The organism is Streptomyces sp. RFCAC02, assembly GCF_004193175.1.
Lineage (GTDB): Bacteria > Actinomycetota > Actinomycetes > Streptomycetales > Streptomycetaceae > Streptomyces.
In genome coordinates this window covers 3,941,461-3,996,702 of sequence record NZ_SAUH01000001.1, presented here as the reverse complement: position 1 = coordinate 3,996,702, position 55,242 = coordinate 3,941,461, and the positions used below count along the sequence as shown (strand labels likewise).

Sequence of the window (55,242 nt, the reverse complement as noted above, 5' to 3'; positions counted from 1 at the left end):
GAGCGTGATCGACGCACTGCGCGAATGACGCGCCGCGCTGGTGGGCCACGGCCCTGTCAGCAAGGAGAGTTCAGCGATGACGAACGAGAAGGCGCCCGCACCGCGCCGCTCGACCCTGGTGGTCACCGCACACGCGGGTGACTTCGTCTGGCGGGCGGGAGGCGCCATCGCCCTGGCGGCCTCCCGCGGCGAGAAGGTCACCATCGCCTGCCTCACGTTCGGCGAGCGCGGCGAGTCGGCGAAGGCGTGGCGCGAGGGCAGGACCCTGGAGGAGATCAAGGCGCTGCGGCGCGACGAGGCCGAACGGGCCGCGGCGACCCTCGGCGCCGAGGTCCTGTTCTTCGACGCCGGCGACTACCCCCTCACGCCGAGCGCGGAGCTGACGGACCGGCTGGTCGGGGTGTACCGCGCCACGCAGCCCGACGTCGTCCTCACCCACCCCGCCGACGACCCGTACAACGGCGACCACCCGGCGGCCCACCGGATGGCGCTGGACGCCCGCGTCCTCGCCCAGGCCATCGGCTACCCGGGTCCCGGCGAGATCATCGGCGCCCCGCCGGTCTTCTACTTCGAGCCGCACCAGCCGGAGATGAGCGGCTTCAGACCGGAGGTCCTCCTCGACATCACCCCCGTGTGGGAGGTGAAGCGCAAGGCGATGGAGTGCCTGGGCGCGCAGCAGCACCTGTGGGACTACTACACGGACCTCGCGGTGCGCCGCGGCGTCCAGCTCAAGCGGAACGCGGGGCCGAACCTGGGCCTCTCCCACCGGACCATGGCCGAGGCGTACATGCGGCCGTACCCGCAGATCGCGAAGGAGCTGGCATGAGCGGCGTCATCGTCACCGGACCCCCGAAGGCGGATGCGCGGGACGTCGAGGCGCTCGGGCGGTACGGCGTCGCGACCGTGAGCGAGGCGATGGGGCGCACCGGGCTCCTGGGTCCCGGGCTGCGGCCGGTCCAGCAGGGCGTACGGGTCGCGGGCACGGCGGTGACCGTCCTCAGCTGGCCCGGCGACAATCTGATGATCCATGCGGCGGTGGAGCAGTGCGGGGAGGGCGACATCCTCGTCGTCACCACCACGTCGCCGTCCACGGACGGCATGTTCGGCGAGCTGTTCGCCACGGCCCTCGCGCGGCGCGGCGTACGGGGGCTCGTGATCAACGCGGGCATCCGGGACACGCAGGAGCTGCGGGACATGGGCTTCGCCGCGTGGTCGCGCGCCGTCTCCGCGCAGGGCACGGTGAAGGCCACCGGCGGGTCCGTGAACGTGCCCGTCGCCATCGGGGGGCAGGTCGTACGGCCCGGCGACGTGATCGTCGCCGACGACGACGGGGTGGTCGTCGTGCCGCGCGAACGGGCGCGGGAGACCGCCGAGGCGTCCGAGGCACGGGAGGCGAAGGAGGCGGCGGCGCGCGCGGCGTTCCTCGACGGACAGCTCGGGCTCGACCGCTACGGGCTGCGGGAGAAGCTCGCCGGCCTCGGCGTGCGGTACGTGACGTACGCCGAGCACACCGGGGAGTCCGGGTCGTGACCGGGGAGCCGGAGCCCGCGGGCGTACGGTGCCTGCTGATGCGCGGCGGCACGTCCAAGGGCGCGTACTTCCTCGCCGGCGACCTGCCGGCGGACCCGGCCGCGCGCGACGACCTGCTGCTGCGGATCATGGGCAGCCCCGACCCGCGGCAGATCGACGGTCTCGGCGGCGCGCACCCGCTCACCAGCAAGGTCGCGGTCGTGTCGCCCTCGGCCGGCGGGGACGCCGACGTCGACTACCTGTTCCTGCAGGTCGCCGTCGACACCGCCGGGGTGTCGGACCGGCAGAACTGCGGCAACCTGCTCGCGGGCGTCGGCCCGTTCGCCGTCGAACGCGGCCTCGTCGCCCCCGGGGACGACGGCCGGACGTCGGTCCGCATCCGGATGGTCAACACCGGCGACCTGGCCACCGCAACGTTCCCCACGCCGCGCGGCCGTCCCGCGTACTCGGGCGGCGCGCGGATCTCAGGGGTGCCCGGGACGGCGGCGCCGGTCGTGATCGAGTTCCCGCCCGGCGGCGGCCCCCTCCTGCCCACCGGGAACGTCCGCGACACGATCGCCGGCACGCCCGTGACCTGCGTCGACAACGGCATGCCGACCGTGCTGATACCGGCGGACGCCCTCGGCGTGACGGGCTACGAGACGCCCCGCGAGCTGGAGGCGGACGCGGCCCTGCGCGAGCGCGTCGAGGAGATCAGGCTCGCCGCCGGCCCGCTGATGGGCCTCGGGGACGTCGGCGCGACGACCGTCCCGAAGCTCAGCCTGCTGGCCCCGCCCGCGCACGGCGGCGCCGTCTCGACCCGCACGTTCATCCCGCACCGCTGCCACACGTCCATCGGCGTCCTCGGCGCCGCCGGGGTCGCCGCGGGGCTGCGCGTCCCCGGCGGGGTCGCCGACGGCATCGCCGACCTGCCCGCCGAGGGCGATCGGCTGCGCGTCGAGCACCCGACGGGCTTCCTCGACATCGACGTGCGCGTGGCCGCCCACGGCGACGGACCGCCCGCCGTCACCCGTACCGCCGTCGTGCGGACCGCCCGGAAGATCTTCGACGGGACGGTCTTCCCCCGCCCGGCGCACACCTCCCCGCTCGAAAGGCAGGACCGATGACGACCCCACCGCTCGGCGACATCGCCCACCTCGGCCACGCCGAACTCCTCACCCCCGACCTCGACGGCAGCGTCCGCTTCTGCACCGACTTCCTCGGCCTGACCGTGTGCGGGGAGTCCGGCGGCACCGTCCACCTGCGCACCTTCGACGACTACGAGCACCACAGCCTCGTCCTCACCGCCGCCGAACGGCCGGGGCTGCGCCGCACCGCCCTGCGCACCTCAAGCGAGGAGGCGCTCGGGCGGCGCGTCGAGGCGCTCGAGGCGGCCGGGCACGCCGGGCGCTGGGTGGAGGACGAGCCCGGCATCGGCAGGCTGTACGTGACGGCCGACCCCGACGGCCACGAGATCGCCCTGTACTGGGAGAGCGAGTACTACGCGGCGCCCCCGGAACTGCGGCCCGCGCTCAAGAACCAGCCGCAGGCCAAGCCCAACCGGGGCGTGGGCGTGCGCCGCCTCGACCACGTGAACTTCCTGGCCGCCGACGTCGCCGCCAACGCGGACTTCCAGCAGCAGGTGCTGGGCGCGCGGCCAACGGAGCAGATCCGCCTGGACAGTGGGGCGATCGGCGCGAAGTGGCTGACGTTCACGGACAAGTCGTACGACGTCGTCTACACCTCGGACTGGACGGGCGCGAGCGGCCGCCTGCACCACATCGCGTTCGCGACCGACACGCGCGAGGACGTGCTGCGCGCGGCGGACCTCGCCATCGACAGCGGCGTGTTCATCGAGACGGGGCCGCACAAGCACGCGATCCAGCAGACGTTCTTCCTGTACGTCTACGAGCCCGGCGGCAACCGCATCGAGCTGTGCAACCCGCTGACCCGTCTCGTGCTCGCGCCGGACTGGCCGCTCGTCACCTGGACCGAGGCCGAGCGCGCCAGGGGCCAGGCGTGGGGCCTGAAGACGATCGAGTCGTTCCACACGCACGGCACGCCGCCGGTGGACTGAGCCGGCGGCGGGGGCGGTCCCCGCGCGGCGGCCCGACTGGCCTCAAGATTGTTGACAAAAGCGTTGACACCGAATGTGCGGGGTCCTTAACGTCGTCCGCACACTCGGGTCCGCCGCGATCGAGCCGCTCCGGCCCGCCCCTTTCCTCCCCATCCCTCCGGGGACAGAGCTGTCCCGAACGAGAGGAACTCCCCGATGTCCTCCACACCCACCGCCGCCGGCGCCCGCTCCGGCCGGCTCACCCTGCTGGTCGTCGGCCTGTGCTGGCTGGTCGTCCTCTTCGACGGCCTCGACATGTTCATCTACGGCTCCGTGCTGCCGCACATGCTGGAGACCGGGGCGCTCGGCATCGACCCGGACGAGGCCGGCGACATCGGCTCGTACGCCACCTTCGGCATGCTGATCGGCGCCCTGTCCTCCGGCACCGTCAGCGACTGGATCGGCCGCAAGCGGACGATCCTCGCCTCGACGGTGGTCTTCTCGCTCGCGTCCGCCCTGTGCGCCTCGGCCGGCAGCCTCGGCACGTTCGGGCTCGGGCGCTTCCTCGCCGGCCTCGGCCTCGGCGGGCTGCTGCCGAGCGCGATCACCCTGGTGACCGAGTACGCCCCCCGCGGGCGCGGCGCCCTGATCGTCGGCTCACTGATGACCGCCCACCAGGCCGGCGGCATCCTCGCCGGCTTCGTGGCCCTGTGGACCGGCGACTGGCGCGTCTCGTTCTGGATCTGCGTCATCCCGCTGTTCATCGGCGTGCCGCTGGCGTTCCTCTACCTGCCCGAGTCGATGACGTTCCTGCGCGCCAAGGGCCGCGACGCGGAGGCCCGCGCGCTCGCCGACCGGTACGGGGTGGCCGAACCCGCCCCCAAGGAGAAGCGCGCCGCCGGGGCGGACCGCTGGGGCGCGGTCGCCGCCCTCTTCCGCGGCGGCCTGTGGACGCAGACCCTCTGCTTCTGGCTCGCCTCCTTCGGCGGGCTCCTCCTGGTCTACGGCGTCTCGCAGTGGCTGCCGTCCCTGATGAGAGCCAGCGGCTACGACCTCGGCTCGTCGCTCGGCTTCGTGATCGTCATCAACCTCGGCGGCATCGTCGGCATGCTGATCGGCGGCAAGCTGACCGACACGTACGGCGGGCCGCTGATCACGGCGATCTGGTTCGGCGCGACCGCGATCGGCGTGTACGCGCTCAGCATCCACATGCCGCTGGCGCTCACGTACACCGTCGTGTTCCTGACCGGCCTGTTCCTCTTCAGCGCGCAGGCGATGATCTACGCCACGGTGGCCGCGCGGTCGGACGACGACAACCGGGCCACGGCGGTCGGCTGGACGTCCGGCATGGGCCGCTTCGGCGCCGTCTTCGGGCCGTGGCTCGGCGGCCGGCTCCTCGACACCGGCTCGAACACGGCGGGCTTCACGGCGTTCGCGCTGGCGGGTGTCTTCTCGCTGGTGTTCGTCAGCCTGACGGGGCTGCTGTCCCGGCGGAGCGGCACCCTGGGCAGCGGCACGGCACGCCCGCTGTCCCCGGCGGGCTGAACCGCCGCGACGCCGGAAGGGCTCCCGCACGCGTCGCGCGCGGGAGCCCTCCGCTGTGCCGCCTGCCGGTGAAGGGTGAGAAGACGATCACGAGCAGGACGTCGGTGGGACGCCGTCGTCAGGGTGCGAGCAGGAGGCTGTCGCCGCGCTCCTTGGCGGCGGCGTACCGCTTGGACACGTCCTGCCAGTTGACGACGGCCCACATGGCGTCGATGAAGTCGACCTTCTGGTTCTTGTACTGGAGGTAGAAGGCGTGCTCCCAGGCGTCGAACACGAGGATCGGGGTGGACGCCTGGCCCACGTTGCCCTGGTGGTCGTAGACCTGTTCCACGATCAGCCGGCCGCTGAGCGGCTCGTACGCCAGCACGCCCCAGCCGGAGCCCTGGGTGGTCGCGGCGGCCTTCGTCATCTGCGCCTTGAAGCCGGCGAACGAGCCGAACGAGTCGGCGATCGCGTCGGCCAGCTCGCCGACACCGTCCCGCTCCAGGGGCTCACCGCCGCCGTCACCGGTCATGTTGTGCCAGTAGATCGAGTGCAGGATGTGCCCGGAGAGGTTGAACGCGAGGCTCTTCTCCAGCCCGGTGATCGCCCCGAACTGCCCCTTGTCCCGGGCCTCGGCGAGCTGCTCCAGGGTGTCGTTGGCGCCCTTCACGTACGCGGCGTGGTGCTTGTCGTGGTGCAGCTCGATGATCTGCGGATTGATGACAGGTTCGAGAGCCGCGTAGTCGTAGGGGAGCTCCGGGAGCGTGTACACCGCCATGTCCAACATCCTCCGACACTGTTGCAACTGATGTGCAACTGCACGCTAGCACCAAGTAGGACGGCCGCCGATCACTTCCCCCGCCTCCGGACGAGTGGCCCACCACGCCTTGCCGCCATGATCTGGCTCTTGCGCCCGACTCGCAATAGGACGAACGGTGACGGGCGACGGACACCGCGCACCTGCCGCCGGCCTGGGCACCGGGCGGACCGCGGCCTGGCTGTGCGGCGCACTGGGGATCGACGAACTGGCCGTACGCCCCGCGGCACAGGGCGGCGGCCTCGCCCGTGCCCTGCTGGGGGCCGTGACGGCCGGGGCGCCGGGCGGCCGGGCCTGGCTGCTGACGTCCGCCAGGTCACCGGGAGCCGTCGCGTTCTACCGCCGACAGGGCTGGATCCAGGCGACACACCCCTCCCCCGACGGCGCGGGCATCATCGTCTTCCTGAGCCCGCACCACCCCGCGGCAGCGTCCGCGCCACTCCCCCTGTGACGGGCGGGGAACGCGTGACGCCGCACGGATCGCGTACCGGACGAACGAGCCGGAGCACGGCACGGCGTCATTCCCGAGCGGAGGTACGGGTGCTGGTTCGCGCGCCCCGCACCGCGTGAGGCACGCGGACCCTGCCCCGGTGGGTCCGCGGTCAGTTCGCCATGCCGGCGAACTGACCGGGCTCGTACGAGCCTCCGGGCACTCGCGCGATCACCTGGAGCCGGTTGCTGGCATTGATCATGGCCACCAGGGAGATCAGCGCGACGATCTGGTCCTCGTCGTAGTGCCTGCGCACCTCGGCCCAGGTCTCGTCCGACACCCCGGGGTGGGCGTCGGCGAGCCGGGTGCCCTCCTCGGTCAGGGCCAGCGCGGCCCGCTCGGCTTCGGTGAAGACGGTGGACTCGCGCCAGGCGGCGACCAGGTTGATCCGGGTGGCGCTCTCCCCGGCGACCGCGGCGTCCTTGGTGTGGTAGTCGACGCAGAAGCCGCAGCCGTTGATCTGGCTGGCGCGCAGCATCGCCAGGTCCTGGACGGCCCGGGGAAGCGTCGACTGCTGGATCGCCAGGCTCACGCTGTAGATCCGTTTGGCGATCCTGGCGCCGAGTTCGTTGCCCAGCATGTCGAGACGGGGTTCCATTGACGTTCTCCTCAAGTCGGTGATCGGTGTCGGGAAACGCGGTGGGGTGGTGGTCAGCCGATCGTGCCGGGCTCGTAGTCGCCGCCGCGCTGGCCGACGATGACCGACATGCGGTTGGTGGCATTGATCAGGGCGATGAGCATCACCAGGTCGGACAGTTGGTCCTCGTCGTGGTGCCGGGCGGCGTCCGCCCACGCCTCGTCGGTGACGCCACCGGCCGCGTCGGCGGTGCGGGTGCCCTGCTCGGCCACCTCCAGGGCGGCACGCTCGGCCTCCGTGAAGACGGTGGACTCGCGCCAGGCGGCGACCAGGTTGATCCGGGTGGCGCTCTCCCCGGCGTGCGCGGCGTTCTTGCTCCACACGTCGGTGGCGTAGCCGTCACCGTTGATCTGGCTGGCGCGCAACACGACCAGCCTCTGGGTCGCGGCCGGGAGCGTGGACTCCTGCAGGATCGTCCCGCTCGCCGCACCGAAGTGCTTGGCGGCCTTCGCGGCGGTCGAGGTCGGGTTGCTGAACAGGGCCGGGCGAGCAGTCATCGTGTGCTCCTTGTCGTCGTTGCCGGACGCACAGGAGATGCCGGCGCCTCGGCCTCTGTGACAGCTCGGCCGTGTGACACACGTCACCGAGCCCGGGTGTCACGCGGCGGCCCGGACCGGCGTCATGCGCGGCGGGCGACCGCGTACGCGCTCCCCCGTCCGGCCGCTCCCCCTGCCTCGCGGAGGACACGCCGGCCCGGCCCCACTGCACGGGCGGGAACCGGACCGGCCGGTCAGGTGGCCGGGGGCGGGAGGGCGGCGCGGTAGTCGCGGGCCGCCGTCATCAGGCCGTCGAGGGCGTCCCGTGTACGCAGCAGGTCGGCGATGTGGGCGGTGAGGCGGTCGCGTTCCTCGGTCATGCGTTCCAGCGCCATGTCCGAGTGCTCCGCGCTCGGGGCGTCGACGCACGGGAGCAGTTCGGCGATCGCGCGGCTCGACAGGCCCGCCGCGTACAGGCGCTGGAGGAACAGGACCCGTTCCACCGCGTGCTCCGTGTAGTGCCGCTGCCCGCTCGGGCTGCGGGTGCTGGCGAGGAGACCCTGTTCCTCGTAGTAGCGCAGCGACCGGACGCTGACCCCGGTCCGTGCCGCCAGGTCCCCGACACGCATGCCGCCCTCCCGTCCGTGTCCCGCGCCACAGCGCTTGCCCCTGACATTGATGTGAGGTTTTAGCGTAGCCGCCGTGCCCGGGTCCCGGGTACGGCGGAACGAGGAGACCCCACTGTGACGACCCTTTTCGACAGCTACCGGCTCGGCGGCCTCTCACTGCCCAACCGGGTGGTGATGGCCCCGATGACGCGGGTGCGCGCCGCCGCCGGCGGGCTGGCCACGCCGTCGATGGCTGCCTACTACGCCCAGCGCGCGACGGCCGGGCTCATCGTGTCGGAGGGCGTGCAGCCGAGCCTGATCGGGCAGTCCAACCCCGGCACGCCCGGGCTGCACACCGACGAGCAGACCGAGTCCTGGCGGCAGGTCACCGCCGCCGTGCACATCAACGGCGGCCGGATCTTCGCCCAGATCATGCACGGCGGACGTGTCTCGCACCCCGACACGATCGGCACGCGACCGGTCGGCCCCTCGGCCGTCCCCGCCGTCGGCGACGTCTTCACCCCGGCCGGCCCGCAGCCGGCCCCGGTGCCCCGCGCCCTGGACACGGCCGAAGTGCCCGAGCACGCGCGAGCGTACGCCGACGCCGCCCGCCGCGCCGTCGCGGCGGGATTCGACGGCGTCGAACTGCACGGCGCCAACGGCTACCTGATCTCGCAGTTCCTGTCGTCGAACGCCAACCTGCGCACGGACCGCTACGGCGGTTCGGTGGCGGGCCGCATCCGGTTCGCCGTGGAGGCCGCCGCCGCGACCGTCGACGCGGTCGGTGGCGCGAGGACCGGCATCCGTCTCTCGCCCGGCGGCGGGATCTGGGGCGTGACGGAGACCGACGTGCCGGAGCTGTACGCGGCACTGCTGTCCGAGCTGGCCCCCCTCGGCCTGGCCTACGTGCACCTGGAGGCGACCACCGGCGAGGAGGTGCTGACCGGCCTGCGGCGCGCGTGGCCCGGCACCCTGATCATGAATCCGATGTCCCCGCTGGAATCGCGGCGGACCGGTCCGGCGGACGCCGACCACTGGCTCCGGCTCGGCGCCGACCTCATCAGCTTCGGCCGGGCGTTCATCGCCAACCCGGACCTGGTCGAGCGGCTGCGCGCCGGTCTGCCGCTCGCCGAGGTGGACGACGCGGCCTACTACCAGGGCGGCGACGCCGGCTACCTGACGTACCCCGCTTACCAGTACACGGCCTGACGTCTACAGGTCGTACGCCGCCGTGACCGGGGCGTGGTCGCTCCAGCGGGCCGTGTGTGTCTCCGCGCGCTCCACCCACGCCTTCACGCAGCGGGCGGCGAGGCCGGGCGTCGCCATCTGGTAGTCGATGCGCCATCCCGTGTCGTTGTCGAACGCCCGGCCGCGGTAGGACCACCACGAGTAGGGGCCGTCCTGGTCGGGGTGGAGCCGGCGGACCACGTCGGCGTAGCCGCCCTCGGCCGGGTCGAGGACGCGGTCGAGCCAGGCGCGTTCCTCCGGGAGGAAGCCGGCCTTCGTACGGTTGGCGCGCCAGTTCTTGAGGTCGGCCTCGCGGTGCGCGATGTTCCAGTCGCCGCAGACGACGACCTCACGGCCGGCCGCCGCCGCGCGGGTGCGCAGGCCGATGAGGTACGGGAGGAACGCGGCCATGAACCGTTCCTTCTCCGCCTGCCGCTCCGTGCCCACCTCGCCCGACGGCAGGTACAGGCTCGCGACCGTGACGCCCGGCAGGTCGACCTCCAGGTAGCGGCCGGCCGCGGCGAACTCGCCCGCGTCGAAGCCGACCCGCACCGCCTCGGGGGCGCGGCGCGTCAGGATCGCGACGCCCGCGCGGCCCTTCGCCGACGCCGGCGCCCACACGGCGTGCCGGCCGTCGGGGCGGCGTACGGACTCGGGGAGCTGGTCCTCCTCGGCGCGTACCTCCTGGAGGCACACGACGTCGGCGTCGCTGCCGGCGAGCCAGTCGGTGTAACCCTTGCCTGCCGCGGCGCGGAGGCCGTTCACGTTGGCGGTTGTCACGGTGAGCACGAAGAGTGACCCTAACGCGCGGCGGGACGTCGACGCGAACGGCGTGAGGGGTGTCACGGGGGTGGGGAACGTGAGTGGCCCGGGTCACGCACACGTGTTCGTACCATGACGGTATGACCATAGTTCCGACCCGTTTCGACCATCCCGACGCGCGGCTGCTCAACGATCTCGTGCAGGCCGAGTACGCGGAGCGGTACGAGGGCGAGGGGGACACCACGCCGCTGGACGCGTCGATGTTCGATCCGCCGCGCGGCCTGTACCTGGTGGTGTACGACGACGCCGGCCGTCCGGTCGGCACCGGCGGGTGGCGCGCCCACGAGGACCCGGCCGAGGGGTACGCGCCGGGCGACGCCGAGATCAAGCGGATGTTCATCCTGCGCGACGCGCGCGGGCGCGGGCTGGCGCGCAAGGTGCTGGCGCGCCTGGAGGAGGAGGCGCGCGCCGCAGGGCGTACCCGCCTCGTGCTGGAGACGGGACTGCGGCAGCCGGAGGCGGTCGCGCTGTACAGCAGCAGCGGGTTCGCGCGGCTTCCGGCGGAGCAGGGCTTCGGCACCTACCGGGACTCGCCGGAGAGTGTGTTCTTCGCGAAGCCGCTGCGCTGAACGCGGTGCCGTCCGCGCGGGCCGGCGCCGCGTCCACCATCGGCAGGAGGATCAGTTGCCGACGCCGAGGGCGGCCATGAACGCCGGCGGGTAGCGGTCGCCGCGTGCCGAGCCGGCCGGCACCGCCTCCTCGATCCGCGCCAGGTCGTCCGCGGTGAGGTCGACGTCGAGCGCGGGCAGCGCCTCGGCCAGCCGCTCCCGGGTGCGCGCGCCGACCAGCGGCACGACGTCCTCGCCCCGCGCCGCCACCCAGGCGATGGCGAGCTGGGCGACGGTGCAGCCCTTCTCCCCCGCGACCCGGCGCAGCGCCTCGACGAGGGCGAGGTTGTGCTCGACGTTCCCGGCCGTGAACCGCGGGCTGGAGCCCCGCACGTCGCCCGGGGCGGTGGCGCGGTCGGCGGACCAGTGTCCGGAGATGAGGCCGCGGCCGAGGACGCCGTACGCGGTCAGGCCGATGCCCAGTTCCCGCAGCGTGGGCAGGACGTCCGCCTCCACCGCGCGGGAGATCAGGGAGTACTCGATCTGGAGGTCGGCGATCGGGTGGACGGCGTGCGCCCGGCGGATCGTCGCCGCGTCGACCTCCGAGAGGCCGATGTGCCGCACGTGCCCGGCGTCGACCATCTCCTTGATCGCGCCCACCGTCTCCTCGATCGGCACGGCCGGGTCGAGGCGGGCGGGCCGGTAGATGTCGATGTGGTCGGTGCCGAGCCGGGTCAGCGAGTGGGCCAGGAAGTTCCTGACCGCCTCCGGGCGGCAGTCCTGGCCGCCGGGCCTGCCGCCGGGGCGCAGCAGCATGCCGAACTTGACGCTCAGCTGGTAGCTGTCGCGGTCCCGGCCGCGCAGCGCCTCGGCGAGCAGCAGTTCGTTGTGGCCGGCGGCGTAGAAGTCGCCGGTGTCGATCAGGGTGACGCCGGCCTCCAGCGCGGCGTGGACGGTGGCGATGCTCTCCGTACGGTCGGCCGCGCCGTAGGCGCCCGACATGCCCATGGCGCCGAGGCCGATGGCGGAGACCGCGGGGCCGGTGCTGCCGAGGGTCCGTGTCCGCATGGTGTTTCTCCTTCGCGTTCGCTTCCCCACCAGCCTGCGGCCGGGCGGCGGCGTGCGGGAGCGGAGCGTTCATCGTGGGAGCGGCGCTCCCTGGAACGGCGTACGGCCGCGAGGGACCATGGGGTGATGCAACGCGACCAGCTAGCCGACTTCCTGCGCCGCCGCCGCGCGGCGATCGCCCCCGCCGAGGTCGGGATCGCCGGGAACCCGCGCCGCCGCGCCGCCGGCCTGCGCCGGGAGGAGGTGGCGATGCTCGCCGACATCTCGGTCGACTACGTCGTGCGGCTGGAGCAGGGCCGCAGCAGCCGGCCATCCGTCCAGTTGCTCGGCGCGCTGGCCAGGGCGCTGCGGCTGTCCGACGACGAGCGCGCCCATCTGTTCCACCTGGCGGGCCACCGGCCCGCGCCCGCCGAGGGGGTGGCGCGTCTTGCCCGTGCCGGCCTGGTGCGGATGCTCGACCTGCTGGACGGCACGCCCGCCCTCGTGCTGTCCGACCTGGGCGAGGTCCTGGCGCAGAACCGTACGTCGAAGCTGCTGGCGGGCGACCTGACGCGCTTCTCCGGCGACCGGCGGCACATGGTGTACCGGTGGTTCACCGATCCGGCGGCGCGGGCGACCTCCCCGCCCGAGGACCGGGAGCGGCACGGGCGTCAGCTCGTGGCCGACCTGCGCGCGGTGGCCGGGCGCAGGTCGGGCGATCCGGTGGTCATGGGGCTCGTCGAGCGGCTGCGGGCCGCGAGCGACGACTTCCGGCGGCTGTGGGACGCGCACGAGGTGGCGGTCCGGCGGGCCGACAGGAAGACGATCCTGCAGCCGCGGGTGGGCCGCATGGTGATGGACTGCGAGACGCTGGTCACTCCCGACCAGGGGCAGTCGCTGCTCGTGCTGACCCCGGCGGACGCGGAGGCCCGTGAGCGGCTGGAGCTGCTGCGGGTCCTCGGTGTGGAGGAGTTCCCCGCGGGGGCGGGTGGCACGTCCGCGCGGTGAGGCGGCCGTGCCACCGGTGGCCGGGGGTCAGGCGGTGCGGCGCGGCCCGCAGGGCGTGCAGCAGGAGGGCGCGGGTTCGACGCAGATCGTGACGTGGTCGGTGTTGTCGGACGGGTCGGGGTCCAGTTCGTCCGCCCGGACGGTGGCGCGGTTGGTGACGGCTCCGGCGCGGGTGGCCTTGGCCCGCAGGGTCAGGGTGGCGGTGGCGCCTTCGGCGAGGCCGCCGACGGTCCAGCGGCCGGTGTCCGGGTCGTACGCGCCGGCGGACGCGGTCGCCGACAGGAAGGCGAGCCCCTCGGGGAGTTCGTCGGCGACGGTGACGCCGGTCGCGTCGTTCGGCCCGGCGTTGCGGACGGTGATCCGGTAGGTGACGGTCTGGCCGACGGTCACGGTGGTGTCGTCGGCCGACTTCACGACGCTCAGGTCGGCCGCCGGGAGCACCTCGGTGACGGCCTCGCCGGAGGTCGCGGTGAGCTGCTGGGGTTCGTCCCCGAGGCGGTTCTCGTACGTGGCGCTCGCGGTGTTGACGATCTGCCCGCCGGCGTTCTCCAGGCCGATCCTGACCCGGTACTCGACGGTGGTGCCGGCCGGCAGCGTCTCCGTGTTGGGCAGGCTGCCGGGCTCGTCCGCGGTGGCGCCCTCGCCGAGGTGGAAGACCACGCGGTCGCCGGCCTCGTCGAAGTACGCCTGGTCGTCGCCGTCCCGGTCGGTCTTCACGCCGGCGCCGGGGCCGTCGATGACGCGCAGCGAGCCGGGGACGTACGTCGTGCCGTCCGGGACGACGTCGGTCAGTGTCAGGGCCTCGGCCGCGCCGCCGCCCTCGTTCGTCGCCGTGACGCGGTAGGTGATGACGTCGCCGACGCGCAGCGGCCCCTGCGGGATCGCCGTCTTGGTGAGGACGACGAGGGGCGCGGTGCCGAAGAACACGCCGTCCAGGAAGTTGCCGATCCCCTGGTTCCCGCCGGCCGCGGACACGGAGCGGAACGCGAACCGGGTCGTCGTCTGGCCGTCCGGCACGGTGTAGGTGCCGGTGTAGTAGCCCCACTCCGTGTTGCCGTCGGTGAACCGGCGCTGCTCGACCGCCGCGCCCGGCGCGCCGATGTCCAGCGCCATCGTGTCGTCGCCCTGCCGCCCGCGGTGGTACAGCCGCCAGTACAGGGTGGCGCCCGGCGTGGTCGGCAGGTCCTGGTAGAGCGTGGCGACCTGGTTGGCGTTCAGCTCGGCGAACTGGTCGCCCTCGGCGGACGGCACGCCGAGGAACCCGGAGTGCCACAGCTCGATCATGTGGTCGGTGGCCGTGGTGAGCCAGCCGGGGACCCGCTTCGGCGCCTGGGTCTGGGAGGCGTCCGGCAGGATCTCGTAATCGGTGACGACCGGCTGCTCGAAACTGCCGTTGACGAGTGCCACGCGGACCGGGACGGGTGTGCTCACTGCTGCCTCCTTGGAACGAACGCCGCATCGTGGTGCCGGCCGGCCGCGCGTACCGGATCGGCCGTTCCGGCGGGGGAAGCACAGCGCAGGCGGCGGCGCCTGAGAAGTGACCGTGCGTGAGGCCCGGCCAATCCGCGACCGGCGGGTTTGCGGGTGCCCGCGGCGGAGAGCGCGCGGCGTGCCGGGCGGGCGGTCCGCTGCGTCCCGTACGTCCGGGGCGCAGCCGTCCCGGACGTCCCCGCCGTCGCTCCCGTTACGGCCGAAATCCCGTCCGGACACAGGCTCGGGCATCCCCCGCGCAGGTGAACGCGTCGGGTGGTGCGTTGACCCCGGCGCACCGGCGCGCGCGGCCACGCGCGGGCGCGACGGTGTCGCGAGGGGCGGACTCCCGTCGATGATGAGCCGGTCCGGGTGCGTGGTTTGACGCCCCGAATGGATAACCGCTATCTATTGGGTGTTCGCAGAGAGGGTGGCAGGTGCAGGACGTGGTGCTGGCACTGCTGGTCAAGGAGCCGTCGCACGGGTACGACCTGCGCAGGCGGCTGCGCGCGGCGCTCGGACCGCTGGGCGAAGCGCTCAACGCGGGCCAGATCTACGTGACGCTCACCCGGCTGGAGAAGGCCGGCCTCGTCGCCCACGAACGCGACGACGTGCCGGTGCGCGGCCCGCGGCGCAAGGTGTACGCGCCGACCCCCGCGGGGCACGAACGCGCGGTCGCGTGGATGGCGGAGCACGCCGGTCCGCAGCAGGACGTGGCGGAGTTCCACCTGAAGCTCGTCGCCGCGGCCGAGTCGAATCTGGCCGACCCGCTGGCGCTCGTGGCCGGGCGGCGGCGGGAGCTGCTGCGCTCCCTCGCCGAGGCCCAGCGCGCCGCCCTCGCGGCCGGCCCGGAGGCCGGGCTGCTCCTGGAGGGCGTGATGCTCCGGCTCCAGGCCGATCTGCGCTGGCTCGATGCATGCGGGCGGACCTGGTCCGCCCGCGCTGGGAAGGCGGAGGAATGAGCGAAGAGCCACGGGCCGGGCACCGGTCACGGCGGAGGGCCACGGGCAGGAGCACGGGACCGGCGCGCGCGTCCGGCGACGCGCCGGTGCTGCGGACCGTGGGCCTCTCACGGTTGTACGGGGAGCACGACAGCCAGGTGTGGGCCGTCGACGGCGTCGACCTCGCCGTACCGGCCGGGCAGACGCTCGCCGTGACCGGGCCGAGCGGCTGCGGCAAGTCCACGCTGCTCGGGCTGCTCGGCGGCCTCGACCGGCCCACCGACGGCGAGGTCTGGCTCGGCGGCCATCGCATCGACGACCTGCGGGAGCGGGCGCTCGCCGGGCTGCGCCGCCGGACCGTCGGATTCGTCTTCCAGTCGCACCATCTGATGGACGAGCTGACCGCCGCGGAGAACATCCAGCTCCCCGCCCTGCTGGCCGGCACCTCGCCGCGCGCCGCCCGCGTCCGCGCCGCCGGGCTCCTCGAACGGGTCGGGCTCGCGGACCGCGCCAGGCACCTGCCGTCCCAGCTCTCCGGCGGGCAGCGGCAGCGGATCGCCATCGCCCGCGCCCTGGTCAACGAGCCGCTGATCGTCCTCGCCGACGAGCCCACCGGCAACCTCGACACCGCCGCGACCCACGAGATCCTCCGGCTCTTCGGCGAACTGCGCGCCGCCGGCCAGTCCCTCGTCGTGGTCACCCACGACCAGCGCGTCGCGGCCACGGCCGACCGCGTCATATCGATGCGCGACGGGACCCTCGCCGACGACACCCTCCTCGGCGGCGGCGACACGCAACGGCTCGGCACGCTGCTGAACTGGGAGAGCTGACGTGGGTCATGTGCTGCTGATCTGGCGCCTTCTCGTACGCGACCTGCGCCGCCGGCCCGGCGAGGCCGTCATGTTCCTGATCGCCGTCACCGCGGCGACCACGTCCCTGACGGTCGGCCTCGCGGCCGACGACGCCGTCGCGACCTCGTACCTGAAGACCCGCGCGGCCACCGAGGGACCCGACATCACCGTCATCTCGACGACCGACGACCCGTCCGGCCTGGCCGGTCTCATCGCCGACCTGCCCGGCGTGGCCGCACAGGGCGAGCCGGTCTTCGCGTTCCACACCACCGTCGACGCGGGCGGCTGGTCCGCTACCACCTCGGTCGAGGGACGCGAGGACGAACCGGCCGCCGTCGACCGGCCGCTCGTGACGTCCGGGACGTGGGTGAGCCCGGGCGGCGCGGTGCTGGAACGCGGCTTCGCGCAGGCACTCGGCGTGGGCGTCGGCGACGAGGTCACCATCAGCGGACGCGCGTACCCGATCGTCGGCCTCGCGATCAGCGCGGCGACCCCGGTATACCCGCTGAGCGACTGGGCGCAGGGGCCGGGGCCGACCGACTACGGCGGCCGCATATGGCTCACCGCCGAGGACGCGCGCGCGGCGGCTGGCGACACCACCGGCGTGCACCTGATCCACGTGCGCCTGGACGACCCGGGCGCGCCCGGCCTGTGGCGCGACACCGTGTTCACGCCCGAGATCACGGGCGAGTCCTGGATCCACACCCACGTGTGGCAGGGCGTGCTGCAGGACGACGTGAAGCTGATCAGGGGGACGCGGCCCGCCCTCGTCGTCGGCGCCTGGCTGCTGGCCGTGGCCGCGATCGTCACGCTCACCGCGCTGGCCACCGTACGCGCCGGCCGCGACAACCGGCGTGCGGGACTGCTGAAGGCCGTCGGCGCGGGTCCCGGCACGGTCACCGTCGTCCTGCTCGCGCAATACCTGCTGCTGACGGCCCTGGCCACCGGGCTCGGACTGGCCGCCGGCTGCCTCGTCGCACCCGGACTGGCCGACCCGAGCGCCGGGTTGCTGACCACCGCGAGCCCTCCGGACGGCGGCACCGCCCTCGCCGCGGCGATCCTCGCCGCCGTGGTCTCCACGGTGGGCGCGGTGGCGCCCGCCGTGCGCGTCGCGCGTGCCAGCACCGTCGACGCGCTGACGGACCCGGCGCATCTCGTCACGCGCCACCCACGTCTGAACGCCATGACGGCCCACCTGCCGACATCGATGCTGCTCGGCGTCCGGCTGCTGGCCCGCCGACCGGGCCGGGCCGCCCTGGCGGTCGTCGGCACGGCGACGACCGGCCTCATGGTCACGGCGATGCTCGCCTTCCGCACCGAACTCGCCGCTGCCCCCGACCACCAGCGCTTCGGCCCCGTCGACATCCGGACCGACAGCACCGGCGAGACGCTGCTCGGCATCACCCTGGTCCTGGTGGCGCTGTCGACACTCAACGCCGTACTGCTCGGCTGGAGCACCGCCGTACAGGCACGCCGCACCCTGACCGTCTCCCGCACCCTCGGCGCAACGCCCGGCCAGGTCGTATCGGCGCTGTGCGTGACACAACTGCTGCCCGCGATCCTGGGAACGGCGCTGGGCATCCCGGCGGGACTGGTCCTGTACTGGCTGTTCGGGACGACGGTGACACCACCGACATCATGGATGCTCACGGCGGCGGTGACCATCGTGCTGGCGGTGACGGCACTGACAGCACTCCCCGCATGGCTGCACACCCGGAAACCAGCAGGCCACTCCCTGAACACCGACCTGGCATGACGGCACATCGCCCCTCGATCATCACCCCGAACGCGCGGACGACCCGAGGGGCTTGGCCCACCATGCCGCAGCAACCCCCGGCAGGAAGATCCGCTGCTCGTGGGGCGTCAGCCGGACACGCAGATCCGTGACGGCCGGGGAGCCCGCCGCCTTCCACCGGCCGATGGCCTCCTCCACGCGGTCCCAGAGGAGCATCCGCCCGCCCTGCCTGACCGTGTCGCCCGACAGGACGGCGAACGAGCCCGAACCGGGGTGCAGGAGACAGTCGCTCGGAGGCCCGCCGTTCAGGCTGACGCCGCTGATCAGCGACAGGCCGTCGATGCAGTTGTCGATGAGGAAGCGGACCGTCCAGTCGTCCAGGACGTCCGAGGTGAGTCCAGTCCCCCTTCGGACTCCCTCGTCCGCGCCGGGGAGCGTGAGGTCGGCGTCGGGTTCCTCCTGGCGCGCCCGCATGAACGACGCCTCGGAGACGAACGGGCCTTCCGCCGTACCGTCGTCGTGGACGGTGAGCTTCGCGAGACCGGAGGACCACAGCCCGCCCCGGACCGTGGTCAGGACGATGCCGCCGGGTTTCGTCTGGGCCACCCACTCCGGCCGGACGTGCGCGACACCGCAGGTCGCGATGGTGCGATCGTACGGAGCCCGCTCCGCGTGACCATGACGCCCGTCGCCGGTGACGACCGTGACGTGATGACCCAGGGTCCACAGGACGTTGCGCGCCTTGGCCGCAATCGCCGCGTCCGTGTCCACGGTCGTGACATTCTCCGCACCGACCCGGTGGGCGAGCAGGGCGGCGTTGTAGCCGGTGCCGGTCCCGACTTCGAGCACTGTGTCGCCGTCCCGCACGTCGAGGGCTTCCAGCATGTCGACCATGAGCGACGGCAGGGTGGACGAGGACGACGGAAGGCGCGCGATGGTGCCCGTGATGTCCTTCGGCTCGATCACACCGGCGATCTGCGTGACGAGGGATTCATCCGCGTAGCAGGAGGCCAGCCAGGACTCGGCCCGCTCATCGGGCAGCACCGGCGCGTAGGCCGTGGGCGAGGATCCGGGCACGGGCCGGAAGAACCCCGACGAGAGGAACGCGTGTCGCGGCACCTCCTCGACGGCGGCCCGCCACTCCGCCGACCGGAGATGCCCGTCCTCAACCAGCCGCTCGGCAAGCTGCCTCCGCAACCGAGCGGCAACCTTGTCGGTCTCAGCCATGTGTGCTGCCTTTCTCCAACAGGTCGGCGAACGCGGCCACCATGGGGAGGCCCGTCTCATGTTCGAGCCATGCCCATTGCCCGGATGGGTTGCATTCGAGGAAGATCCACGCGTCACGGTCGGTCACAGCGAAGTCGAAGGCGCCGAAGACCAACCCGAAACAGCGAAGATAGGAGAAGAGGGAGGCTCTGATACCGGGTGGGGTGTCCACCACGGTGTAAGTGTTGCGGCCGTAGGATGTCCGCCAGTCGAGAACGTCCGACTCGATCCGGACCGAAAAAACTCTGTCGCCGATCACGGTGGTACGAATGTCAGCCGCCTAGTTGCTGGGCGGTCAGGTGACGGAAGACCGGCATCGACCTCAACGTGCACTCCGTCTGGGCGTTGCTGGCAGCGCACCCCGGCGTACTGGCGGCTGACCCGTGCGCTGCGTCCGAGTTGGCCGACCGGATCGTGCACCTGCTCGACTCCGAGACCACGTCGTCGCGTGCACGACGGGAGCTGGAACAACTGCACTACGGTCTACGGACGAGAACCTGATCACCGGAGAGGACCCCGCGATGGACAAGCAGCACGCCCGAGGTTCGGTCGGCTATCTCATGGAGATGGGCGCGCTCAAGCGCGGTAAGCGCAGCGGTTGGTGGATCGCGGGTGTCAAGGATCCCGAGACGATCGCCGAGCACAGCTTCCGTACCGCCGTCATCGGGTCCGTGCTGGCGATGCTCGAAGGGGCCGATCCGGCGAAGGTGGCTCTGCTGTGCACTTTCCACGACACGCAGGAGACCCGTGTCGGCGATATTCCGTGGATCGGGCGGCGGTATCTCACCGCGGCCAAGAACGAAGACGTGACGGCGGACCAGGTCGCCGACGCACACCCGGCGGTGGCCGCAGGTATCCAGGCGATCGTCAACGAGTACGAGACGGGCGACTCACTCGAGGTGCTCGTCGCCCATGACGCGGACAAGCTGGAATGCATGATCCAGGGGCTGGAATACCTGGAGCAGGGATACCGTAATGCCCAGGAGTGGGTGGACAGCACTCGTGCGAAACTCAAGACCAAGTCGGCCATCGCGCTGGCTGACGCGGCCCAGGATATGTCCTCGGCGGAATGGCAGCGCACGTTCCTCCGGTAGGCGAGGCACGGTGGCACGCGTTGGATGGGCAGCGAGGGTGAGTAGGGGGAACTGTGGCTGACGAGTTGGCGGTTGTGCCGGTGGCGCATGTGGTCGGTGGGCGGGTCGAGCCGACCGATGACTACTGGGGTGGCACGCGGGCGGTCATCCGGATCGACGGAAACCGGTTCACCGAGGGGGCCGTCGTCGGTCTGGAGGCTTTCTCCCACATCGAGGTCGTCTTCCGCTTCCACCTCACCGACCCCTCCGACCTGCACCCCGAACCCCGCCGTCCCAGGGACAATCCCGACTGGCCGGCCGGCGGGATCTTCGCCCACCGGAACATGCGCCGGCAGAACTGGATCGGCGTCTCACGCTGCCGACTGCTGCACATCGACGGCCTCGACCTCCACGTCGAAGATCTCGACGCCGTGGACGGCACACCGGTCCTCGACATCAAGCCCTGGTTCAGCGAGATGGGACCACGCGGAGACGTGCACCAGCCGAACTGGGTCACGGAAATGCTCACGGACTACTACGCACCGACCGAGCAACACCCTCAAGCCTAGGTGCAACGCACGTTATCGACCGGGGACGAAGACATGCTGTGGCCCGGAGCTGCCAGAGCCGTGATGAAGACCGGGGCGGACCGTGAGATCGTCACCGTCTATCCGTACCGGTCGGCCTGTCCCTCGTCCGTGTGGAGATCGCTCATCACGGACGCCGAATCCGAACTGACCTTCGCCGGATACACGAACTATTTCCTCTGGCTCGATCACTCGAACCTCGCGCACGCACTCACCCGCAAGGCCCGCGCGGGCGTCGCGGTGCGGTTTCTCCTCGGCGACCCGGATGCCGACCTGACGCGCCGGCGTGAGGCGGTGGAGCAGACGGCCCTGACCGTCTCGACCCGCATCCGGATCACCCTGGAGCATCTGAACCGACTCTCCGACGTGGGCGGAATCCAGGCGCGGTTCAGCGACCATGAGGGCCACATCAGCCTCTCGGTATTCCGCTTCGACGACCAGATGCTCGTCACCCCGCACCTCGCCAACCTGGTCGGGCACGACTCACCCATGCTGCACCTGCGACGACTCCAGGACGACGGCATGTTCGACCGGTTCGCAACCCACGTGGAAACCCTGTGGGAAGAAGGCCGCCCAATCGATACGCCCGGCATGGGCATGCTGTCCGAACCGTGACGCTGTCCCCTCACGGACCACGCGAAGACGCGCACCGTCCGACGTACGCCCCCGACCGTGATCGCCGGCAAGCCCGCCCGTCGATCCGCGCATCATCGGAGACGCCGCACGCACGGACCGTCACGATCCGCAGGCGCTCAAAAGGGTGTGGCACTACCTGGCGCGATTCAGCGCACCATGTCATTGAGGGGACGTTCCCGGCCGTAAGTGCAAGGGGCCGGGCATCGCCCTCTCCTTCACCCGGCGAGGCGGTAGGCTCAGTCCAGCAACGCCGGAAATGTCAGGGTCCTCGGAGGAGGTACACCATGACCGCCGAGATGGTGGCACCCGCGTGGATGCATACACAGATCAGCGCGGAGCAGTACGACTCCTGGTCCGAGGAACAGTGTGCCGGTATTGAGATCGTGGACGGGATGGTCCTGGTGAGCCCGAGCTCGTCCAAGCGGCACAATCGGCTGGCCCGGATTCTGGCGAATGCCCTGGATGCCGCAGCCGGGCCGGAGTGGAACGCGGACACCGATTTCGATGTCCGTCTGCAGGACGTCCCTCTCATCAACCGCCGCCCGGACGTCGTCGTCTACCGGGCGGACACCATCGACCTCTCCCCCACCCGGCCCGAGCATGTGCTCCTGGTCGCCGAGGTCGTGTCACCCGGCTCCGAGACGACCGACCGGATCGTGAAGGTGGACCAGTACGCCACGGCAGGCATCGCCTTCTACTGGCGTGTCGAGCAGGCCGCCACGGGCGTCCCCCTCGTCTACACCTATGTCCTCGACCCCGCCACCAGGGCCTACCGGGAAGCCGATCTCTTCACCGGTGTGATCAAGGCCGCCGCGCCGTTCCCCGTCACCGTCGATCTGGGACAGCCGGGGGTTGCCGCGTCAGGGTGATCAGGTGTGACTGGCCCTGTGCCAGGCAGGTCAGTTGCCAGCCTGTCTCGCGTGTCAGGCGTTCCGGTTCCGGTGTGATGCCGTGGTAGTGCGCCAGTTCCGGTGCGTGCAGGCGTGCCGCCGCTTCCAGCAGGTTCGCGTACGTGTCCACCGCCGTCCTGCCCCTGCGCCATGCGACCGTCGTCGTCGCCGCCGCGATCAGCAGGCCGGGCCACCACAGCGCGCCCACCGTCACGTACATCACGCCCCAGCCCGCCAGGGTCGCCGCGCGGCGGAACGTCTCGTGGGCCGCGATCAGTTCGGTCCGTGTCGTGTCGGGCGCCACCAGCCACAGGTGCGGCCACACCGTCGCCAGGTCCAGGGCGTACTCGCGCTCCAGGCGGACGGCCGGTGCGTTCATCCGGTCCGCCATCCACGTCGGGCGCGCCGGTGCCTCCAGGGCGATCGTGTCCACGCGGCGGCGGGCCTCGGCCGGGGTCGGTCCCGGTGGCGGGGGTGTGCCGGCCGCGCGGGCGGCGGCCAGGGCGTCCAGGCGCTCCTCGTACGCCGCGCTGCGGGCGTCCCAGCGGCGGCGGCGCGCGGCGGTCAGGCGGTGCGGTGCGGAGGCCGGGGTCAGCCACCAGCGTTCGGCGGCGGAGCCGAGTGCCTGTGCCGCGAGGCCCGCGCCCGCCGCCGCCAGCAGGACCGCGAGGAGGACGAGCGCCGGCCCGCCCGTGCCGTCGAGGCGCGGGGACGCGGCCCACGCGTCGAGCCGGTCGGCGAGCCGGCCCGCGTCGAACGGGTCCGCGTGCCCGAGGGTGTGCCCCGCCGTGAGCGCGGCCAGGAACAGGGCGCCGGGCAGGACGAGGAGGGACAGCCAGCGTTCGGCGAGGTGCTTGCCCAGCTCGGTGAGCAGGCCGCCCACGTCAGAGCCGTTCCCAGCGGAGCGGCAGCCCCGTGAGGGCGCACGCGGGGGGCGAGGCGTGGGCGTGCGTGGCGCGTTCGTGGCGCGAGCAGCCGCCCGTGGGGCACAGGAAGACGACGGACGCCGGGGTGGAGCTCCACGGCGGGAGCGCGAAGCCACGGTTCCCGGCCGGCGGCGGACCGTACGGCAGCCCCGGGGCCTCGCGGTAGGAGATGTCGTCGTACGCGGCGTCCTCGTCCGTGTCGGCGAGGGCGTCGTCCACGGCCCGGAGCGCGGCCGCGCGGTCGGCGTCCGAGCCGTCGCGCACGGCCCGCACCAGGGCGTCGAGGGCGGCCTCGCCCGGCGTGCCGGCCAGCGCGGCGCGGATCTCGTCCAGGTCCTGGCACATGTCGGCGATGCCGGCACGCACCTCCGCCGGGTCACCCGGCGCGGCGTCGGGGATGTCGCTCACACCGCCGACCGTACCGGGCAACCGGCCCGGTACGGAACGGAGTTGCGCGCCGGTCCGCGCTCCCGTACGCCCGCGCCCGACGCGCGTGCGGGGCGCGTCCACGGCGGGACGCGCCCCACGGCAGGGGGGCCGGCGTCAGTGCGACGTGTCGTCGTCACCGCGCCGCGACTCGTCGCGCTTCTGCTTGGCGCGGTCCATCGTCTTCTTCCCCTGCTCCTTGCCGCGCCTCATCATCTCGTCGCGCTTCTCCTTGTCGTTCATCGTCTCCTTGGCGCGCTTCTGCAGGTCCTTCGCCTTGTCCGAGAAACCCATGCTCTCGCTCCTCCGTTGTCGGTGCCCGTCGGTGCGGTCGCCGCCGCGGTCGGGAACACCAGCGTCGCACGTACGGCCATTCGGCGCATGTCGGGCATCAGGGACAGGCCGTGCGCGGTGGCAGGGCGGGGCGGCTGCGGTCCGGGACGTCCTCGTAGCCGGGCGGCTCGGCCGCGGGCGTGCGCTCCAGCAGGTCGAGCGCAACCCGTACGGCCGTCTGCAGCACCATGGGGCGGCCCTCCGCCCAGTCCACCGGGCCGCGCACCGCCTCGATGTCCGGGTCGACGCCGTAGTTCTCGACGCCCCACCCGTACTCGCGGAACCAGGCGGCGTTCATCGGCACGGTGATGTCCGTCCCGTCGCCGAGCTGGTGGTCGCCGGTGATGCCGACGACACCGCCCCAGGTGCGCGTGCCGACGACCGGGCCGAGCCCGAGCAGCCGGAACGCGGCCGTGATCATGTCCCCGTCCGACGAGGTGGCCTCGTCGGCGACGGCGACGACCGGGCCGCGCGGCGCGTTCGACGCGTACGAGACGGGCTGCTCGTTGCGCGTGAGGTCCCAGCCGAGGATGGTGCGGGTCAGCTTCTCCACGACCAGTTCGCTGATGTGGCCGCCCGCGTTGCCCCGCACGTCCACGATCAGCGCGGGCCGGGAGAACTCGAGGCGCAGGTCGCGGTTGAACTGCGCCCAGCCCGAGCCGCCCATGTCGGGGATGTGGACGTATCCGCAGCGCCCGCCGCTCAGTTCGCGGACGACCTCGCGCCGCCGCACCACCCAGTCCTGGTAGCGCAGCGACCGGTCGTCGACCAGCGGGACGACGGCGATACGGCGGCGCGCCCGCGGGTTGTCCTCCTCGGCGAACGTCAGCTCCACGCTGGTGCCGCCGGTGCCGGCCAGCAGCGGCCACGGCCCGGTGACCGGATCGACGGGGCGCCCGCCGACGTGGGTGAGCAGCGAGCCCTCCCGCACGCCGGTGCCGGCGAGCGGGGAGCGGGCGCGCGAGTCGGACGAGTCGCCCGGCAGGACGCGCCGGAGCTGCCACGCGCCGTCCTTGGTGCGGGAGAAGTTGGCGCCGAGGAGGCCCTGGGCGCGGTGGTAGTGCGCCGGTCCCTCGTCGCGGCGGGCCGGGCTGACGTACGCGTGGGAGGTGCCGAGCTCCCCCACCGTCTCGCGCAGCAGGTCGGCGAACTCGTCGGGGCTCGCGACCCGTTCGACGAGCGGCCGGTACTGGTCGAGGACGGCGGACCAGTCGACGCCGGACATGCCGGGGTCCCAGAAGTAGTCGCGGACGATCCGCCCGGCCTCGTCGAACGCCTGACGCCACTCGGCGGCCGGGTCCGCGACATGGACGATGCGCCGCAGGTCGACGGAGACCGTGGAGTCGCTGTCGCCGGACTCGGCGGCGGGTACGGCGCGCAGGCTGTCGTCCTCGCTGACGACGAGCCGGGTACCGTCACCGCTGACGGCGAACCAGTCGACGTCGTCGGTGAGTTCGGTGCGCTTCGCCTTGGCGAGGTCGAAGTGTTCGAGGGTGGGCCTGCCCGAGGTGTCGTCGGGGTTGACGAACGTCTCGCCGAGCGCGCCGGAGATCGGCCAGCGCAGCCACACGAGGCCGCCGCCCGCCACCGGCCGCAGCGACGAGTACTTGGACGCGGCCACCGGGAACGGCGTCACGCGGCTGCCGAGCCCGTCCGCCTCGACGTGCACGGTGCCGTCCTCGTTGCCCGTGTCGTCGGGGTCGAGGCCGCCGGCGGCGGGGCGGCCCTCGGGCGTGATGGCGAACGGCGAGCGCGTCGCGGACGACAGCGGCACGAGGTACGGGCGGCAGCCGAGCGGGAACGACAGGTCGCCGGTGTGGACGTCGTAGACCGGGTCGAAGCCGCGCCAGGACAGGAACGCGAGGTAGCGGCCGTCGCTCGTGAAGACGGGCTCCTCGTCCTCGAACCGGCCGTCGGTGACGTCCAGGACGGTCCGGTCGCCGGGCGCCAGCTTCACGATCTTGATCTGGGTGAGGGAGCGGCCGACGCCGGGCTGTGCCCAGGCGAGCCACTGGGAGTCGGGGGAGAACGCGAGGTCGCGGACCGGGCCGTTCACGGAGCGGATGACCTCGACGACGTCCTCGGCGACCTCGCCCGCGTCCACGCCGCCAGCCGCCTCCCCGGCGGTCTCCTCCGTGGTCTCCTCGATGGTCTCCTCGATGGTCTCCCCGGTGGTCTCCCCGGCCTCCTCCGCCGCCTCGTCCGCCGGCACCCGGACGATCAGCAGCCGCCCGTCGTGCGCCGCGACCGCGAGGGTGGTCCCGTCGGGCGAGGCGACCATCTCCCGCGCACGCCCGAGCGCGCCCCCCGCGATCCGCACGGGATCCCGCCCGCCGCTCGCGCGCGGCAGGTGGGCGATCTCGATGGCGTCCTCGCCGTCCGCGTCCGTGAGGTACGCCACGCGCCCGGTGTCGCCGAGCATCTCGGGCAGCCGGACGCGCACCCCGCTCTCCGTGGTGAGGGCGCGCGCGGGGCCGTCGCGGTGCGTGAGCCAGTACAGGGCGCCGCGTACGCACACGGCGCTGGCCCGGCCCGTCGTGTCGACGGCGAGCGAGTCGATGTGTCCCGCGGTCCGCACCTGGTACGGCCGCCGCCCGGTGCGCGGCCCGTCGAGGCGGATCGGGAGGCGGCGGGGCCGCGAGTCGGGGGTGAGCGCGTCCACGACCCACAGGTCGCCCGCGCACTGGTAGATCACGCGCCGCCCGTCGGTCGAGGCGTGGCGGGCGTAGAACGCGTCGTGGTCGGTGTGCCGCCACAGCTCGGTGCCGTCGGGGCGGCAGGAGTAGAGGTTCGCGACGCCCTCGTGGTCGGAGAGGAACGCGACCCGGCCGTCGACGAGCATCGGGCTGTCGACGTGCCCGCCGAGACCGGCCGCGATGCGCGTGCCGTGGTACCAGAGCTTGCCGGTGGCGCCGCCCCGGTAGCGCTTCCACACGGCCGGCTCGTGCGGGGCCTTGCCGGTGAGCAGCAGGGTCCTGCGGTCGCCGCCGCCCCCGGTGACCGCGATGTCGGCGACCGGCCCCCACGGGAGCTGGTCGCCGGGGCCGCCGGTGAGCGGCACGGTGTACGCCCAGGTGAAGTAGGTGAACGGCTGCCCGTGCGAGCCGACCGCGAGGATCCGGCTCTCGCCGGCCGCGTCGGGCGGGGTCCAGCCGCAGACGCGGGTGTCGTAGGACGCCCAGTGGGTGAGCTGGCGGGCCGGGCCGCCGCCCTCGACGGCCGTGACGTGGATCTCGGGGTCGTGCGTGCGCCAGCTCGTGAACGCGATGTGACGCCCGTCCGGCGAGAACCTCGGCGGGCCCAGACGCGTACGATCGACGGTGAGCCGCCAGGCGCGTGCGGGCGCCTTGTGGCCGGGGCTCGGCAAGGGTGCCAGCCAGAGATCGTCCTCGGCGACGAAGCACACCGCGTCCCCGTGCAGATGGGGGAAGCGGAGATATCCGCCTGATTCGGGTCCGCCCTCCCGGGCAGCCGTGGAGGACGGGACGGATGAGTGGGATGAGTGGCTCACGGGTCCATGCTTCGGCTCCCCGGGGGGCGGCAAGTCCTCCTCGCGCCGCGCCTGTGATTCCAGTCACAAAGCCTTGCGGCGGCTCATCCCCACACCGGCGGAAGGGCGTCCCACGGGGTGAGCCGACGGCCTCGTGCCCGGCTCTCCCGCCTCCCGCGCAGGACCTTACGACCACACGACACACGACATCCGGACAGGAGACCCTGCCCCGTGGCTACGTTTCTGTACAAACTCGGCCGCCTGTGCTTCAGGCGCCGCTGGTGGGTCGGCCTGGCCTGGCTGGCGGCCCTCGTGGCGATCGGCTTCGGCGCCGCCACGGCCGGCGACCCGCCGGAGGACACCTTCGAGCTGCCCGGCACCGAGGGCCAGCAGGCCATGGACATCCTCAACGAGGAGTTCCCGCAGGCCAGCATGGAGAACATGGAGGGCCGCATAGTCTTCCGTGCCCCCGACGGCCAGGAGATAACCGCCTCCCTGAACCAGTCCGCCGTCGAGGACACGCTCGACGCGATGCGTGACGCCGAGCACGTCACGAACGTCAGCGACCCGTTCGACGAGAACAACCCGACCGTCAGCCCCGACGCCTCGACCACCTACGCCACCGTCGAGTACGACGTGAAGGACTCGGCGGTCGACGAGGCCATGCACGAAGAGCTGATGGACGCGATGGAGCTCGCGCGCGACCAGGGGCTCACCGTCGAGGCGTCCGGCTCCGTGGCCATGGGGCCGATGGAGATGGGCGGCGGCGAGATGATCGGCGTCCTCGTGGCGGCGATCGTGCTGTTCATCACCTTCGGCGCGCTGGTCGCGGCCGGTCTGCCGCTGCTGACCGCGCTGATCGGTGTGGCCGCCGGGTCGCTCGGCATCGCCGCGCTGAGCGCGACGCTCGGCCTGTCCGAGATGACCGGCATCCTGGCGACGATGATCGGCCTCGCCGTCGGCATCGACTACGCGCTGTTCATCGTCTCCCGGTACCGCGCGGAGCTGATGGCGGGCCACAGCCGTGAGGAGGCCGCGGGCCGCGCGGCGGGCACCGCCGGTTCCGCCGTCGTCTTCGCCGGCCTCACCGTCGTCATCGCCCTGTCCGGCCTCGCCATCGTCAACATCCCGCTGCTCACGAAGATGGGCCTCGCGGCCGCCGCGACCGTGGTCATCGCGGTGCTGATCGCGCTGACGCTGGTGCCCGCCGCTCTCGGCATGGTCGGCAAGCTGGTCTTCGGCCGCCGCCAGCGCCGCCAGAACCCGGAGACGGGTGTCCCCTCCGCGCTGCAGAAGAACGGCAAGGAGAACATGGGCTCCCGCTGGGCGCGCGCCGTCCTGCGCCGCCCCGGCGTGGTCCTCGTGACCGCGATCCTCGGCATGGGCGTCCTCGCGGTGCCCGTCGCCAGCATGGAGCTCGGCCTGCCCGACGACGGCGTGCAGCCGGAGGACACGACGCAGCGCAAGGCGTACGACATGCTGAGCGAGGGCTTCGGCGCCGGCTTCAACGGCCCGCTGGTCGTCGTCCTCGACGGCGGCGACGGTGTCGACATCCAGGCCGCCGGCCAGGAGCTGGCCGAACGTCTCGAGGGCTACGAGGACGTGGTGGCCACCGGCCCCGCCATCCCGAACGAGACGGGCACCGTCGCGACCGTGTCGGTCTTCCCCGAGTCCGGGCCGTCCAGCCAGGAGACCACCGACCTGGTGGCCGACCTGCGGGGCGACTTCGCCGACGACTTCGAGGAGGCCACCGGCGCGCACATGCTGATCTCCGGCCAGACCGCCATCCAGAGCGACTTCTCGAAGGTCATGACGGAGGCGCTCGTCCCGTACCTGATCCTGGTCGTGGGCCTGGCGTTCGTGCTGCTGATCCTCGTCTTCCGGTCGATCCTGGTGCCGCTGAAGGCCGCGCTCGGCTTCCTGCTGTCCGTGCTGGCCGCGCTCGGCGTGGTCGTCGCGGTGTTCCAGTGGGGCTGGGCCGCGAGCCTCATCGGGGTCGAGGAGACCAGCCCGATCATGAGCATGATGCCGATCTTCATGGTCGGTGTGATCTTCGGTCTGGCGATGGACTACGAGGTCTTCCTCGTGACCCGCATCCGCGAGGCGCACGTCCACGGCGAGGACGCGCACCAGACCGTCGTCACCGGGTTCAACCTGAACGCGCGCGTCGTCACCGCCGCGGCGATCATCATGATCAGCGTGTTCGGTGCCTTCGCTGCGGTCTCCGGCGAGGCCATGGTGAAGATGATGGGCCTCGGCATGGCGGTCGCCGTCCTGCTGGACGCGTTCGTCGTCCGCATGACGATCGTGCCCGCCGTCCTCGGCCTCATCGGGGAACGCGCCTGGTGGCTGCCGAAGTGGCTGGACCGCATCCTGCCGAACGTGGACGTGGAGGGCGAGTCCCTGGAGAAGTACCTCCAGCAGCAGGGCAAGGGCCGCGACGCCGTGACGCGCGAACGGGAGACCGCGTCCGTCGGCTGAACCGACCCCGGCCCGAGGGCCGCACACCGGGTGTCGTCGTGAGGGAGCCCGGCCCCGCCACCGCGCGGGGCCGGGCTCCCGGCCGTCCGCTCCCGTTCCGGCAGATGTCACACAGGCGCTCTTGCGAGGTCTTCGCAAGAGCGCTTTAGTATCGAACGGAAGTCGAACTGAGGGTGGGCCACAGAGAGCGAGACCGGCATGCATGTCCCCGACGGATTCCTGAACGCGCCCGTGTCCGTGGCGACCGGAGTCGTCGCGGCGGGCGCCGTCGCCGTGTCGCTGCGCGGGGCGCGCCGTGAGCTGGACGAGCGCACCGCGCCGCTCGCCGGCCTGGTCGCCGCGTTCATCTTCGCCGTCCAGATGCTCAACTTCCCCGTGGCGGCCGGCACCAGCGGCCATCTGCTGGGCGGCGCGCTCGCCACGGTCCTGGTCGGCCCGTACACCGGCGTGCTGTGCCTGTCGGTGGTCCTCCTGCTGCAGGGGCTGCTGTTCGCGGACGGCGGGCTGACGGCCCTCGGCACGAACATCACGCTCATGGGCGTCGTCACCTGCGTCGTCGCCCACGTCGTGTTCCAGGGCCTGCTGCGCGTCCTGCCCCGGCGCGGCGGCGCGCGCGGGCCGGTCGCGGTCGCCACGTTCGCCGCCGCGTTCCTGTCCGTGCCCGTCGCGGCGCTCGGCTTCACCGGGCTGTACGCGATCGGCGGCACGGCGGACGTGGCGATCGGCCGCGTCCTCGCCGCCATGGTGGGCGTGCACCTCCTCATCGGCCTCGGCGAGGCCGTGATCACGACCGCCACGGTCGGCGCGGTCCTCGCGGTGCGGCCCGACCTCGTGCACTCGGCCGCGTCCGTCGTCCGCCCGGCCCTGGTCCTGCGGGACGCCTCGGGCGCCGAGCTGCCCGCGCCCGCCGCGGCCCCCGCGCGGCAGGACACCGCGCCCGCCGGCCGCGGCCGTCCGCTGCGCCCGCTGTGGCTCACGGGCCTCGCCGTCGCCGTCGTCCTCGCCGCGTTCGTCAGCTTCTACGCCTCCGCGTCGCCCGACGGCCTGGAGAAGGTCGCGGGCGACGAGGGCATCTCGGCCGAGGAGAAGGAGCACGGCCTCGCCGACTCCCCGCTCGCCGACTACGGCGTCAAGGACATCGACAACGCCCGCCTGTCCACCGGACTCGCCGGCGCGGCCGGTGTCGCCGTGACCCTCGCCCTCGGCTCCGGGGTCTTCCTCGCCGTCCGCCGCCGCACCGGGCGTGCTCCCGACGCCGGCCCCGGCGCCGTTCCCGCCCCGTCCGACGGGCAGCGGACGACCGCCGCCCGATGAGCGGCCCCGCCGGCCACGGCCCCGCCGCCGGGCTGTACCGCCCCGGCGACACCCCCGTGCACCGCCTCCCCGCGCACTGCAAGCTGCCGGCCGTCCTGGCGTTCGTCCTCGTCGTGGTCGCGACACCGCGGGAGGCGGTGTGGGCGTTCGGCGTGTACGCCCTGTTCCTCGCCGCCGTGGCGGCGCTCGCGCGGCTGCCCGCCGGGTTCGTCCTGCGGCGGCTGCTGATCGAGACCCCGTTCGTTGCCTTCGCCGTCCTGCTGCCGTTCATCGCCTCCGGGCCGCGCGTCGAGTGGCTCGGCCTGTCGCTGAGCGAGTCGGGCCTGTGGGGCGCGTGGAACGTCCTCGCCAAGGGCACCCTCGGCGTCGCCGCCTCCGTGCTGCTCGCCGCCACGACCGAGCTGCGCGACGTGCTGCGCGGCCTGCAGCGCCTGCGCATGCCGCCGCTGCTCGTGCAGATCGCGTCGTTCATGCTGCGCTACGCCGACGTGATCTCCGGCGAGCTGGCCCGCATGCGCGTCGCCCGCGCCTCCCGGGGCTTCACGGCCCGCGGCCCGCGGCACTGGGGCATCCTCGCCAAGACGGCGGGCGCCCTGTTCATCCGCACCTACGAGCGCGGGGAGCGGGTCCATCTGGCGATGCTCAGCCGCGGCTACACGGGCAGCATGCCCGTCATCGACCGGCTCACCGCCACCCGCGCGCAGTGGGCGTACGCCGCCGCCCTCCCCCTGCCGGCGTGCGTCGTGTGTGTGCTGGGATGGACGCTGTGACGAGCACTCCCGACGGCACTCCCCCGCCGCCCTCGCTCGACGTCGAGGGCCTCGCCTACGCCTACCCGGACGGGCACCAGGCGCTGTTCGGCGTGGACCTGACGGTGCGGCGCGGCGAGCGCGTCGCCCTCCTCGGGCCGAACGGCGCGGGCAAGACCACCCTCGTCCTGCACCTCAACGGCATCCTGACGGCCGGCGCCGGCACCGTCAGCGTCGCCGGGCTGCCGGTCCGGCGGGACACCCTGGCCGAGGTCAGGCGGCGGGTCGGCATCGTCTTCCAGGACCCGGACGACCAGCTCTTCATGCCGACGGTGCGGGAGGACGTGGCGTTCGGCCCGGCGAACGCGGGCCTGCGCGGCGCCGAACTCGACGCGTGCGTGACGCGCGCGCTGGAGCGCGTCGGGATGGCGGAGTACGCGGACCGGCCACCGCACCACCTGTCGTTCGGGCAGCGCCGCCGTGTCGCGGTGGCGACGGTCCTCGCGATGGACCCGGAGATCCTCGTCCTCGACGAGCCGTCGGCCAACCTGGATCCGGCCGCCCGCCGCGACCTGGCGGAGATCCTGCTGTCCCTCGGCCTGACCGTCCTGATGGTGACGCACGACCTGCCGTACGCCCTGGAGCTGTGCCCGCGGTCCGTCATCCTGAGCGGCGGTGTCATCGCGGCGGACGGCCCGACGCCGGAGCTGCTGTCCGACGACGGGCTGCTGTCCCGGCACCGGCTGGAGCTGCCCTTCGGATTCGACCCGCGCGCCGCCCGCCGCTGAGCGGGCGGCACGCCTCACGCCACGCCGGCCCGCCCGGCGACGGCCGCGACATGCCGGGTTAGCGCGCCGCGCGCGTCCGGGGTGAGCGAGGCGAGGGCCACCATGCCGGTGAGGATCACGTCACACACCTCGGCGGTGACGTCGTCCCAAGTGTGGCTGCGGCCCCATGGCGCCCTGAACGGCCTCGGCCACCTCACCCGCCTCCTCCGTGATCTTGAGGAGGCGCAGCAGCCGCGTCACCTCGGGCGGGGCCGGCGCGGTCCGCGCGTCGTGCGCGTCGAGCCGGGCCACGAGCCGTTCGACCCGTGCCCAGACCTCGTCCCACTCGCCGCCCGCGCCCGGCACGGCCGCCGTCAGCCGTCGGCCCGCAGGACGTCGGCGACGATCGGTCCCGCGTTGTCGCCGCCGTGGCCGGACTCGGGGACGAGTGCGGCGGCGGCGAGATCGCCCTGGTAGGCGGTGAACCAGGCGTTCGGCTTGTCCTGGCCGTCGACCTCGGCGGAGCCCGTCTTGCCGCCGATGTCGCCGCCGAGCCCGGCGAGCGCCGCGGCGGCGGTGCCGTTGGTGGCGGTGCGGTTCATCAGGGCGCGCAGCTCCTGCGCCGTCGAGCCGTCCAGGGAGCGCGGGGCGGTGGCCAGCTCGCGGGGCGCGAAGTCCGTGGAGACCAGGTAGGGCTGGCGGAAGACGCCGCTCTGCACGGTGGCGGAGACGGAGGCCATGTTGAGCGGGTTCATGCGGACGCCGCCCTGCCCGATGAGGGAGGCCGCCATCTGCGCGTCGGACTGCGTGGGGACCTGCCCGTCCATCGAGGGGACGCCGATCGACCAGGTGAGGCCGAGGCCGAAGTAGTCGCGGGCCTGGTTGCCGAGGTCGTCGTCGGCCAGCTCGGGGGCCTGGCTGATGAAGGCGGTGTTGCAGGAGGCGGCGAAGCTGTCGGCGAACGTGCCGCCCTCGATCTCGAACTCGTCCAGGTTCTGGAAGCGCCAGCCGCCGACCTCGAAGTACTGGGGGCACGGGTGGGGCTCGTCCGCCGCGGCGAGGCCGCGGTCGATCAGCAGCGACGCGGTGACGATCTTGAACGTGGAGCCGGGCGCGTAGCTGCCCTCGAAGGCCAGGTTCATGCCGTCGGCCGGGGAGTTCGCCACGGCGCGGATGGCGCCGGTGCTCGGCTGGACGGCGACGACGGCGGCGGTCGACCGGTCGGCGACGGCCGCCTCGGCCGCCTGCTGGAGCGCCGGGTCGATGGTCGTCGGGATCTCGCCGGGGACGGGCTCGGCCAGCGTCAGCAGGGACTCCACCGTCTCCCCCGCGATGTCCACGATGCGCAGCTCGGCGCCGGTCGAGCCGCCAGCGGGGTCGGTCGTGCCGTACCGCTCGGCCAGCTCGTCGATGATCGGCGCGAGGGTGGGGTGGTCGTCGGCGGTGAGGACACCGCCGTCCGCGTCGAGGACGTCCGCCGGCGCGGCCTCGGCGACCGGGCCGACCTCGATGTCCAGGCCGTCGCCCAGCGCAGGGTGGAGGACCGCCGGCCGCCACGCGACGACGGCCTCGCCGGACCCGGCGTCGCGCACCACTTCCAGGCGGGAGGTGTACTCCCACGCGGCCGGCTCGATCCGGTCGTCGTCCGGGGCCGAGACGGTCGCGGCGACGGAGAACGGCACCTCGGCACCCTCGGGCGCGGCCGGTTCGAACACCGCGTCGGCGAAGCCGGTGCTGTCGCTCAGCGCCTCCAGGGCCGCGCGGGCGGCCTCCGGGTCGTCGGTCAGTGCCGCGGCGGCGGCCGCGTCGCCCCGCGCCCAGGCGTCGAGGAACGCGGCGGACGCCTGCGTGATCTCCTCGGCCGTCGGCGGTTCGAGGTCCTCGGTGGCCTCGCCGCCGGCCGGGCCGCCGTCGGTCGTGGCCGACGCCGGGGCCTGGTCGTCGCCGTCGTCGCCCAGGAGGCTGTAGGCCCCGAACCCGACCAGCGCGACGACCGCCGCGCTCGTCCCGGCGATGACCGCGATCCGCTGTCCGTTCCGCATAGCTGCTGCCCCGCCCCTGCCCCTGGCCACTGGCGCCCTGCCCCTGGAAAGTCCCGCTCCTCGGCGGCACCGCCGCAGCATAACCGGTGGGTCGGGCATTCCGGACGGCAGCCCCCCGTCACGTTCACGTCACGGTGCGGAATCGGTGGAGCCGACCGTCGCACCGCCGTCACGTGCGGTGACGCATCGGCGTGCCGGGGCGTGTGAGAGGTATGCACCGGTTTTCGCCCGGAGCGGCCCATGGCGTGGAGAACCTGTCGAGGAGGCGCGCAAGCATCGCCACGCGCCCCTGACGTGCGCGGGTGCACGGACGCACGCAGATGGCGCGGCGGGCGCCCGGGACATCCCCGGGCGGCGAGATTTACGTCACAGTCACGGGGGCGCCCGCCCCTGCCGCCGAGGGCGGTGGGCGGCCCGTACGGCCTGCGGCGATGCCCGCGCCGGGGGCGGGTCGCAGGCCCCGTTCGCCGTGCGCTGACGCCGGATCAGCTGGGTACCGGACCGCACGTCAGGCGTGGCGGACAGCCGTTCGGACAGGACGTCACGCCGCTGCTCACGGAGCCGGGTTGGCGTCCGCCGGGTGGCGGACCCCCCTTCCGCGCACGCGCCGCGTCTGGAAGGGTACGGATCTGTTGCAGGCCCCGGCCGGGGCCGTGCGGGCCGTTCCGGCGACCGCGCGGCGCACCGGGGCCGCCGGTAGTCTGCGCCAGGCTTCCTGACCCGCTTCCTGCGATGGACTGTTCTCTGATGACCACCACTGTGATCGACAGGCCCCTGCCCCACGCCTGCGGTGTCCCGCCGAGAGGCCGGGGGCGGTGGTCGGCCGGTGCGGACACGGTCGCGCGGGAGAAAAGGCGGGCCGCACCGCCGCGATGACGCGCCGCCGCCCGCCCCGCGCACGCCGCTCCCCGCCCGACGCCGTGTCAGACGCGCGTCCCGGTCCGCCCACGGCCGGGCGAAGCCGCGTCCGGCGGAGGGGCGACAGCGCTGCGGAAGCCGGTCCCTGACCACCCGTGATTCTGTCGGCCGAGAGGAAGATATGGATTTGTGGATCGTATGTGCCGTGCTCGGCGTCTGCGTCGTCGCGCTGGCCGCCGCGCTGGTACGGCAGATCCAGGGCCGCCGTGACCTGCGCAGGAAACTGAGCCGCGCGCAGAGCGACGTCGCCTACTCCCAGAGCGAGTCCGCGGGCGCGCGGGCACAGGCCGACGCCCTGCGCGAGGAGCTGGTCCACCTCGCCGAGACCCGGCTGCCCGCCCTGATCGACCGCGACGTACGGCAGTACCGCTCGATCGAGGTCCCCGGCCTCCTCCACGAGGAACTGGCCCCCACCGCCGTCGGCGCCGGCCACGAGACGGTCCTCGGCCTCGTCGGCGAGGCCGCCGCCACCGCCCGGCACAACGTGGCCCGCTCCACCCTCGCCGCCGTGCGGGACATGCTCGACGAGCCGCAGACGATGCTGGCCGCCGCCCAGAAGCGCCTCCTCGACGAGGTCGAGCGGCACCCGGACGCGTCCGCGTACGTCGAGGGCCTGATGAGCCTCGACCACCTGATCACCCGCTGCCTGCACGGCGTGCAGCGCATGCGGATCGTCGCCGGGTCCTGGCCCGGCGTCCAGCGCGCGAACCTGCCGTTCGCCGAACTGATCGAGGGCGCCCGCGGCCGCATCGACGCCTACCGGCGCGTGGCGTACAGCTACGAGCCCGACACCGGCAAGGTGTGGATCGAGGGCCGGGTCGCCGAACCGCTCGCCGTGGCGCTCACCGAGCTGCTGAACAACGCGACCTCCTACTCGCACGGCCAGGTGCAGGTCTTCATCCAGCAGGTCCACGACGGCTACTGCGTCGTCGTGGACGACGCCGGTGTCGGCATGGACGTCTTCCTGCGCGAGCAGGCGGCCACCGCCCTGTCCCGGGGCGGCGTCATCGACGTCACCAGCCTGCCGGACAGCGTGCAGCTCGGCTTCACCGTGATCGGCCGCCTGTGCCACGAGTACGGCTTCGACGTGGACGTGTCGTCCGTCTCCCCCTTCGGCGGCGTACGGGCCGTGCTGCGCGTGCCGCACACGCTGCTCGCCGACGGGCCGAACGACACCCGCGAGACCCGCCCCCGGGCCACCGGGGCGCCGGACGCCGCGCCCGTTCCCGAACCGGCACAGGACCTCGTTCCGGACCCGGCGCCGCAGCCGGAACCCGCGCAGGCCGCCCCCGCCGCGACCGCGGCGCAGGCGCTCCCCGGCGCCCCCGAGGAGGAGGAACCGCTGCCCACCGGCCCCGCCGGAGAGATCAGGACCACCGCGTCCGCCTCCGGTCTCCCGAGGCGCCGCCGGCGCTCCCCCGCCCCGGCCGCCGCTCCCGAACCCGATACCGCGCCGGCCGTCCTCCAGGACCCGGAGGCAGCCGCCGCCGGCCTGGCGAACGTGGCCTCGGCCATCCGTACCGCAGAAGGAGAAGACCAGCACCATGACTGACAGCGAACGGCCCACGGTCGAGAGCACCGACATGACCTGGGTGCTCAACCGCATCACCTCCGAGCACGCCGCCGCCGCCAACGCCCTGCTGCTCACCTCCGACGGCCTGCTGCTGGCCTCGTCCGACAACCTGTCGCGCGACGCGGCCGAACGCACCGCCGCGACCCTCGCCGGGCTGCAGAACCTCAGCCGCTCCCTGAGCGAGTTCTGCGGCGGGCCGCTCGACCAGCAGATGCCGTGGCAGAAGTCGGTGGTCGACCTCGGCGACCACACCGTGCTGATGTTCGCGGCCGGTCCCCGGGTGTACATCGCCGTCTCCGTCAGCGAACCGATGACGAGCCCGGAGGTCGGCCTCGTCACCATGGCGACGACGCGCGCCGTCAACGGGCTCAGAGGAGTCCTGTCCGCCCGTGAGCGCGGCCCCGTGCGCTCATGACCCCGCACGGGCGGCAGCGCCGCGGGATGGTCCGTACCCACACGCCCACCGGCGGCCGGGCACGGCCGTCCCGCCAGACGCTCGACCTCGCCACGCTGCTGATCGTCCAGGCCGACCGCGACCCGCGCGGCCTGGACCCCTACAGCCACCAGGTGATGGAGGTGTGCATGCCGGGCGTGCTGTCGGTCGCCGAGGTCAGCGCGCACCTGCGGCTGCCGGGCGCCGTCACCAAGGTGCTGGTCGCCGCCCTCGTGGACGACGGCTACCTGATCGCCCGCGATCCCGTCCCCGCCGCCGCGGTGCACGACATGTCCCTGCTGGAGAGGATTCTTGATGGCCTCCGTGCTCTCTGAGAGCGCCTACCTGCGCCCGGGGGTCACGACCTCCGTGAAGATCGTCGTCCTCGGCGCGTTCGGCGTGGGCAAGACCACGTACGTCGCCTCCGTCTCCGAGATCGCGCCGCTCGCGACCGAGGAGCGCATGACGCGGGCCGGCGAACTCGTGGACGACCTCGGCGGCATGGAGGGCAAGACGACGACCACCGTCGCCATGGACTTCGGCCGCCTCACGATCGCCTCCGACATCGTGCTCTACCTGTTCGGCGCGCCAGGACAGGCCCGGTTCGCGTGGCAGATGAGCGGACTGCTGGAGGGCGCCCTCGGCGGCCTCGTCCTGGTGGACACGCGGACCCCGCAGCGTCTGGAGGCGAGCTTCGACTCGATCGGCCGCCTGGAGGAGGCCGGCGTGCCGTACGCGGTCGCCGTCAACGTCTTCGACGACGCCCCGCACTACGACGTGGCGGTGCTGCGCGAGGCGCTGGACCTGGAGCCGACCACCCCGCTCGTGCTGTGCGACGCCAGGCAGCGCGCCTCGGCCAAGGACGCGCTCATATCCCTGGTGACGCACCTGCTCTCCCGTTCCCGCATGGAGTCCGTGACCCGATGACCACCGATTTCGTCCCCTGGGCGCTGACCCGGCTGTACGGCGACGACTTCGCCCGCGACCCGCAGACCACCTACCGCAAGCTGCGGTCCATCGGGCCGATCGCCCCGGCCGAGATCGCGCCGGACGTCCCCGCCCTGATCGTGACGAGCCACCGCGCGGCGCTCGCCGTCCTCCACAACACGGCGACGTTCTCGAAGGACTCCCGCCTGTGGGCGGACCTCAACGCGGGCCGCATCCCCCCCGACAGCCCGGTGCTGCCGCTGATGGGCTACCGCGCCAGCGTCCTGTACGCCGACGGCGAGGAGCACGCGCGGCTGCGGCGCGCCCTGGACGACTGCCTCGCCCGCGTCAGCACGCACGACCTGAGCGACATCACGCGCCGCGCCACGCTGCGGCTGATCGCGGACGCCGCGCCCCGCGGCCACGCCGACGTGATGGCCGAGCTGGCCGACGTCGTGCCGCTGTACGTCTTCGCGGAACTGCTCGGCTGCCCCACCGACGTGGCGAGCCGGATGGTCGCCGGCTGCCAGGACATCATCGCGGCGGGGCCGAAGGCGGCGGCGGGCGCGGCCGAGTTCGTCGCGTCCCTGCTGGAGGTCATCCAGCTCAAGCAGCGCGCGCCGGGGCAGGACATCACGTCCTGGATGCTGGCGCACCCGGCGCGGATGACCGGCGAGGAGATCCTGAACCAGCTCTACTGCCTGGTCGGCGCGGGCATGGTCCCGACCGCCGCGTGGATCGCGCACAGCCTGCGCCTGCTGCTGACGGACGACGCGTACGTCGGCGACCTCACCGAGGGCACCGTCACCGTGCGCCGCGCGCTGGAGAAGGCGCTGTGGGAGCGCGCCCCCATGGCGAACTTCTCGGTCCACTACGCCAGGAACCCGGTGGTCGTCGAGGGCGTGTCCGTGCCGGCCGGCGTGCCCGTGCTGATCTCCCACGCCGCGGCGAACACCGACCCGATGCTGCCGCCCGACCTCGGCTTCAACAACCGTTCCCACCTGGCGTGGTCCGCGGGACCGCACCGCTGCCCGGCCGTCACCCAGGCCACCGTCATCGCGCAGGTCGCGATCGAGACGGTGATGGACCGGCTGTGGGACATGCGCCTCGCCGAACCCGGTGAGCCCCCTGTCAACCGGCCTGGTCCGTTCCACCAGTGCCCGGTCGCGATGCACGTGCGTTTCTCACCCAAGGAGGCGCCGGTCACCCCGGCGCCCGCGTCAGGAGGTTCCGCATGACCACTCAACCGCTCGTCGAAATCGACCCCACCGGGAGCGACCTCTACGGCGAGGCGGACCGGCTCCGCGCGGCGGGCAGCGCCGTCAAGGTCGCCCTGCCCGACGGTGTGACCGCCTGGTCGGTGACGCGCGGCGACATCGCCAGACACCTGCTGCTGCACCCGGCCGTCTCCAAGGACGCCCGGAAGAACTGGCCGGGCTACCGGCCCGGCGCCATACCGTGGCTGACGGCGTGGGTGGACGTGAAGTCGATGTTCACCAGCGACGGCGACGAGCACCGGCGGCTGCGGCGGCTCATCGGCGGCGCGTTCACGCCGGCGCGGATCGAGGCGCTGCGGCCCGCGCTGGAGCGGATCGTCGCCGACCTGATCGACGACCTGCGGCAGGTCCCGGCCGGCGGGACGGTGGACCTGCGGCCGGCGTTCTCCTACAAGGTGCCGACGCGGCTGATCACCGACCTGTTCGGCGTGCCGGAGGAGCAGCGCGCCCGCATGCTCGCGGCGATGGACGCGGTGCTGACGACGGCCGTGAGCGTCGAGCAGATGGCGGCCACGCAGCGCGAGATGTACGAGGTGATGGGCCTGCTGCTCGCCACCAAGCGGGAGAACCCGGGCGAGGACCTCACGAGCCACATGCTGACCGTGCGCGAGGCGGACGGCGACCAGCTCTCCGAGGAGGAGCTGGTCTCGACGCTGATCCTGATGATCGGCGCCGGGTCGGAGACCGCCGTCTCCATGATCGACCACGCGGTGCACGCGATGCTGACCCACCCGGAGCAGCGGGCGGCCGTGCTGCGGCAGCCGGAGCGGTGGGCGGACGTGATCGAGGAGACCCTGCGGGTCCACCCGCCGATCATGCACCTGCCCATGCGGTACGCGGCGGACGACATCGCGCTGCCGGACGGCGTGACGATACCCAAGGGCGACCTGATCCTCATAGGATTCGGCGCCCACGGCCGCGACCCGGGGGTCCACGCGGACCCCGACACGTTCGACATCGACCGGGCCGACAAGCAGCACCTGGTGTTCGGCCACGGCATCCACTTCTGCCTCGGCGCACCGTTGGCGCGTCTTGAGGGCATGGTGGCCCTCCCCGCGCTGTTCGCCGCGTTCCCGGAGATCCGCGCCGCGGGCGACGGCCGGCCGGCGATGGCCGAGTCGTTCATCGCCGGCGACCTGCGGTCCCTGCCGGTCGTCCTGACCGACGCGCCGGCCGCCACCGCCTGACGCGTCCCCACCCCCACAGTCTTCCGGCCCCGGGACGGTCCGCCGCCCGGGGCCGGGTCATACCCAGGTGTCGAGCCACATGCGGGCGCGCCAGCCGTCGTGCGGGATGAGCTGCCCGGTGTAGATCGGGTAGAAGTACACGAAGTTCCACACGATCATGAGCACCAGTACGCCGGTCGCCACGATGCCGAGGACGCGGCGGCGTTCCGTCGAGCCGGGCGGGCCGAGGAACGTGCCGACCAGCATCGCGACCGCGAGGCACAGGAACGGCACCAGCACGACGGCGTAGAAGTAGAAGATGGTCCGCTCCTGGTACATGAACCAGGGCAGGTAGCCGGCGGCCACGCCGCACAGCACCGCGCCGGCCCGCCAGTCGCGGCGGCACAGCCAGCGGTAGCAGAGGTAGACGAGGGCGCAGCAGGCCGTCCACCACAGCAGGGGCGTGCCGAGCGCGAGGACCTCGCGGGAGCAGCCGCTGGCGTACGGGCAGCCGTCGGCGCCGGGGTCGGCCGACTCGTAGAAGTAGGTGACGGGGCGGCCGGCGACGAGCCAGCTCCACGGGTTCGACTGGTAGTTGTGCTCGCTGGTGAGGCCGACGTGGAAGCGGTACACCTCGAAGCTGTAGTGCCACAGGCTGCGCAGCGGCCCGGGGATCCAGCTCCACGCGCTGTCGTCGGCGGGGCGGTCGGCCCAGTCGCGGTAGTAGCCGCCGGAGGTGGCGAACCAGCCGGTCCAGGACACGAGGTACACGGCGAGGGCGACGGGCACGAGCGAGACGAACGCGGGCACGGCGTCCCGGCGCAGCATCGTGTGGTACGGCCGGTTGGAGCCGGCGACCCGGCGGGCGCCCGCGTCCCACAGGACCGTCAGGATGCCGAAGGCGGCCAGGACGTACAGCCCGTTCCACTTGGTCGCGCAGGCCAGGCCGAGGAAGACGCCGGCGGCGATGCGCCAGGGGCGCGCGCCGAGGCCGAGCCGTTCCGCGACGCCCGTGTCGGGGCGCAGGAGTCCGTCGGTGCCGGTGGGCAGGGCGGCGGCGAGGCGCGCGCGTGCCCGGTCCCGGTCGACGAGCAGCGCGCCGAAGGCGGCGAGCAGCCAGAACATGACGATCAGGTCGAGCAGCGCGGTGCGGCTCATCACGAAGTGCAGCCCGTCCACGGCCATCAGCACGCCGGCCAGGCAGCCGAGGAACGTGGAGCGGAAGAGACGCCGTCCGATGCGGCACAGCAGCAGCACGGACAGGGTGCCGAGGAGCGCCACCATGAAGCGCCAGCCGAACGGGTGGAGCCCGAACGCCCACTCGCCCAGCGCGATGACCCACTTGCCCGCGGGCGGGTGGACGACGTACGCGGCGGAGTCGCCGAGGGGGATGTGCCCGGCGATGATGCGTTCGTCGGCGTCGTCGGGCCAGTCGGTCTCGTAGCCCTTCTGCAGGAGGGACCAGGAGTCCTTGGCGTAGTACGTCTCGTCGAATATCACGTCGTCCGGCGAGCCGAGGTTCCAGAAGCGGAGGACGCCCGCGAGCAGCGCGACCAGGACCGGGCCGCCCCAGCCGGTCCAGCGCGCGAGCCGGACGGCGGTGGGTCCCGCGATGCCGAAGTAGCTCCACAGGCGGATGCCGGGTTCGGGGAACGGCGGGACGAGCCGCTCGCGCACGCCGCCGCCGTCGCGCGGCGGCACGTGGCCGAAGCGGCGCAACCGCGCCGCCCAGCCGGTGGACGTGGCCCGGTCGTCGTCGCCCGGGGCGGTCTCGGTCGCGGTCTGGCTGCTCATCACGGGCCATCTTGGCATCCGGGCCGGGGGGCGGTGGCGGGCACGGTCGGCCGGGCGTTCCCGGATGGGTGAGGATGGGGGCGTGACAGGCACGACAGGCACCCTCGTACTGGCCGGAACCCCGATCGGCGACCTCGCGGACGCCCCGCCGAGACTGGCGGCGGAACTGGGCTCGGCGGACGTGGTCGCCGCCGAGGACACGCGGCGGCTGCGGCGGCTCGCGCAGGGGCTCGGGGTGCGGGTGGACGGCCGTGTCGTGTCGTACTTCGAGGGCAACGAGGCGGCGCGCACGCCGGAGCTGGCGCGTGAGCTGGAGTCGGGCGCGCGGGTGCTGCTGGTGACGGACGCGGGGATGCCGTCGGTGTCCGACCCGGGGTACCGGCTGGTGGCGGCGGCGGTGGAGCTGGGCGCGCGCGTCACGGCGGTGCCGGGGCCCTCGGCGGTGCTGACGGCGCTGGCGCTGTCGGGGCTGCCGGTGGACCGTTTCTGCTTCGAGGGGTTCCTGCCGCGCAAGCCGGGCGAGCGGGCGGCGCGGCTGCGCGAGGCGGCCGGGGAGCGCCGCACCCTCGTCTACTTCGAGGCGCCGCACCGGCTCGCCGCGACGCTGGCCGCGATGGCGGATGCGTTCGGCGGCGGCCGGCGCGCGGCGGTGTGCCGGGAGCTGACGAAGACGTACGAGGAGGTGCGGCGCGGTCCGCTGGACGAGCTGGCGGAGTGGGCGGAGGCGGGGGTGCGCGGGGAGATCACGGTGGTGGTGGCGGGTGCCGATCCGGCCGCCGGGTCGGGTGACGCCCCGGACGCCGCTGAGCTGGCGCGAAGGGTCGCGGAGCGCGAGGACGCGGGTCAGGCGCGCAAGGAGGCCATCGCCGAGGTCGCGCGGGAGGCGGGCGTACCGAAGCGGCAGGTGTTCGACGCGGTGGTGGCGGCGAAGCGGTCCTGACTCACGCGCGGGCCTCGATCAGGAACCGGTGGGAGTGGGCGACGAACGGCCCGTGCCGTTCCATGAAGCGGTGCAGCCCGGCCAGTTGCTCGCGGTACGCGGCGACCGTGAAGCCGGGGACCGTCCAGACGACCTTGCGCAGGAAGTGCACGACAGCGGCGATGTCGTAGAACTCGATGCGCAGCATCCGCTGCCGCAGATCGACGACCGTGAGACCGGCCGCCTCCGCCTCCGCGACGGCCCGCAGGGGGTTGCGGACAGGGCTGACGGTCTGCGGTCCCATGAGGGCGTCGGTGAGTTCCCGGAGGGTGCCGTCCCCGACCTGCTGCGAGAAATACGTGCCGCCCGGCGCGAGGACGCGGGCGACCTCGTCCCAGCGCGTCACGACGGGGTGCCGGCTGACGACGAGGTCGAACCGCGCCCCGGGGAACGGCAGGCCGGCCGTGTCCGCGACGTGCTCCACCGTGCCGCCGTACGGCGCGAGGGCGCGGCGGGCCAGCGCCAGGTTCGGCGCCCACGGCTCGGTCGCGGCCAGGACCGGCGGCACGGCGGACGCGGCGGCCAGAGCGCCGGCCAGGACCTCGCCGCCGCCGGTCTGGACGTCGAGGGCGGCACGGGCCGCGGCCAGCCGCCCGGCGAGGAGGCGGGCGTACCCCCAGGGCGGGCGTTCCTCGGTCGCGCGCCCCTCGAACCAGGAGAAGTCCCACCCCTCGGTGGGAACGGCCTCGCCCTCGGCCAGCAGGTCGTCGAAAGTGCTCATGGCCGGAGCCTGCCTGCCGTGCCCGGCCGCCGCACCCTCTTTTCCCCTGCTCGGGAGCCCGCCGGGCCACCGTAGGATCGGGGCATGCCCAAGTCAGCCAAGGCCAAGGCCGAGCAGAACGTGCCACCCCCGCTGCCCGAGCCGCTGGCCGTGCCCGTCGCCGACTCGCACACCCACCTCGACATGCAGTCCGGCACGGTCGACGAGGCGCTCGCGAAGGCGGCCGCCGTGGGCGTGACGCGGCTGGTGCAGATCGGCTGCGACGTGGCACGCGCCCGCTGGTCCGTGGCGGCGGCGGCCGAGCACGACGCGATCACCGCCGGGGTCGCCCTGCACCCGAACGAGGCGGCCCGTATCGAGGCCGAGCACGGCCCGGCCGCCCTGGACGCCGCGCTGGACGAGATCGAGGCCATCGCCGGGCACCCCGAGGTCCGCGCGATCGGCGAGACCGGGCTCGACTACTTCCGCACCGGCCCCGAGGGCACGGCGGCGCAGCAGCGGTCGTTCCGCCGCCACATCCGGCTGGCGAAGGAGCGCGACGTCGCGCTCGTCATCCACGACCGGGACGCCCACGCCGACGTGCTGCGCATCCTGAAGGAGGAGGGCGCGCCGCGCCGCACCGTCTTCCACTGCTACTCGGGCGACGCGGAGATGAGCCGGGTCTGCGCGGCCGCCGGGTACTACATGTCGTTCGCGGGCAACGTGACGTTCGCCAGCGCCCAGCCCCTGCGGGACGCGCTCGCGGCCGCGCCGCCGGAGCTGCTGCTCGTGGAGACGGACGCGCCGTTCCTCACGCCCGCGCCGTTCCGGGGCCGCCCGAACGCGCCGTACCTCGTCCCGGTGACCCTGCGGGCCATGGCCGGGGTGCAGGGCCTGTCCGAGGACGAGCTGGCCGGGCACATCGCCGCCAACACCGAGCGGGTCTTCGGATGACGGCCGCCGACGCGCTGCTCGGCCCGGGGGACGTCCGCGAGCTGGCCGCCGCCCTCGGCGTGCGGCCGACGAAGCAGCGCGGCCAGAACTTCGTCATCGACGCCAACACGGTGCGCCGCATCGTGCGCGCGGCCGGGGTGGGTCCCGACGACACGGTGGTCGAGATCGGCCCCGGCCTCGGGTCGCTGACGCTGGCGCTTCTCGCGGAGGCCGGCTCGGTCACGGCGGTCGAGATCGACGACGTGCTGGCCGCCGCGCTGCCGGCCACCGTCGCGGCGCGCCTCCCGGAGCGCGCGGACCGCTTCCGCCTGGTGCACGCGGACGCCCTGCGCGTCACGGAGCTGCCGGGGCCCGCGCCGCAGTCCCTCGTCGCGAACCTGCCGTACAACGTCGCCGTGCCCGTCCTGCTGCACATGCTGGCGTCCTTCCCGAGCCTGGAGCGCGGGCTCGTCATGGTGCAGTCGGAGGTCGCCGACCGGCTGGCGGCGGGTCCCGGGTCGAAGGTGTACGGGGTGCCGTCCGTGAAGACCGCCTGGTACGCGCGGGCGCGGCGGGCCGGGGCGATCGGGCGGTCGGTGTTCTGGCCGGCGCCGAACGTCGACTCGGGCCTGGTCGCGCTGGAGCGGCGCGAGCCGCCGGCGACGTCGGCGAGCCGGGCCGAGGTCTTCGCGGTCGTGGACGCGGCGTTCGCGCAGCGGCGGAAGACCCTGCGCTCGGCGCTGGCCGGCTGGGCCGGGTCGGCGGCGGCGGCCGAGGAGGCGTGCCGCGCGGCCGGCGTACCGGCGACGGCGCGCGGCGAGGCCCTGACCGTCGAGGACTTCGCACGCCTGGCGGAACACCGCCCGCGCTAGGGTCCGTCCGGCGCGGCGGCTGGGAGCGGTCCGCCGGCGTCCTGCCGGAGGACTCGCGCCTCCTCGCCCCGGCGTGAGCTGCGGGCGGGGCGCGGGGCCGGGCGGAACTAGACTGAACGGCCGCCGGGACCGCCGTCCCGCCCCCGCAGGAACCGCCCGGGAGAACCCCCCATGCCGCCCACCCCCGCCGTCACCGTCCGCGTCCCCGCCAAGGTCAACGCGCAGCTCGCCGTGGGCGGCCCCCGGCCGGACGGCTTCCACGACCTGGCCAACGTCTTCCTCGCCGTCGACCTGTACGACCGGGTGACGGCGGCCCCGGCCGACGCCGGTGCCGACCCGGCCGTGCCCCGCGTCACCTGCGCCGGTCCCGGAAGCGACCTGGTGCCCCTGGACGGCGGCAACCTCGCCGTGCGCGCGGCCGTCCTCCTCGCCGGGCACCACGGCCGCCCGCCCGCCGTCCGTCTCCACATCGACAAGGACATCCCGGTCGCCGGCGGCATGGCCGGCGGCAGCGCCGACGCGGCGGGCGCCCTCCTGGCCTGCGACGCCCTGTGGGGCACCCGCACGCCGCGCGAGGTGCTGCTCGACCTGTGCGCGCGGCTCGGGTCCGACGTGCCGTTCAGCCTCGTCGGGGGCGCAGCGCTCGGCCGGGGGCGCGGTGAACGGCTGACCCCGCTGCCGGTCGGCGGCACGTTCCACTGGGTCTTCGCCCTCGCGGACGGCGGCCTGTCCACGCCGGCCGTGTACCGCGAGTGCGACCGGCTGCGCGCCGCCGCCCCCGTGCCGGAGCCCGAGGCCGATCCCGCGCTGCTCGCCGCGCTCGCCGCCGGCGACCCGTACGCCCTGGCGGCGGCCCTGCCCGGCGCGAACGACCTCCAGCCCGCCGCCCTGTCCCTGCGGCCCGCGCTCGACGAGACCCTGCGCGCCGGAACGGGCGCCGGCGCGCTGGCCGGTCTCGTCTCTGGCTCGGGGCCGACCGTGGCGTTCCTGACGGCCGACGCCGGCACGGCCCGCAAGGTCGCCGCCGCCCTCGAGACCTCCGGCACCTGCCGCGCTGCCCGTGCGACGACGGCGCCCGCGCCGGGGGCGACTACCATCGTCTCCCATGCCTGAACAGCGGAACCTGGCCAGCGTCGAGGCCATCCGGAAGGTCTACGGGACCCGCACCCTCCTCGACGGCGTCTCCCTCGGCGTCGGCGAGGGGGACCGGATCGGCGTCGTCGGCCGCAACGGCGACGGCAAGACCACGCTGATCCGTCTCCTCACCCGCCAGGAGGAGGCGGACGACGGCCGGGTGACGCACGCGGGCGGGCTGCGCCTCGGCGTCCTCACGCAGGGCGACTCGCTCGACCCCGCGGCCACCGTCCGCCAGGAGGTCATCGGCGGCCTCGCCGACCACGAGTGGGCGGGCGACGCCAGCGTGCGGGACGTGCTGACCGGCCTGTTCGGCGGCCTGGACATGCCGGGCTTCCCAGCCGGCCCCGACACGGTGATCGGCCCGCTGTCCGGCGGCGAGCGGCGGCGGATCGCGCTGGCGAAGCTGCTGGTCGCCGAGCAGGACCTGATCGTGCTCGACGAGCCGACGAACCACCTGGACGTCGAGGGCATCGCCTGGCTCGCGTCCCACCTGCGGACGCGCCGCGCGGCGCTCGTCGTCGTGACGCACGACCGGTGGTTCCTCGACCAGGTGTGCACCCGCGTGTGGGACGTACAGCGCGGCACCGTCCACCAGTACGACGGCGGCTACAGCGACTACGTCTTCGCGCGCGCCGAGCGGGAGCGCGTCGCCGCCGCCGAGGAGTCGAAGCGGCAGAACCTCGTCCGCAAGGAGCTGGCGTGGCTGCGGCGCGGCGCACCGGCCCGCACGAGCAAGCCGCGGTTCCGCGTCGAGGCGGCGAACGCGCTGATCGAGGACGTGCCCCCGCCGCGCGACACGGCGGAGCTGTCGCGCTTCGCGAGCGCGCGGCTCGGGAAGACGGTGTACGACCTGGAGGACGTGACGGTCCGCGTCGGGGAGGGCGCGTCGGAGCGGACGCTGCTGTCGCACCTGACGTGGCAGCTCGGCCCGGGCGACCGGATCGGCCTGGTCGGGGTGAACGGCGCGGGCAAGACCTCGCTGCTGCGGACGCTGGCGCGCGGCGAGGCGAGCGAGGGCCGCGTCACCGTGGGGAAGACGGTGCGGCTCGCGTACCTGTCGCAGGAGGTCGGTGAACTCGACCCGGAGTGGCGGGTGCTGCAGGCCGTGGAGCGGGTGCGCTCGCGCGTGGACCTGGGCAAGGGCCGGGAGATGTCGGCGTCGCAGCTCTGCGAGCGGTTCGGGTTCGGGCGGGAGCGCCAGTGGACGCCGGTCGGGGACCTGTCGGGCGGTGAGCGGCGGCGGCTGCAGATCCTGCGGCTGCTGATGGACGAGCCGAACGTCCTGTTCCTCGACGAGCCGACCAACGACCTGGACATCGAGACGCTGACGCAGTTGGAGGACCTCCTCGACGGCTGGCCCGGGTCGCTCGTCGTCATCAGCCACGACCGGTACTTCGTGGAGCGCGTCACCGACCGGGTGTTCGCGCTGCTGGGCGACGGCACGCTGCGGATGCTGCCGCGCGGCATCGACGAGTACCTGGAGCGCAGGGCTGCGCAGACGGCGGTGCACGAGGTGGCGGCGGACCGCGCGCCGGCCGCCGCGGAGCGGCCGGCGGCGACGCCCGCGCAGGTGTCCCGCGCCACGCAGAAGGAACTCCAGCGCATCGAGCGCCGGCTGGACCGCATCGGCGCCCGCGAGGCGGAGCTGCACGGTGAGATGGCGGCGCACGCGACCGACTTCCAGCGCGTCGCGGGGCTCGACGCGGAGCTGCGCGAACTCGCGGGCGAGCGTGACGATCTGGAGAACCGCTGGCTCGAACTGTCCGACCAGGGCTGACCGGCACCGACCCGCACCGGCACCGACCTGCACTGACCTGGACGGATGTCCCGTCCGCAGGAACCGGCGCGTGCACTGTCGGTGTCCGATGGTAGACAGGAACACACGGCCGGTCGTGGGGACCGGTCACGGGGACCATCGCACGCGCGCCGGCCGGCGACGGAGGGGGACGACATGCCGCAGCCACCGACACCACCGCCCGAGGAGCCCGGGGGTGTCTTCGGGCCGCCCCCGGAGCTGCCGTCCGGCGGCACGCCGCACGGGGCGTCCGTGCCCCGCCCGCCGACACCGCCGTCGCCCTCGCCGTCGCCGGCGTGGCAGCGTCCGCCGGTCCCCGACCCGGCCGACTCCCTGCCGCGGACGCCGCAGCCGTTCGTGCCGCCGGGGTTCGGCCCGCCGGCGGCGCCCGTGACACCGCCGCCGCCGTCCGTGCCGGTGACCCCGCCGTCGTCCGCCCTGTCGCCCGGGTACGGGTACCCGTCGGCTCCGGCCCCGCCGCCGGGCGGCGCGAGCATCGCGCGCCGCCGCACGCTCGACGGCGCCGCCCCGCCGCCGGCCGGCCCGTACGCGCCCACCGCCGTCCCGAACGCGCCGGGCGCGCCGGGGGGTTCGCAGCCGGCGCCGTCGAAGGGGCCGCGGCGCCGTCCCGACCCGGTGCGGGCGGTGATGATCGTCGTGTCGGTCGTGTCGTTCCTGTTCGCCGGCGGCGGCACGGTGTGGCTCCTCACCCAGGACGGCGGCAGCACGGCGGACGCGTCGGGCGACCCCACCCCGCCCCCCGGGGAGTCCGGCGGCGAGACCCTGCCGGCCGAGCCCATCGACGCCTCCCTCGCCTGGGACCAGCCCGCGCCCGAGGTGTCGGCGGACGATCTCACCCTGGAGGGCCGGGGCGGCTGGCTCACCGACGACGCGTTCGTCCGGGTCATGCCGGACGGCATCGTCTCCTACGACCTGGCCTCCGGCGCCGAGAACTGGTCGCTGCCGTTCGAGACCTCGCGCGGTGAGTGCAAGGCGTCGCTCAACGCCGACGGCGGCCGCATAGCCATCCTCCAGGGCCGCGACTGCGAGGTCCTCACCGTCGTGGACATCGTGGCGGGCCGGGAGGTCACCAGCATCCCGCTCGGCGACGACTACACGCCCGGCCAGTACCACTACCCGGCGATCCTCGGCGACACCGTGGCCGTCGGCTGGGGCGTCGGGGGCGGCGGGTACAGCATCAGCTCCGGCGAGCGCATCTGGCGCTCCACCCTGGGGTCGCAGCGCTGCATCGAGGGCGACTACGCGGTCATGGACGGCTCGTTCGTCTCCCTGCTGTCCTGCGAGACGTCCAACGGCACGCCGGACGGCGGCGCGATCCGTGTCACCGACGAGGGCGGCCGGGAGCAGTGGTCCTGGGAGTACGGCACCGAGTACGAGGGGGAGCCGTTCGAGGTCTCCTCGGTCGTCTCCCTCGATCCGCTGGTCGTCGACGCCGGGATCGGCGAGGGCGACTACGGGATGGGCGACCCGCACCTCCTCGTGGTGAACGAGGAGCACACCGAGGTCGAGCATGTCCTCGACTACGACACCACCCGCTATGTGGCGCCCTGCCGGCTCAACACGTTCGCCGACTGCCGCCTCGGTGTCGTCCTCGACGACCACCTCTTCCTCGCCACCAACGAGCCGAACGGCGACGCCGGCATCGTCGCGTTCGATCTGACGACCGGCCGCGCCGAGTACGAGGTGCCCGCGCTCAACGGCGGTGACATACGGCCGGTCGGCGCCGTGGACGGCAAGGTGCTGGCCTACCAGCCGTCCGACGGGACGGTGGAGGGCCTCGTCGTCGCGATCGACCCGGCGACCGAGGAGGCCACGAGTGTCATGGCGCTCGACCATGAGACGGTCGCGGAGGAGACGGCGCTGATGACGGGGCTCTTCCCGGATGACAGGCTCGTCCTGTGGCAGGACGGCACCCTCGTCCTGACGGCCCAGGTGTTCTACGAGGGCGACAGCGCCTCGGGGCGGCCGGCGGTGCTCGCCTACCGCTGAGCCCGGGCCGGCGGGGCGCCGCGGGAGCGTCCGCGCCGGCCGGCACGGGTATCGGGTACGTGGCGGCCCCGCGTCCCGGCGCGAGCCGGGGCACGGCGGCCGGACGGCGGGCCGGCGCGCGGTCCGCCCGCAGTGCCCGCGCGGCCTCGGGGGAGGGACCGCGCGGCGGAGGCGGGGCGGCGCTGTCCGCCTCCGGCACGACCGGCGCTCCCGCGGGCGCCGGCGCCGTCCCGGCACCGGCCGGGGCGGCCGACGCGACGACCGGGGTGGGGTTACGGGAGATGAGCGTACGGGTGGTGGTCGGGGACGACAGGCGTCTTGTCGCCGAGGCGCTGGCGTCCGCGCTGCGGGTGCGGGGCCACCGGGTGGTGGGGGCGTGCGCGCCGGCGGCCCGGGCCTGCGAGATGGCGGCGAGCAAGCAGCCGGAGGTCGTCCTCATCGGGGCGCCGGAACCGGAGGTCCCCGGTGTGCTGGAGCCGGTGGCGCGGATGCGGCGGGAGAGTCCGCGGGTGGCGGTCGTGGTGCTCGGGCCGGTGCCGAGGCCGCGTGGCGTGGCCGCCGCGTTCGCGGCCGGCGCCCGCGGCTATGTGCGGCACGACGAGCGCATCGAGGGGGTGGAGCGGGCCATGGTGAAGGCCAGGGCCGGTGACGTGGCGGTGGCGCCGCACCTGCTGGCCGAGGCGTTCGCCGAGCTGCTGTACCCCCGCGTCGGCCCGGACGCCGAGGGCGCGCGGCTGGCGGCGCTGCTCACCGACCGGGAGGCGGCCGTCCTGGCGCGGATCGTGGAGGGCGACGACACGCGGCGCATCGCGGCGGGTCTCGGGGTGGCGCCGAGCACGGCCCGCACCCATGTGCAGCGGCTCCTCACGAAGCTGGGCACGGCCTCGCGCCTGGAGGCCGCCGCGCTGGCGACGCGGACGGGCCTCCTCGACCACCTGCCGCCGCCCCTCCCGCGCCGAGCGGTCCCCCCGCGTTCCGGCTCCGACTGACAGCCCGCTGTCAGCAGTCCGACGCGAGGGTACTCAGTGCGAAGAACGCCACGTGCTGCCAGAACATGGCCGGGCTGTCGAAGGAGGGCGGATCGATACCGCGGATCTCCGCGACCAGGCGGCGCAGCTCGTCGGCGATCTCTTCCTCCGATTCGTCCTCGTCCGCGCTGTGGCACAGGTCGATGTCCTTGAACTCCACCCGAAGCCGGTGCGCGATCTTGAGGAATCGTTCCAGGGACGTGTTGATCAGCCCGAGTTTCCGGTCGCTGTTCCCCGGCTCGTACCAGTAGATGCGACGGTCCGCCCGTGACATGCAGGCCCAGCCGCCCATGCCCACGGCGATCACGATGTCGTCCCGGATCTCCGGCGCGAACGTGTCGGGAGTCCCGGTGTCGAGGGCCTGGCCGATGGTCTGGGGTGGATCGACCCGGACGTTGCCGAAGTACACCTGGCCCAACAGGGAGCTGGGCAGGCCGACCTCAGTCAGCAGGCGCCGATCGTCGGGGTCGGTGAAATGCCGCTCGGCGACCTCAGGCGGCATCGTCTCGATCCAGAGGGAGCCGAACGCCGACACCAACTCCCCGTGCGTGACCTTCGCCGACTCGACCCGGTGTGCCACGGGGCGAATCGTAGCAAGCTTGATCTCAGCACCTATCTGCCGGAAGAACGGTGATCGCTGACGCTCGCCCCGGCCGCGTTCGTCTCTTCGCACGGTCTGGGGACGGCTGCTCGGCAGCACGCGGCGACCGCGGTTCCCGCAGGCGGACCCCGGAGTCCCGGCGCACCCGCGGGCGCTCACCCCGTGGTCGAGCGGGGCGCGCCCCGGGCCGGGCGGAGACCACCGTGTGCCCTGTGCACCGGGGGCGGGCGGCGGTCCGCCCGTGAGCCGGGCGGCTCCGCCGAGGGCCGCGCCGCGTGGTCAGGCGGTCCTGAGCAGGTCGCGGAGCCACTGCGTGTCGATGACGTGGGCGCGGCGCGGGAAGACCCGGTTCAGCAGGATGTCGTGCACCTCGGGGTCGGGGTCGGCCACGCCGTCCGCCAGGACGTACAGGCGGTAGTCGCGGTCCGCCGCGTCCGTGAGGGTGGACAGGACGACGCCGCTGGTGGAGACGCCGGCGAGCACCAGGTCGGTGATGCCGCGCTCGCGCAGCCGGTCGGCCAGACCGGTCGTGGAGAAGGCGCCGAACCGCACCTTGCGGACCTCGATGTCGCCCTCGCGCGGCGCGACCCGCGCGTCGATCCGTGTGGCGGGGGCGTCGGCGTCCATGCCGCGTGCGGCGGCGACGGCGGAGAACGCCTTGTTGGTGTCGGGCACGGCGGCGTAGTCGGCGTCGTCGAAGCCGACGCGGACGTGGCCGACGGTGCCGCCGGCCGCCCGTACGCCGGCGATGGCGGCCGCGACGCGGTCCACCAGGGCGTCGGCCCCGGGCAGCCGGCCGATGATGGCCTCCTGGAAATCCATGGCGAGGAGCGCCGTGGTGCGGGGCGTGAGGGCGGGTACGCCGGTGGGGTCGGTCATGCGTGACTCTCCTTGTGTCTCCGGTGGTGCTTGCGGGGCCGGTGCCGCTCGTCCGGCTCGGGGCGCCCGGCCCGCCCGTCCCGCGCGCGTCCGCCGAGCGAGCGGTCGGCGAGGACCATCACCAGTACCGCCGCGCTGACGCCGACGAGCACGATCGCGATGGTGTGCAGCCCGCCGTCCGTCACCCGGTCGTGGAAGACGACGCCGGTGAGGGTGGAGGAGCCGATGGACCCGAGGTAGGCGAACGTCCGGAACAGGCCGGACGCCGTGCCGATCTGCCCGGCGGGCGCCTGGGTGTACAGGGCGGTCTGGTTGCCGGCCGACTGGGTGCCGACCGTCACGCCGAAGAGCAGCGTGACGCAGACGATGGTCCACACCGGCGCCGACGTGCCGAGGAACAGCATCCCGGTGGAGCCCAGCAGGGACGCCGTGGACGCGGCCACCAGGGCGCCGCGGACGAGGTTGCGGCGGGCGACGGGCCGGGTGATGACGACGGCCAGGCCGCTCATCGGCAGCACGAGCAGCCCGGCCTGCTCGGCTGACAGGCCGCGCCCGTCCTCCAGCCACTGCGTGACGCCGTACATGACGCTGTAGACGCCGAGCTGGGTGAGGGCGACCCGGGCGTAGGTGCGGACGAGCGCGAGGTTCCGGGCGAGGAGGCGGACGTCGATGAACGGGTTGCCTGCGCGCAGCTCCCACGCCACGAGCGCGGCGCCGAGGACGAGGGCGGTGGTGAGGGCGGCCGCGTTCACGTCGGGCAGGGCCATGAGGAAGACCAGCAGGGCGGTCATCGCGCCGCCGAAGCCCGCGATGCCCGCGGCGTCGATCCGCGCGGCCGTCCCACGGGCGGAGCCGCGCCGCCCGCCCGCCGGGTCGCGCGGGATCCACGCCCACGTCATGGCGAGCGCGGCCAGCGCGAACGGGATGCTGACGAGGAACGTCCACCGCCAGCCCGCCGCGCCCACCAGGACGCCGCCGACGGGCAGGCCGAGCGCCATGGTGGCCTGTCCCGCGACGGACAGCGCGCCGAGGACACGGCCGGGCGGCTCGCGCAGCCCGGCGTCGGCGGCGCGGCGGCGTATCAGCAGCATGGCGGTCGGGTACGCGGCGGAGGTGCCGATCCCGATGAGGACGCGTGCCGCGACGAGCGCGGCGAGGCTCCCGCCGGTGGCGCCCAGGACGGCCCCGGCGACGACCAGACCGGCGCCCGTCATGAAGACACGGCGCGGCCCGAACTCCTCCGCGACCTTCCCCGCGGTCGGCTGGGCCACGGCGCACGCCAGGTAGAGCGCGGCCACGAGGACGGCGACGCGGCCGGCCGGCACGTCGAGGGAGCGCGCGATGGGGGTGAGGGCGGTGGCGAGCAGGGAGCTGTTGACCGGGTTGAGGGACGCCCCGAGGAGCAGGGGCGCGGTGAACCGCCAGGAGAACGGGCCGGCCGCCCGCGTGCCGGGATCGCGCGGTGTCATCG

General features: G+C 73.7%; 53 protein-coding genes and 3 pseudogenes (2 of these 56 cut by a window edge). 35 read left to right on the top strand and 21 right to left on the bottom strand.

Annotated features, from left to right (window positions below):
- The 6 genes from EMA09_RS18600 to EMA09_RS18575 all read left to right on the top strand — a co-directional run.
- A protein-coding gene (locus tag EMA09_RS18600; RefSeq protein ID WP_129842143.1) for a GntR family transcriptional regulator crosses the window boundary here: on the top strand, positions 1-28 show its end. The gene continues 623 nt to the left of window position 1, outside the view; only the last 28 of its 651 coding nucleotides appear in the window; its start codon lies off the left edge, out of view; the stop codon is at positions 26-28.
- Positions 29-76: 48 nt separating this feature from the next.
- Positions 77-826: a PIG-L deacetylase family protein gene (locus tag EMA09_RS18595; RefSeq protein ID WP_129842142.1), complete on the top strand. Its 750-nt coding sequence runs from the start codon at positions 77-79 to the stop codon at positions 824-826.
- The gene (locus EMA09_RS18590) at positions 823-1,530 is read left to right on the top strand and encodes a 4-carboxy-4-hydroxy-2-oxoadipate aldolase/oxaloacetate decarboxylase (protein WP_129842141.1); all 708 of its coding nucleotides are present in this window, start codon (positions 823-825) and stop codon (positions 1,528-1,530) included. The genes EMA09_RS18595 and EMA09_RS18590 overlap by 4 nt, the downstream gene beginning before the upstream one ends.
- Positions 1,527-2,636, top strand: a complete 1,110-nt coding sequence (locus tag EMA09_RS18585; RefSeq protein WP_276324190.1) for a 4-oxalomesaconate tautomerase — start codon at positions 1,527-1,529, stop codon at positions 2,634-2,636. The genes EMA09_RS18590 and EMA09_RS18585 overlap by 4 nt, the downstream gene beginning before the upstream one ends.
- The gene (locus EMA09_RS18580; RefSeq protein ID WP_129842140.1) at positions 2,633-3,586 is read left to right on the top strand and encodes a VOC family protein; all 954 of its coding nucleotides are present in this window, start codon (positions 2,633-2,635) and stop codon (positions 3,584-3,586) included. Before EMA09_RS18585 ends, EMA09_RS18580 begins: the two co-directional genes overlap by 4 nt.
- A gap of 195 nt (positions 3,587-3,781) precedes the next feature.
- Positions 3,782-5,110 carry an MFS transporter gene (locus EMA09_RS18575; RefSeq protein WP_129842139.1) on the top strand — a complete coding sequence of 443 codons (1,329 nt, stop codon included), beginning with the start codon at positions 3,782-3,784 and terminating at the stop codon, positions 5,108-5,110.
- A gap of 118 nt (positions 5,111-5,228) precedes the next feature.
- Here the strand turns inward: EMA09_RS18575 and EMA09_RS18570 are convergent, their stop codons facing one another.
- Complete coding sequence (locus EMA09_RS18570) at positions 5,229-5,870, bottom strand: superoxide dismutase (protein WP_129842138.1); 642 nt, start codon at positions 5,868-5,870, stop codon at positions 5,229-5,231.
- Positions 5,871-6,054: 184 nt separating this feature from the next.
- On the opposite strand from EMA09_RS18570, the pseudogene EMA09_RS18565 reads away from it, so the two are divergent.
- Positions 6,055-6,360, top strand: a pseudogene (locus tag EMA09_RS18565) (GNAT family N-acetyltransferase); the annotation flags it as partial.
- A gap of 151 nt (positions 6,361-6,511) precedes the next feature.
- On the opposite strand, the gene EMA09_RS18560 reads toward EMA09_RS18565, so the two are convergent.
- The 3 genes from EMA09_RS18560 to EMA09_RS18550 all read right to left on the bottom strand — a co-directional run bounded on the left by EMA09_RS18560 (position 6,512) and on the right by EMA09_RS18550 (position 8,141).
- Entirely contained in the window at positions 6,512-6,997 is a 486-nt protein-coding gene (locus EMA09_RS18560) for a carboxymuconolactone decarboxylase family protein (protein WP_129842136.1), read from the bottom strand.
- 53 nt (positions 6,998-7,050) lie between these two features.
- Complete coding sequence (locus EMA09_RS18555; protein ID WP_129842135.1) at positions 7,051-7,533, bottom strand: carboxymuconolactone decarboxylase family protein; 483 nt, start codon at positions 7,531-7,533, stop codon at positions 7,051-7,053.
- A gap of 233 nt (positions 7,534-7,766) precedes the next feature.
- Positions 7,767-8,141: a MerR family transcriptional regulator gene (locus EMA09_RS18550; protein WP_129842134.1), complete on the bottom strand. Its 375-nt coding sequence runs from the start codon at positions 8,139-8,141 to the stop codon at positions 7,767-7,769.
- 114 nt (positions 8,142-8,255) lie between these two features.
- Between EMA09_RS18550 and EMA09_RS18545 the strand changes: the two genes are divergently transcribed.
- Positions 8,256-9,329 carry an alkene reductase gene (locus tag EMA09_RS18545; RefSeq protein WP_129842133.1) on the top strand — a complete coding sequence of 358 codons (1,074 nt, stop codon included), beginning with the start codon at positions 8,256-8,258 and terminating at the stop codon, positions 9,327-9,329.
- 3 nt (positions 9,330-9,332) lie between these two features.
- On the opposite strand, the gene EMA09_RS18540 is transcribed toward EMA09_RS18545, so the two are convergent.
- On the bottom strand, positions 9,333-10,136 hold the full coding sequence (locus tag EMA09_RS18540; RefSeq protein WP_129842132.1) for an exodeoxyribonuclease III: 804 nt from the start codon (positions 10,134-10,136) through the stop codon (positions 9,333-9,335).
- A 113-nt stretch (positions 10,137-10,249) separates the two neighbouring features.
- Between EMA09_RS18540 and EMA09_RS18535 the strand changes: the two genes are divergently transcribed.
- Positions 10,250-10,738, top strand: coding sequence for a GNAT family N-acetyltransferase (locus EMA09_RS18535; protein ID WP_129842131.1), 489 nt, complete (start codon positions 10,250-10,252; stop codon positions 10,736-10,738).
- A gap of 51 nt (positions 10,739-10,789) precedes the next feature.
- Here the strand turns inward: EMA09_RS18535 and EMA09_RS18530 are convergent, their stop codons facing one another.
- The gene (locus EMA09_RS18530; RefSeq protein WP_129842130.1) at positions 10,790-11,785 is read right to left on the bottom strand and encodes an aldo/keto reductase; all 996 of its coding nucleotides are present in this window, start codon (positions 11,783-11,785) and stop codon (positions 10,790-10,792) included.
- Positions 11,786-11,911: 126 nt separating this feature from the next.
- On the opposite strand from EMA09_RS18530, the gene EMA09_RS18525 reads away from it, so the two are divergent.
- Entirely contained in the window at positions 11,912-12,772 is an 861-nt protein-coding gene (locus EMA09_RS18525; protein WP_129842129.1) for a helix-turn-helix transcriptional regulator, read from the top strand.
- A 27-nt stretch (positions 12,773-12,799) separates the two neighbouring features.
- Here EMA09_RS18525 and EMA09_RS18520 read toward each other — a convergent pair whose 3' ends face one another.
- Positions 12,800-14,203, bottom strand: coding sequence for an isopeptide-forming domain-containing fimbrial protein (locus EMA09_RS18520; protein WP_206305967.1), 1,404 nt, complete (start codon positions 14,201-14,203; stop codon positions 12,800-12,802).
- Positions 14,204-14,688: 485 nt separating this feature from the next.
- Here EMA09_RS18520 and EMA09_RS18515 point away from each other — a divergent pair, with 485 nt between their 5' ends.
- From EMA09_RS18515 to EMA09_RS18505, 3 genes are read left to right on the top strand one after another with little or no spacing between them, the layout of a single operon-like run.
- Positions 14,689-15,204, top strand: coding sequence for a PadR family transcriptional regulator (locus EMA09_RS18515; RefSeq protein WP_240796464.1), 516 nt, complete (start codon positions 14,689-14,691; stop codon positions 15,202-15,204).
- Positions 15,201-16,013 (top strand): ABC transporter ATP-binding protein, encoded by an 813-nt coding sequence (locus tag EMA09_RS18510; RefSeq protein ID WP_129842126.1) that lies wholly within the window; start codon positions 15,201-15,203, stop codon positions 16,011-16,013. The genes EMA09_RS18515 and EMA09_RS18510 overlap by 4 nt, the downstream gene beginning before the upstream one ends.
- Before the next feature lies 1 nt (position 16,014).
- A complete protein-coding gene (locus EMA09_RS18505) occupies positions 16,015-17,790 on the top strand; it encodes an ABC transporter permease (protein ID WP_129842125.1) in 1,776 nt (591 codons plus the stop codon).
- A gap of 21 nt (positions 17,791-17,811) precedes the next feature.
- On the opposite strand, the gene tgmC is transcribed toward EMA09_RS18505, so the two are convergent.
- Entirely contained in the window at positions 17,812-18,996 is a 1,185-nt protein-coding gene (gene tgmC / locus EMA09_RS18500) for an ATP-grasp peptide maturase system methyltransferase (protein WP_168220761.1), read from the bottom strand.
- On the bottom strand, positions 18,989-19,294 hold the full coding sequence (locus EMA09_RS18495; RefSeq protein WP_346655839.1) for a hypothetical protein: 306 nt from the start codon (positions 19,292-19,294) through the stop codon (positions 18,989-18,991). The genes tgmC and EMA09_RS18495 overlap by 8 nt, the downstream gene beginning before the upstream one ends.
- A gap of 262 nt (positions 19,295-19,556) precedes the next feature.
- On the opposite strand from EMA09_RS18495, the gene EMA09_RS18490 reads away from it, so the two are divergent.
- From EMA09_RS18490 to EMA09_RS18470, 5 genes and pseudogenes are all read left to right on the top strand, one after another.
- A complete protein-coding gene (locus EMA09_RS18490; RefSeq protein WP_129842122.1) occupies positions 19,557-20,129 on the top strand; it encodes an HD domain-containing protein in 573 nt (190 codons plus the stop codon).
- A 53-nt stretch (positions 20,130-20,182) separates the two neighbouring features.
- On the top strand, positions 20,183-20,677 hold the full coding sequence (locus EMA09_RS18485; protein ID WP_129842121.1) for an SAM-dependent methyltransferase: 495 nt from the start codon (positions 20,183-20,185) through the stop codon (positions 20,675-20,677).
- A gap of 63 nt (positions 20,678-20,740) precedes the next feature.
- Positions 20,741-21,310, top strand: coding sequence for a hypothetical protein (locus tag EMA09_RS18480; RefSeq protein ID WP_346655870.1), 570 nt, complete (start codon positions 20,741-20,743; stop codon positions 21,308-21,310).
- 79 nt (positions 21,311-21,389) lie between these two features.
- Positions 21,390-21,497: pseudogene (locus tag EMA09_RS29040) on the top strand (DUF3626 domain-containing protein); the annotation flags it as partial.
- Between the two features lie 118 nt (positions 21,498-21,615).
- Complete coding sequence (locus tag EMA09_RS18470; protein WP_129842119.1) at positions 21,616-22,200, top strand: Uma2 family endonuclease; 585 nt, start codon at positions 21,616-21,618, stop codon at positions 22,198-22,200.
- On the opposite strand, the gene EMA09_RS18465 is transcribed toward EMA09_RS18470, so the two are convergent.
- From EMA09_RS18465 to EMA09_RS18455, 4 genes are all read right to left on the bottom strand, one after another.
- On the bottom strand, positions 22,157-23,104 hold the full coding sequence (locus EMA09_RS18465) for a hypothetical protein (RefSeq protein WP_129842118.1): 948 nt from the start codon (positions 23,102-23,104) through the stop codon (positions 22,157-22,159). The genes EMA09_RS18470 and EMA09_RS18465 overlap by 44 nt on opposite strands.
- 1 nt (position 23,105) lies before the next feature.
- The gene (locus EMA09_RS18460) at positions 23,106-23,555 is read right to left on the bottom strand and encodes a hypothetical protein (RefSeq protein WP_129842117.1); all 450 of its coding nucleotides are present in this window, start codon (positions 23,553-23,555) and stop codon (positions 23,106-23,108) included.
- A 135-nt stretch (positions 23,556-23,690) separates the two neighbouring features.
- The gene (locus EMA09_RS28435) at positions 23,691-23,867 is read right to left on the bottom strand and encodes a hypothetical protein (protein WP_168220760.1); all 177 of its coding nucleotides are present in this window, start codon (positions 23,865-23,867) and stop codon (positions 23,691-23,693) included.
- 97 nt (positions 23,868-23,964) lie between these two features.
- Positions 23,965-27,327 carry a S41 family peptidase gene (locus EMA09_RS18455; RefSeq protein ID WP_240796689.1) on the bottom strand — a complete coding sequence of 1,121 codons (3,363 nt, stop codon included), beginning with the start codon at positions 27,325-27,327 and terminating at the stop codon, positions 23,965-23,967.
- 300 nt (positions 27,328-27,627) lie between these two features.
- On the opposite strand from EMA09_RS18455, the gene EMA09_RS18450 reads away from it, so the two are divergent.
- The 4 genes from EMA09_RS18450 (at position 27,628) to EMA09_RS18435 (ending at position 32,728) form a co-directional block, all read left to right on the top strand.
- Positions 27,628-29,877 carry an MMPL family transporter gene (locus EMA09_RS18450; RefSeq protein WP_129842115.1) on the top strand — a complete coding sequence of 750 codons (2,250 nt, stop codon included), beginning with the start codon at positions 27,628-27,630 and terminating at the stop codon, positions 29,875-29,877.
- Positions 29,878-30,075: 198 nt separating this feature from the next.
- Complete coding sequence (locus EMA09_RS18445; RefSeq protein ID WP_129842114.1) at positions 30,076-31,191, top strand: energy-coupling factor ABC transporter permease; 1,116 nt, start codon at positions 30,076-30,078, stop codon at positions 31,189-31,191.
- Positions 31,188-31,961: a cobalt ECF transporter T component CbiQ gene (gene cbiQ, locus EMA09_RS18440; RefSeq protein WP_129842113.1), complete on the top strand. Its 774-nt coding sequence runs from the start codon at positions 31,188-31,190 to the stop codon at positions 31,959-31,961. The genes EMA09_RS18445 and cbiQ overlap by 4 nt, the downstream gene beginning before the upstream one ends.
- Positions 31,949-32,728, top strand: a complete 780-nt coding sequence (locus EMA09_RS18435) for an ABC transporter ATP-binding protein (protein WP_129842112.1) — start codon at positions 31,949-31,951, stop codon at positions 32,726-32,728. Before cbiQ ends, EMA09_RS18435 begins: the two co-directional genes overlap by 13 nt.
- A gap of 14 nt (positions 32,729-32,742) precedes the next feature.
- Here the strand turns inward: EMA09_RS18435 and EMA09_RS18430 are convergent.
- Positions 32,743-33,019 (bottom strand): annotated as a pseudogene (locus EMA09_RS18430) (MazG-like family protein).
- A gap of 62 nt (positions 33,020-33,081) precedes the next feature.
- Positions 33,082-34,749 (bottom strand): penicillin-binding transpeptidase domain-containing protein, encoded by a 1,668-nt coding sequence (locus tag EMA09_RS18425; protein WP_206305966.1) that lies wholly within the window; start codon positions 34,747-34,749, stop codon positions 33,082-33,084.
- Positions 34,750-35,788: 1,039 nt separating this feature from the next.
- On the opposite strand from EMA09_RS18425, the gene EMA09_RS18420 reads away from it, so the two are divergent.
- Genes EMA09_RS18420 through EMA09_RS18395 form a run of 6 tightly spaced genes read left to right on the top strand, consistent with a single transcriptional unit; the run spans position 35,789 to position 41,064 of the window.
- Positions 35,789-37,219: a histidine kinase gene (locus EMA09_RS18420; protein WP_240796463.1), complete on the top strand. Its 1,431-nt coding sequence runs from the start codon at positions 35,789-35,791 to the stop codon at positions 37,217-37,219.
- Complete coding sequence (locus EMA09_RS18415) at positions 37,212-37,655, top strand: roadblock/LC7 domain-containing protein (RefSeq protein ID WP_129842111.1); 444 nt, start codon at positions 37,212-37,214, stop codon at positions 37,653-37,655. Before EMA09_RS18420 ends, EMA09_RS18415 begins: the two co-directional genes overlap by 8 nt.
- Positions 37,652-38,008, top strand: coding sequence for a DUF742 domain-containing protein (locus tag EMA09_RS18410; protein ID WP_129842110.1), 357 nt, complete (start codon positions 37,652-37,654; stop codon positions 38,006-38,008). The genes EMA09_RS18415 and EMA09_RS18410 overlap by 4 nt, the downstream gene beginning before the upstream one ends.
- Positions 37,989-38,600 (top strand): ATP/GTP-binding protein, encoded by a 612-nt coding sequence (locus EMA09_RS18405; RefSeq protein ID WP_129842109.1) that lies wholly within the window; start codon positions 37,989-37,991, stop codon positions 38,598-38,600. Before EMA09_RS18410 ends, EMA09_RS18405 begins: the two co-directional genes overlap by 20 nt.
- Positions 38,597-39,838, top strand: coding sequence for a cytochrome P450 (locus tag EMA09_RS18400; RefSeq protein ID WP_129842108.1), 1,242 nt, complete (start codon positions 38,597-38,599; stop codon positions 39,836-39,838). The genes EMA09_RS18405 and EMA09_RS18400 overlap by 4 nt, the downstream gene beginning before the upstream one ends.
- Positions 39,835-41,064 (top strand): cytochrome P450, encoded by a 1,230-nt coding sequence (locus tag EMA09_RS18395; protein WP_129842107.1) that lies wholly within the window; start codon positions 39,835-39,837, stop codon positions 41,062-41,064. The genes EMA09_RS18400 and EMA09_RS18395 overlap by 4 nt, the downstream gene beginning before the upstream one ends.
- A 57-nt stretch (positions 41,065-41,121) precedes the next feature.
- Here the strand turns inward: EMA09_RS18395 and EMA09_RS18390 are convergent, their stop codons facing one another.
- Entirely contained in the window at positions 41,122-42,837 is a 1,716-nt protein-coding gene (locus EMA09_RS18390; RefSeq protein ID WP_129842106.1) for a phospholipid carrier-dependent glycosyltransferase, read from the bottom strand.
- Between the two features lie 82 nt (positions 42,838-42,919).
- On the opposite strand from EMA09_RS18390, the gene rsmI reads away from it, so the two are divergent.
- Positions 42,920-43,777 (top strand): 16S rRNA (cytidine(1402)-2'-O)-methyltransferase, encoded by an 858-nt coding sequence (gene rsmI / locus EMA09_RS18385; RefSeq protein WP_240796462.1) that lies wholly within the window; start codon positions 42,920-42,922, stop codon positions 43,775-43,777.
- 1 nt (position 43,778) lies between these two features.
- Here the strand turns inward: rsmI and EMA09_RS18380 are convergent, their stop codons facing one another.
- Positions 43,779-44,537, bottom strand: a complete 759-nt coding sequence (locus EMA09_RS18380) for a class I SAM-dependent methyltransferase (RefSeq protein ID WP_129842104.1) — start codon at positions 44,535-44,537, stop codon at positions 43,779-43,781.
- A gap of 84 nt (positions 44,538-44,621) precedes the next feature.
- On the opposite strand from EMA09_RS18380, the gene EMA09_RS18375 reads away from it, so the two are divergent.
- The 6 genes from EMA09_RS18375 (at position 44,622) to EMA09_RS18350 (ending at position 52,252) form a co-directional block, all read left to right on the top strand.
- Positions 44,622-45,470, top strand: coding sequence for a TatD family hydrolase (locus tag EMA09_RS18375; RefSeq protein WP_129842103.1), 849 nt, complete (start codon positions 44,622-44,624; stop codon positions 45,468-45,470).
- Positions 45,467-46,321 (top strand): 16S rRNA (adenine(1518)-N(6)/adenine(1519)-N(6))-dimethyltransferase RsmA, encoded by an 855-nt coding sequence (gene rsmA, locus EMA09_RS18370; RefSeq protein ID WP_129842102.1) that lies wholly within the window; start codon positions 45,467-45,469, stop codon positions 46,319-46,321. The genes EMA09_RS18375 and rsmA overlap by 4 nt, the downstream gene beginning before the upstream one ends.
- Before the next feature lie 171 nt (positions 46,322-46,492).
- On the top strand, positions 46,493-47,434 hold the full coding sequence (locus tag EMA09_RS18365) for a 4-(cytidine 5'-diphospho)-2-C-methyl-D-erythritol kinase (RefSeq protein WP_129842101.1): 942 nt from the start codon (positions 46,493-46,495) through the stop codon (positions 47,432-47,434).
- Positions 47,427-49,235 (top strand): ABC-F family ATP-binding cassette domain-containing protein, encoded by a 1,809-nt coding sequence (locus EMA09_RS18360; RefSeq protein ID WP_129842100.1) that lies wholly within the window; start codon positions 47,427-47,429, stop codon positions 49,233-49,235. The genes EMA09_RS18365 and EMA09_RS18360 overlap by 8 nt, the downstream gene beginning before the upstream one ends.
- Before the next feature lie 174 nt (positions 49,236-49,409).
- The gene (locus tag EMA09_RS18355) at positions 49,410-51,263 is read left to right on the top strand and encodes a PQQ-binding-like beta-propeller repeat protein (RefSeq protein ID WP_168220759.1); all 1,854 of its coding nucleotides are present in this window, start codon (positions 49,410-49,412) and stop codon (positions 51,261-51,263) included.
- 281 nt (positions 51,264-51,544) lie between these two features.
- Positions 51,545-52,252: a response regulator transcription factor gene (locus tag EMA09_RS18350; protein WP_129842098.1), complete on the top strand. Its 708-nt coding sequence runs from the start codon at positions 51,545-51,547 to the stop codon at positions 52,250-52,252.
- Positions 52,253-52,262: 10 nt separating this feature from the next.
- On the opposite strand, the gene EMA09_RS18345 is transcribed toward EMA09_RS18350, so the two are convergent.
- From EMA09_RS18345 to EMA09_RS18330, 4 genes are all read right to left on the bottom strand, one after another.
- Positions 52,263-52,871: an SUKH-4 family immunity protein gene (locus EMA09_RS18345; protein ID WP_129842097.1), complete on the bottom strand. Its 609-nt coding sequence runs from the start codon at positions 52,869-52,871 to the stop codon at positions 52,263-52,265.
- A 300-nt stretch (positions 52,872-53,171) separates the two neighbouring features.
- Entirely contained in the window at positions 53,172-53,771 is a 600-nt protein-coding gene (locus tag EMA09_RS18340) for a cysteine hydrolase (RefSeq protein ID WP_129842096.1), read from the bottom strand.
- The gene (locus EMA09_RS18335; protein ID WP_129842095.1) at positions 53,768-55,240 is read right to left on the bottom strand and encodes an MFS transporter; all 1,473 of its coding nucleotides are present in this window, start codon (positions 55,238-55,240) and stop codon (positions 53,768-53,770) included. Before EMA09_RS18335 ends, EMA09_RS18340 begins: the two co-directional genes overlap by 4 nt.
- Positions 55,237-55,242, bottom strand: the 3' end of a protein-coding gene (locus tag EMA09_RS18330) for a MarR family winged helix-turn-helix transcriptional regulator (RefSeq protein WP_129842094.1). Its footprint extends 525 nt past the window's final position; the window shows 6 of its 531 coding nt (coding positions 526-531); its start codon lies off the right edge, out of view — the gene reads right to left on this strand; its stop codon occupies positions 55,237-55,239. Before EMA09_RS18330 ends, EMA09_RS18335 begins: the two co-directional genes overlap by 4 nt.

Bases quoted from the DNA above. Each gene is read 5' to 3' on its own strand.
- EMA09_RS18595 (WP_129842142.1), top strand. From the start codon at position 77: ATGACGAACGAGAAGGCGCCCGCACCGCGCCGCTCGACCCTGGTGGTC.
- EMA09_RS18590 (WP_129842141.1), top strand. From the start codon at position 823: ATGAGCGGCGTCATCGTCACCGGACCCCCGAAGGCGGATGCGCGGGAC.
- EMA09_RS18580 (WP_129842140.1), top strand. From the start codon at position 2,633: ATGACGACCCCACCGCTCGGCGACATCGCCCACCTCGGCCACGCCGAA.
- EMA09_RS18575 (WP_129842139.1), top strand. From the start codon at position 3,782: ATGTCCTCCACACCCACCGCCGCCGGCGCCCGCTCCGGCCGGCTCACC.
- EMA09_RS18570 (WP_129842138.1), bottom strand. From the start codon at position 5,870: ATGGCGGTGTACACGCTCCCGGAGCTCCCCTACGACTACGCGGCTCTC.
- EMA09_RS18560 (WP_129842136.1), bottom strand. From the start codon at position 6,997: ATGGAACCCCGTCTCGACATGCTGGGCAACGAACTCGGCGCCAGGATC.
- EMA09_RS18555 (WP_129842135.1), bottom strand. From the start codon at position 7,533: ATGACTGCTCGCCCGGCCCTGTTCAGCAACCCGACCTCGACCGCCGCG.
- EMA09_RS18550 (WP_129842134.1), bottom strand. From the start codon at position 8,141: ATGCGTGTCGGGGACCTGGCGGCACGGACCGGGGTCAGCGTCCGGTCG.
- EMA09_RS18535 (WP_129842131.1), top strand. From the start codon at position 10,250: ATGACCATAGTTCCGACCCGTTTCGACCATCCCGACGCGCGGCTGCTC.
- EMA09_RS18530 (WP_129842130.1), bottom strand. From the start codon at position 11,785: ATGCGGACACGGACCCTCGGCAGCACCGGCCCCGCGGTCTCCGCCATC.
- EMA09_RS18525 (WP_129842129.1), top strand. From the start codon at position 11,912: ATGCAACGCGACCAGCTAGCCGACTTCCTGCGCCGCCGCCGCGCGGCG.
- EMA09_RS18510 (WP_129842126.1), top strand. From the start codon at position 15,201: ATGAGCGAAGAGCCACGGGCCGGGCACCGGTCACGGCGGAGGGCCACG.
- tgmC (WP_168220761.1), bottom strand. From the start codon at position 18,996: ATGGCTGAGACCGACAAGGTTGCCGCTCGGTTGCGGAGGCAGCTTGCC.
- EMA09_RS18490 (WP_129842122.1), top strand. From the start codon at position 19,557: ATGGACAAGCAGCACGCCCGAGGTTCGGTCGGCTATCTCATGGAGATG.
- EMA09_RS18480 (WP_346655870.1), top strand. From the start codon at position 20,741: ATGAAGACCGGGGCGGACCGTGAGATCGTCACCGTCTATCCGTACCGG.
- EMA09_RS18470 (WP_129842119.1), top strand. From the start codon at position 21,616: ATGACCGCCGAGATGGTGGCACCCGCGTGGATGCATACACAGATCAGC.
- EMA09_RS28435 (WP_168220760.1), bottom strand. From the start codon at position 23,867: ATGGGTTTCTCGGACAAGGCGAAGGACCTGCAGAAGCGCGCCAAGGAG.
- EMA09_RS18445 (WP_129842114.1), top strand. From the start codon at position 30,076: ATGCATGTCCCCGACGGATTCCTGAACGCGCCCGTGTCCGTGGCGACC.
- cbiQ (WP_129842113.1), top strand. From the start codon at position 31,188: ATGAGCGGCCCCGCCGGCCACGGCCCCGCCGCCGGGCTGTACCGCCCC.
- EMA09_RS18435 (WP_129842112.1), top strand. From the start codon at position 31,949: ATGGACGCTGTGACGAGCACTCCCGACGGCACTCCCCCGCCGCCCTCG.
- EMA09_RS18425 (WP_206305966.1), bottom strand. From the start codon at position 34,749: ATGCGGAACGGACAGCGGATCGCGGTCATCGCCGGGACGAGCGCGGCG.
- EMA09_RS18420 (WP_240796463.1), top strand. From the start codon at position 35,789: ATGGATTTGTGGATCGTATGTGCCGTGCTCGGCGTCTGCGTCGTCGCG.
- EMA09_RS18415 (WP_129842111.1), top strand. From the start codon at position 37,212: ATGACTGACAGCGAACGGCCCACGGTCGAGAGCACCGACATGACCTGG.
- EMA09_RS18410 (WP_129842110.1), top strand. From the start codon at position 37,652: ATGACCCCGCACGGGCGGCAGCGCCGCGGGATGGTCCGTACCCACACG.
- EMA09_RS18405 (WP_129842109.1), top strand. From the start codon at position 37,989: ATGGCCTCCGTGCTCTCTGAGAGCGCCTACCTGCGCCCGGGGGTCACG.
- EMA09_RS18400 (WP_129842108.1), top strand. From the start codon at position 38,597: ATGACCACCGATTTCGTCCCCTGGGCGCTGACCCGGCTGTACGGCGAC.
- EMA09_RS18395 (WP_129842107.1), top strand. From the start codon at position 39,835: ATGACCACTCAACCGCTCGTCGAAATCGACCCCACCGGGAGCGACCTC.
- EMA09_RS18390 (WP_129842106.1), bottom strand. From the start codon at position 42,837: ATGAGCAGCCAGACCGCGACCGAGACCGCCCCGGGCGACGACGACCGG.
- EMA09_RS18380 (WP_129842104.1), bottom strand. From the start codon at position 44,537: ATGAGCACTTTCGACGACCTGCTGGCCGAGGGCGAGGCCGTTCCCACC.
- EMA09_RS18375 (WP_129842103.1), top strand. From the start codon at position 44,622: ATGCCCAAGTCAGCCAAGGCCAAGGCCGAGCAGAACGTGCCACCCCCG.
- rsmA (WP_129842102.1), top strand. From the start codon at position 45,467: ATGACGGCCGCCGACGCGCTGCTCGGCCCGGGGGACGTCCGCGAGCTG.
- EMA09_RS18365 (WP_129842101.1), top strand. From the start codon at position 46,493: ATGCCGCCCACCCCCGCCGTCACCGTCCGCGTCCCCGCCAAGGTCAAC.
- EMA09_RS18360 (WP_129842100.1), top strand. From the start codon at position 47,427: ATGCCTGAACAGCGGAACCTGGCCAGCGTCGAGGCCATCCGGAAGGTC.
- EMA09_RS18355 (WP_168220759.1), top strand. From the start codon at position 49,410: ATGCCGCAGCCACCGACACCACCGCCCGAGGAGCCCGGGGGTGTCTTC.
- EMA09_RS18350 (WP_129842098.1), top strand. From the start codon at position 51,545: ATGAGCGTACGGGTGGTGGTCGGGGACGACAGGCGTCTTGTCGCCGAG.
- EMA09_RS18340 (WP_129842096.1), bottom strand. From the start codon at position 53,771: ATGACCGACCCCACCGGCGTACCCGCCCTCACGCCCCGCACCACGGCG.
- EMA09_RS18335 (WP_129842095.1), bottom strand. From the start codon at position 55,240: ATGACACCGCGCGATCCCGGCACGCGGGCGGCCGGCCCGTTCTCCTGG.